This is a genomic window from Gilliamella sp. wkB72 (assembly GCF_001693745.1).
Taxonomy (GTDB): Bacteria; Pseudomonadota; Gammaproteobacteria; order Enterobacterales; family Orbaceae; genus Gilliamella; species Gilliamella apicola_E.
On record NZ_LZEI01000002.1, the window covers coordinates 57,672 to 115,342 of the forward strand.

The following is a 57,671-nucleotide window of genomic DNA, read 5'->3' on the forward strand; positions in this document are numbered from 1 at the left end:
AACTTGGACACTTCGCCTCGCGACATACCCAGTTACAGGTGCGGTGATTTTGGTTCGCTTTAAGTTAAACCAAGCTTGTTTTAATTTAAAAATTGCTTGCTGAATACTTGGTTGTTCTAATAATGGCGTTTTCATTAGTAGCGCATTATTAATGGCTAATTCATGCTGAGATATCTTTAAATCATTAATAGCAAAATCGACATCTTGCCTTGCATGAATAATCTCTTCTTTTGAAATAACCTTTCGTGACCAAAGATTCTCCCGGCGTTCAAGATCTTGCTTAAGTTTGTCTAAGGTGACTTGTTTTAACTGAATGCTGGCTGAAAGTTTTTCATTTGTGATCTGAATTTGATGCAACTCTCTAATCGCTTTGATTAACGCATTTTTGGCATAACCAAATTCATTTTCTGCATCAACTGCATCAATCGTTGCTATCACATCATTTTGTTGAATAAAATCGTTATTATCGACATTAATCGTCAATATTCCACCATTTACTTGCGCATCAACCGGGACCTGATTACCCATAACATAAGCATTATCCGTTGATTGAGTAAATCGACTAAACATAAACCAATAAACGCCATAAGCCAAAGCAGAAAAAAGAAATAATAGCGTTAATATAATCAGCTTCTTTTTACGTTTAATTGGGTGCGGTGGCGAATCTATCTCTTTATCCATACTTTTGTCCGTCTAACTACAACATAATTAAGGGTAGAAAACAGTAGTATTAGATAGATAATTGGCTTTGTCTTGAATAAAGTAGCTAACTTGATTTTAAATTGATATGGCTGATTTATTTGAATGAATTTTGGGTAATTAATACTTAATATATCGACTATAGAATGTAGAAAGCAAAAACAGCAGTCAAAATTCTATAATCGCGATTTTAAAGAGAAATCATTTAACGTGCTTATTGAAACGGTATAGACTCCTCAATATTTTTTACAGAGATATAAATCAAAAATGTGATTTATGCCTAAAACGAGAGCCAACGGTGGGTAAAAATGTTGCTCCGGCTTTAACATCTAACCAAATTTGCCGATAACGTTGGCGTCGCTTTACTCGGCAATAATTCGCCAATATGGAAAACCCTTGCTTTTCCATTATCCACAGAAAACAGGACTTCCATTTAGAGGCGGTATTGGAGTTAATCCCTAATTGCTGATTAGCGGTTTTAAGGGTTTCACCTTGTAGCAATAAGTCAACAAAAGGTAACCACAGTTCGCAATGAGATAAATGATCTAATTGATATTTTTTGAGTGGATTAAACGTGCGTCGACAACTTCGGCAACGAAAATTAAGGCGGTGACCAATACGAACCGTCAGAGGTGATTCGCAATAATCGCAAGGCATGACAGATGTACTGAGCAAATCTTTAAGCCATGATTTAAATGCTTGCGCTTGCTGACTGACCTGGTTAGGGGTGGTTTTCTCAAGGTCTAATACCGCTTGATAAAGGTCAGGCTCATGCTGTTCCAGCAATTGCCGAATAACATTATCCCGTCTACGAGCTGCTCGTGGTGACAGGTTGAACTGAGCTGCAATAAAACTGTGGGGCTGAGCCGTTAAGGTATACGCAGCAATATCAATCAGTAATGATGTCGGTTTAAGGCGCTGGTATAAAGGATTTGCTGCAACAAACTTGGGCAACTGTTGCAAAAATCGCTCAGCAGCAGGCTGTTGCTTACTCGGTAAAATTGCATGATACATTATTACGCTCCTTATAACGGTATAGACTCCTCAATAATTTTTACAAACACTATAACCTAAAAAGTAAACTCTTGGAATTGTTTAATTAACGACTGCCCAGCCTAAACAGAATATGCTATATTATTTTTTAATTGATTTTACAAGGTGATACGATGGATATAAAACTCACCAAGCATGATGAAGGCACGGACGATGTGTACAGCATTATGCAACGTGTGTTATTTCGTGATAACCAAATTGACCGCCTAATCATCACCCCTAAATCCTATATTAGCTTCCGCAGTACCAAACTGATGGACGATTTAGAACAAAGCCTAAAATACGTCCCAACTTATCAAGTGGTTGAACGCATCCGTAAGGAAGAAAAGTTAATTGCTAAAGAGAAGTTGGCGGTTGAGAAGGATAAGACAAAAACAGCTCAACAAAAAGCAAAAGAAATAAAAGGAAAAGCTGAGACTGAAAAGAAAATATTGATTAATGCTTTGTTGGATAAAGGTGTTTCGGTTGAAGATATTGCTAAAATTTTGGGGATAACGGTTAAAAAGATTGATAAAATATTGGGAAAAGAGGGATAGTTTTAAACTAAATTAACTATTCATTTATCAAATAATGTATTGAATACTATGCAAAATAATTGGCATTTTTAATGAAAAAAACAAAAGATAAAGTTTTGATTCATGCAACAAAAATATCTTTAGATGAATGGCTTAATTATGTTTATGCAAATGAAAAAACAGATAGTTTTTTGATTCTTGATTGTTGTTTTCCTACTGATGAAATGAAAGAACAATATATAAAAGATATAGATCAAAAAACAGATAAAGAAGTTAAATTTTTACTATCAAAATTCTTGATTTCAGGCGGTCGATTTAATTCTGACAATATCATTGAAGACTTTTTTTTCATGCAACCAATAGAAAAGCAGGAACAACTTTTAAATTCCTTTACCTACTATCAACGTCTTATTTCATTGAAAGATTGGAATGTATTATGGCCATCGATTACTTGGATTGTCGATTTATTACCCTCGAGCCCTTATGATGCAATAAATGCCATAAATTCATACTATTCTGCTCATTGTTTATTTTTAACAGATCATAGAATACACGGAATATCTGATGCTATAAGTCTTATTGAAGCTAAATATATAAGTCATAAATTACCTATAAGACAAATATTATTAGATATTCCTTCTAGAGATTTTGAATTATTAACGGCTTATCTATATAACAAAAAAGGTTACAAAATTAGAATAACACCAAGGACTAGAGATGGTGGCTATGATGTTTTAGCTATAAAAGACAACCAAAGAGAATATGAAAAATTGCACATTGAATGTAAAAGATATACGGAGAAAGTTGGAGTACAAATAATCAGGGGAATCTTAGGTACATTAAATGTAGAAAATGCGACAAAAGGCGTTATTGTTACAACATCAGATTTTACGAAAACAGCATATGATGAAGCAAAAAAATCATGCCGATTGGAACTCATCAACATTAATGAGTTTGATAAAGATATGAGAGAAAATACGGAAATAAATTGGATACAAAAAATACCTCAATTTATTTCAGAAATAAAGAAGATATTATAATGAAACTATACGAAAACTGGATTTTACAATATCATCAAAATCGGTATATGAAATATCTTTCAACTGAACAAATAAACGATAGGCTTCGTTATCTTGTAGAAAATTTAACTACATTGGAAACTAATGGAAAGATAGGTATAAGAGATATTCGAGTTAGTCCTTGGACAGAACTGATGATTAAGTTCACTCATACTATGGAAGAAATGAAGATACGTAATGAACTTCCAAAAGAACAATTGTTATTCAAGAGTGCCGTACCTAAACCAATGTTAGAAGCATCTGATCGTTTAAAAGAAATTAACCATCTAGCTAAAATCAAAAAACCACATCTTATTAAATTTAGCAATAAAGAATATTTAAAAAATAATAGCTTTAAAGTTTCTTTAGCAAGTTCATTTTTAGATCCCTCATTAAATGTTGCACAAAGGGATGATGAAATGAAAGCAACATTTCATGTAAACCCCGATAATATAACTATTAAAGATAAATACGGAAATATAATTAAACCAATTGGAAATGTGGATTTTTCTTACGAAACTCAAAGAGATTATTATGTATTTTGTACTAGTGGTGAATTTGATATACGGTTATTCAGTGACTTTGATACGGATAGTTGCCTATTTATCTACAATTCTCAAAAGTTTGCCGATGAACTAATTGCTGAGTTAAGAAACCATATCGAAATTGAAGATTTTGCTTATAAAATGGTCGAGTATATTGACCCAATACAGAATAGATTAAGGAATTCAAAACCAATAATTGAGTTTCATAAGCATATTAAATATTTATATCAACATGAATATCGACACGTAATAATAACAAAAAATGGATCACCAATGCCCAAACACATATATTTAACACTTAATTCAATTCAAAATTATTCTGAATTAATTTGTTTATAACCTAAAACAAATACATTAATCTTCATTTTCCACAATCCAATTAATATATAAACCAACTTACCTCATGCAGATTTGTGGTTAACCTATATTGGTTTGTTGGATGCTAAAAACAGTAATAACACGATTGCTAATCAGATTTGCATTAAATGTGGCACCATCAGGACATGGCGACGCAGATGGTGTTATTCAATGCAATTACGGCGCTTAGTAAGTTTGGCAATTTAAAGTTGATAGCAGTAAATATTAATTGAAATCGAGGATCGCTCCTCAATAATTTTTACCCCTTTACACACACCACTTGCCTTAATTGATGCACTATTTCGACTAATTCATTTTGTGCGGTCATCACTGCATCAATATCTTTGTATGCCATTGGGATTTCATCAATCACATTAGCATCTTTTCGACATTCAACATGTGCCGTTGCTTTGATTTGGTCTTCAATGGTAAATCTGTTTCTCGTCGCTGTTGGGCTTATCACTCACTACACAATATGAAAAAACCATCTCATTTGGTAAGTTATTGTTAAATATATCTTTTTGTTGTTTCGAGAACGAAAAAACAGAAGAGTAATGATGCCGACAGGCTAAAAAATATTTGGTGGGCTGAGTTGGGATGAGATTAACAGCCCCTAGAGCAAATTAGAGATCATGCATTAAAGACCAAATAATTGCTTCACCATTTGTTGATTGTATTTATCCTGACCACGCCAATAAGTGGCATATACCCAATCGTGTTTTCCCCTTGTTGGGCGCTCATAAGAAGCGGGTTGTAAAATCCCCACACAAGCCAAAATCTCAATAACGGTGTTACGTTCATCCTGATTGGATTTAAAGTTAGGTACATCCGTCAGTTTATCACTCAGTGAACCCGGATAATCATCTTGCTGACAGGATGCAATAATGGCTAATATCCCTTTTAAAATAGCTATATCATCTTCGGTCGGTTCAGAGATTGCCTGTTTAGTGAATTGCATGAGATCAAAGTAGGTATAAAGTAAATCACCATGACGCACTCCCCCCCACTTTATTCGTTCAAAGTTTAAGATATTTAAATCTGCTTTGACGTAGTTTTCATTACCAATCATGCCATATTTGAGATCACGGCAGACCTGACACGTATGGGATGAATGAATCATTTGGCCATCTTGATAAGATTGACCAGACACGACTGGCGTATATTGATGCGCTGTCATTAATTTGGCGATAAAGTATGATGCAATACCTGAGCGCCAATCAAGTCGCCGCGTTGATAAGCTGCTCAAAAAGGCTTTGGCAACGTGTTCAAGAGTGATTGTGGCGACGATGTTTATGATTTTATTGACACAATCATCGTGTGATATGGTAATGGGATCAAACATTAATCCTTTTTCTTTCGCATACGCGAAGTCGTTCGGCTCTGTTTTTATCTCCTTTCTGTCTTTCCAGCCATTTTTCCAATAGGTTTGAAACAGAATCTTTTTTGCTTTTTTGTCCATTTAATCACCGTATTTGTCTATTTTACTTTGAATTAGAACGAGTGAGCGCCCTAGCCATTGAATTTAACTTATTGCGATAAATGATCAGATTCAGCAGTGATGTGATGTTTTTTTACTGCAATTAGCTTCGAACCGTCATTCAAAGTCACGTGCTAATCTTTAGCAAGCAAATAGTGTGTTAACACTTGCCTAAGCCCAAAGCCAAATTTCGAAAGCATAGGAAAACCTTCCCAATATTTGGATTGAAAAATACAAATCATCACCCAAAATGATCTGCTGTTTTTTGCATATCAATCTGCCAAGGTTGACCATCAATAACACCTTTTAAGATTTAAATAAACTTCATCAATTTATCGGTGAGTTTGCTATTTTAAAGCAAATGAGCGAGTCATAAAAATAAATTTATCAGACTTACTATATCAATTTTGTCCTTTACAAATAAATAATCAGCGTATAGAATCCACCCGCTTTCCTGAATAGTGCTGCTGCAGGAAAACAGTAATTATCTTCTCAATTTGAGGAGACGCTTTTTTATTGTTTTCTAGGTGGCTATTATGTCTACATTTTCCCGTTTACAAAAACGTTTGTCCCGTCTTGGGATTGAAAGTCATTTTAATAATGATATTTATACTTTAAATAAAGAAAATACCTCTGCTCAGATTTTGTTACCGAGTCCATTGCCTTTAGAGCAAAAAGCGGTAGAACAGCTTCTGAACTTTGCATCAGTGAACGTCCCTAATAGTGTAGGAAAAGTTTGCATGGCTCGTGCTACACCTGATTTTCATCCGGGTGCGGTTGCGCCTGTTGGTAGTATTGTTGCAACTACTCAGGATTTAGTTATTCCGGCAGCAATTGGTACCGATATTAATTGCGGTATGCGGCTTTTTACCACGGGTTTAAGCTTTGATCAGGTGTGTGAACAAAAATCGACAATTATTGCACAATTAAAACGTGTGTTATTGCAAGATGAGCGTGATGTACCTGTTACGCCGCAATCTTTTCAGGCATTATTCGATCAAGGTCTTGCAGCATGGTTATCGGCGTTACCGCAGCAAGGTTTGTGGAATTCAGTTAATTATGAACGGTTACACGCAGAGCTTAATAAAATATCGGGTAATCACTTAATTAAGGCAGATAGTCAGTATGCGCCTGAAGCCTTTTTTGAAAAGCGCGATATTATTCGCCCAGCGAGTTTAGGTACAGTCGGATCTGGCAACCATTTTGTCGAGTTACAAATTGTTGATGATATTATCGATCGACATTTAGCTTATCAATTAGGTCTTGAAAAAAGTAGTGTCGTCGTCATGATTCATACCGGATCGCGTGATGTTGGTTTTTACATTGGTCAGCGTTGGCAAGATAGAGCAAAAGCTTTATGGCCGATTAATGAAAAACAACCAAAATCAGGATTGTTTGGTTTAACAGATAGTCACGCACAGGCCTATTTACAAGCTATGGGCGTTGCTGCGCGTTATGCTTGGATTAATCGAATTGTGATTACCGAATTGATACGTAAATCGCTTGCAACTATTTTTTATCAAGATGATAGTCAACTTGTGGTCGATATTTCACACAATATCATTTTGCCTGAACATGAGATGAATATTCATCGTAAAGGGGCAACGCCTGCTTATGCTGGTCAGATAGCTTTAATCCCTGGCTCAATGGGTGATCACTCTTATGTGGCAGTAGGTAAAGGTAATGCAGATTGGTTATGGTCTTGCTCACACGGTGCAGGTCGAGCAGAAAGACGACAAGCTATGCGTAGCAAAAAAGTCGAATATGATAAGGTTAATTTGCCATGGCAATGTATTACCTTAAAAGAAGAACGGCTACTTGAAGAGGCTCCCTCAGCCTACAAACCGATCACACCAGTGATTGATGCACAACAAAACGCCGGTTTGATTCAAACAGTGGTTAAACTTAAACCGTGGATTACGTTTAAGGCGTAACATTCGAAATGGCATTTTGTGCAATAATTTCTTATTTTATCAACATATTAAATTATGACACAAAATGCTTTCTATAAAGAAAAATGAATAACACGTTAATTGATATTTATTGACCAATCACTATCATTAATAATCTTACAGCGATCTCAAAAACGCTCTAACAGCTCTTTTTTAGGATTGTGAAGATATGACAAAAACCATTTTATTTAGATTGCCATTAACTTAATTTTTGACTAAAAGTAAAATAATATGTTGATACTTTACAATAAAACATCCGTTGTATACAATACCTCCGCTTTCCTGAATAATACTACTACAGGAAAATAATGAAATAGAGTTTAAAATTACAATAAAATCGAATATTTTTTGATAATATTAACTGTTTACAGCATTAAAAATAAAATTGTTGCGTAGTTTTTTTACTCTATACAATCAATAAATTTTTATTCTTTTATTTGTAATAAGGATTGATTTTATTTGTATTTTTTTAATACATCTAATTAAAACAAGGAATTTTCATGGAAACTAAATCTGACTTTGTAGGGAGTAATCGTTCTGTCGTTGTAACTCTTTTATTGTGGTTTTTCTTAGGTACATTTGGTGTTTATAGGATGTATTTAGGTAAAGTCGGAACAGGTATTTTAATGCTTGTATTAACAATAATTGGCTTTATTACTATTCCTATATTAATCGGTATTTTTATATTAATTGGGCTTTTTATTTGGTGGATAATTGATTTAGTTTGTATACTAAAATCACCGAAAATAAATCAAATGCCTTAAATTTAAAATTTTCACAAAACTATAATTACTAAAGCGACAAAACTAGAAGTTTGTTTTATTAACTCTAGTTTTATTTTTAATAGTAATTTACAACTATTATAGAAAGGAAAGTTCCTCTTAATAAAGTCAGATCCAACTGAGGAACAGCTTCCTTTTTAACAGATTGAAATTTCATTTAAATTAATAGTTCAACTTCAAATTATTGTAATGTAGCTCTTTATTATCAGAAATACAAAAACTCTATTTTATTAGTCAATTTGCTGTGTTAAATCATATAGCCATTGTTTTTATCATCACATCTTAGATGCAACCTAGTTTGTGGTATTCGGCAGTCATATCATATTATAAATATAAACTTACTACCCAAATAATATTAATACCCAGCCGCTAAACCATCCCCTCTCGGGTCGGTTGCGCCCATTAGTCGATGATGATTGGTATCGATAAGAATGGCACCGGCATGTCCCATGGTATCCGTGTAATCATCAACAATTTGCACATCATGCCCACGTAATTTGAGGGAATGAATTACATCGTTAGGTATGCGCCCTTCAACTTTAAGATTATTGGATGATGCACCCCATGTGCGGCCATGTAACCATCTTGGTGCATTAATGGCATCTTGTGGTGTCATGCCATAATCAACAATTCGTGTCACAATTGCCGCTTGCGTTTGGGGTTGTCCTTCTCCGCCCATGGTGCCATAAACCAGATAAGGTTTATTATCTTTTAAAAGCATGGCTGGATTTAACGTATGAAAGGTGCGTTTATTTGGCTCTAAACGATTAATATGGTTAGGATCTAACGAGAAAAAACTACCACGATTTTGCAATAAAATTCCTGTATCTTTAGCAACAATGCCGGAACCAAAATCATGGTAAATACTTTGAATAATAGATACCGCATTTCCTTCTGCATCAACAACACCAAACCAAACGGTATCGCCTTTAGGATCTAATGGCTTTGTCTCTACACGTGCCTTTTGCATATCAATCTGTTTTGCTTGTTGCTGACCATGTTGGGTAGATAATAAGAAATCAAGCGGAATCTGATTAAAATCAGGATCGGTAAGGTATTTATCTCGATCAGCAAATGCTTGTTTTGTTGCTTCAATTATTAAATGGTAATAATCTGCACTGCCTTCCCCCAAGGATTTTATATCAAAATTATTGAGTATATTTAGAATCTCTAACGATGCCATACCTTGTGTATTGGGTGGTAGATTATAGGCGGTATATTCTCGATAATTAACATGGATCGGGGCTACCCATGTAGCATGATGCTTAGCAAAATCATCTAAAGTCAATACACCACCATGGCTTTGCAGATCGTTGACAATATTTTTGGCAATATCACCCTGATAAAATTCCTTAGCGCCTTTATTTGCTATGGTTTTTAATGTGTTAGCTAAATCGGGTTGTTTAAGGATTTCGCCAATTTGGTAAGCTTGCCCATCGTCTTTTAAGAATACTTTTTTAAACTCCGAAAAACGCTGTAACTCCCGAAACTCTTTGTCTTTTGGATCAATATTAACCGTAGACCAATAATTTAGGCTAGGAGAAACCGAAAATCCATTTTCGGCATAATCAATTGCTGATGCAAATAGCGTGTGCCATGGTAGTGCATTATTCATATTTTTAGAGGCATATTGGTACGCTTCATCCCAACCGGAAACCACCCCTGGAACGGTATTGGCTGCCAGATAACCTCGCGACGGAATTTTATGGAAACCTTGATTTTTATAATAGTCTATCGTGGCCAAACTACCAGAACGACCGCTGGCATTTAGCCCTTTTAGTTCTTTGGTTTTAGCGTTGTAAATTAACCAAAAGTTATCGCCACCAATGGTATTCATTTGAGGATAAACAACAGCAAGCGTTGAGGCTACGGCAATCGCTGCATCAACCGCATTGCCTCCTTTGCGTAATATATCAATTCCAGCTTGAGTCGCTAAATAATTGGGGGACGTTACCATAACATTGGTCGTTATCGGGTTAAGACAACGAGAAGGGGTATCACAGTACTTTCCTGTCTCTGATAGCGGTATATCAGCAGCACCAGATAAAGGATTAATAAGCAATAAACTTAATAATATTGGGTGTCTTTTCCACATTTTAGTCGTTCCTCAATTGTTAACAATAACATTTTGAGGAATGCATTTTCTGTGCCAAGAATAAACTATTTAAATTTTGTAGCTAAAATGATTATGACCAATGACGATAATACCGATCTGAATTGCCTTATAATGCTAGCGGTGTTCCGCGATACTGCAAATCCGGCTGTTTAATCCACTGCTGAGCATCAATAATCGCCAGCTCTCGGGCATTTTGTTGTTTGGTGATATCAAGCACGTGATTGGCGGCATTGGCAGCGAGTTCAAAGGCGGTTAATTGGGATTGTCCATTGACTAAATGGGCAGTAAACAGACTACAAATTAAATCGCCCACGCCTAATGGACGGTGTGGAAAATCATATAATGGTCGAGCCAGATGATAGTTTTGTGATGGTGTGGCTAAAATCATTTCAAATAATTCCGTCGTTTTACCGGCATGTAGCAGATTTTTAACCAATATGGCTTGAATCGGCTTATTTTGCAGTGTTTTTATCGCGTTAAGCACATCGTTAAAGGTTTTGATTTCCAGATTCGATAATATCTGTAATTCTAATAAATTAGGTGTAATAAAGTCAGCGTATTTGATTGCTTGCTTAGTGAAGAAATCAATAATATTTTGTGGCAAGGAACTGCCTTTATTGATATCGCCCCCCATAACCGGATCGCAAACATAAATCGCATTAGGATTATAAAATTTAATCTTTTTTACGGCTTCAAGGATTTCTTCACCTTGTTCGGCAAGTCCAATATAGCCCGAAATAATGGCGTCAATGGATGACAATACGCCAATTTTTTCTAAACTATTGACGATTCGAGTGATTTGCTGAGCGCCCAGCACAATGCCGTCATAATGTGGATAAACCGTATTACTCGATAACTGAACGGTGTGAATTGGCATCACTTCGACACCTTGCAATTGCATCGCTAGCGTCGCCACTTTATTACCGGCATAACCATAAACAACATTGGACTGAATTGATAAAACGGTTTTCATATATAGGCCTTATTCATCATAATAACGATATTTGCTTAACAAGTAGATGCAGATAATGGATATCAGTGCTAAACCGCAATAAAACAAGGCTAAGGGTAACCAAAAACTTTTGAAGGTATAAATAACATAACCACCTATCATCGGAATTAAGCTACCAAAAATAGCCGCACATCCTTGATAACTCATTGATAACCCAGTATAGCGCATTCTGGCAGGGAAAATGCGACTTAAATACCCAGCTATTACACCATAAAAACCGCTGTAACAAATCACATTTAACGAAATCCCAATAATAAAACTGGTTTTTGTGCCTGAATTTATAATCGGGAATAACAAGAATACCGATGCCATTGCCAACATTGCTGTACAAATCAAAAAGCGTGTTGCCGAGAATTTTTCTGACCAATAAGAGATAAACGGTTGAGCAACAAAATGGACAATAGCGATCCAAAACAGTGCATCAACTATCACTGATTTTTCGACACCAAGTACCAAAGTAGTATAACCAATCATTAAGGTATTGGAAAAGATACCGCTAAATGACAGCACATTAGCACCAATCGCTAATATTAATAATGGCAATGCTTTTTTAAATACTTCAATAATCGGTGCTGACTCTTGCTTTAAGTCCGCTTGTTTTTTAGATGCTTCAACAAAAACCGGCGATTCGGTTAACGTCACTCTAGCAATAATGCCAATAATTAACAAAATAGCACTGGCTAAAAAAGGAATACGCCAATAACCACTATCAATCAGTTCATTAACAGGTAAACGAATAATATAAGAAAAAACCAGTAATGCTAAAATATTGCCTGCTGGGCTTCCCCACTGAGCAAAGGATGAAAAGAAGTTTTTCAACCCTTTCGGCGCATGTTCATTCGTCATCAACACGGCACCTCCCCACTCACCACCAACGGCAACACCTTGTAAAATTCGCAATGCAACCAATAACGTTGGTGCCAAAATACCTGCTTGTTGATAAGACGGTAATAACCCAACAAAAGTGGTCGCCGTCCCCATTAAAAGCAAAGTGATAATAAGTGATTTTTTACGCCCTAAACGGTCACCAATATGCCCAAATAACATAGCACCTAAAGGACGGGATAAAAAACCTACTGCAAAGGTAGCAAACGCCCCTAAAATTTGTACAAACTCGTTATCAGACGGAAAAAATAGCTGACCAAAAATCAATACCGATGCTAACGCATAGATATAAAAATCATACCATTCAATAGTAGTACCAATAAAAGCAGCAAACGCCACTTTTTTTGCAGATGAATTTGACATAAGTAAACCTTGGGTAGAGGAATGTATGACCAATAATGAATAATAAAACTAGCACAAAGCTATCAACATCACAATTCGTTATCTGAAAAGAGATTAAAAATTATATATAGAAATTTAATAATATTTCTATTTTATTAAATACGTTCAACTTGATGTGTGCGAATTAATTATAACACTTTAGCTTTGGGCTTCCGATAACTTTTATCTTATTGTAGTGATAACATCTTCAATCAATTTTGAATATGCACAAATCGCATAATGGTATATAAAATTGATATTTCCTTATTTATCGATAATCGCTTTTAATTAGATTTAATAAAAATATCGGTAAGGAATCATTATGGGATTGATCGCGCCTCATGCTAGTGACAGTTTACAACCTTTACAGGTTGATGACGATGAACGTCTAGCCCTGCAACAATATGCAAAAAATTTACCAGCAATTACCTTATCCAGTCGTGAAACTGGAGATTTAGTCATGTTAGGCATCGGGGGTTTTACACCTCTGTATGGCTTTATGCGAGAAGAGGACTGGCGTAGCGTTTGCGATAGTATGCATTTAGCGAACGGGGTTTTTTGGCCAATTCCCATAACCGTATCGGTGACCGATGCTCAAGCTGATACCCTAAAATTAGGTGATGAAATCGCTTTAAAAACACCAGATGGGCAGATAATCGGTATTTTGAATGTGGATAGCATTTATCGTCCAGATAAACAATATGAAGCTAATCAGGTGTTTACAACGACAGATCCAAGCCATCCTGGTGTTGCAATGCTGATGGCTCAACCACCGGTTAATTTAGGTGGTAAAGTCCGGGTTCTGCACGATAATGGCTTTAAAGCACAATTTGGTCAATATGCTTTAACGCCACAACAGACACGGGAACGCTTTAATCAATTAGGTTGGAAAAAAATAGCGGCCTTTCAAACTCGTAATCCAATGCATCGTTCACACGAATATTTAGTTAAAACCGTGTTAGAACTTTTTGATGGTGTACTTATCCATTCATTATTTGGTAACTTAAAACCCGGCGATGTACCGGCCAACATTCGTCTTAAAGCAATTAATAGTTTAATTCATAATTACTTTGTGCCAGATTCCGTTATTCATTCCGGTTACCCTTTAGATATGCGCTATGCTGGGCCGAAAGAGGCGTTACTACATGCTCTTTTTAGACAAAATTATGGTTGTAGTCATCTTATCGTCGGCCGCGATCATGCTGGGGTTGGGGATTTTTACTCACCGTTTGCTGCGCAAGAGATCTTTAGCCATTTGCAAGACAACGATTTACTCATTAAGCCAATTAAGATTGACTGGACATTTTATTGCCACAAATGTGACGGTATGGCATCAACGAAAACCTGTCCACACGATAGTGCTGATCGCGTTCTTATTTCAGGCACGGAGGTCAGACGGCGTTTACAAGCCAAAGAGCCGATACCAGAAACATTTAGTCGGCCAGAAGTCGTTGCTGAGTTATATCAATGGGTAAATCAGTAATCAGCTAAATAGTTAATCATCCATAAATCAATAAAGGGAAAAGCCATGCTAGATTTAACTAAAGTTAACCAAAAATTGCAAAATCAGTCACCGTTAACCATTATTGAATGGGCACTGAAAAAACAACAAGATATTCCAGTGAAAAGTATTATCAGTACCCATTTTGGCCCTTATGAGGCAGTACTTTTGCACCTTGTTACCCAAATCGATCCGAATATTAAGGTTGTTTGGGTTGATAACGGCTATGCAACCAATGCAACCTATCGTGTAGCCAATGAAATTACTAAACAACTTAATCTTAATCTACATATTTTTGTCCCACAAAGGACGACTGCTTATTTAAATGTGCGATATGGCGGGCTACCTGAACTTGATACTCCGGAACACACCGAGTTTACACAAATTGTTAAAATTGAGCCGTTTAACCGTGCTTTGTCTACGCTTAAACCCACATTGTGGTTTACTGCACTACGCCGTGAACAATCTGCGCTAAGGCAAGAACTCAATATTGTAACAAAAGCAGGGGACAATTTATTTAAGATCGCCCCAATACTCGATTGGACGAGTCAAAATATGCAGAATTATATCGAAAAACATAATTTACCTAACGAAATGGACTACGTCGATCCAACTAAAGGACCACAAGGTAGAGAGTGCGGTCTACATAAAATAACTTTTTGATTTTTTATAAATAAACAATATTAGACTTTACTGGCAAAAGGTAAGTGAATCTAAGTTGGTTGGATTTACCATAGCACGTTAAGGTTACGAGCCAATAGCAATTTAACGATAGCTAAACGCTATCAGATAAGGTCATCGTATGAGTACACAACATTTTCCTTTTAATTGTGATGAGTTAAAAAAAATTATTGAAAATTGCAACGATAAGCAGCTAGCTTGGTTATCGGGTTATTTATGGGGAGTGGCAGAAAAAAGTTCCATCGAACAAGCTTTACCGAGTACCACCCTCCCCTCCAATATGACACAAGCGGAGCAAAAAGTCACAATCATATCGGCATCACAAACCGGTAATGCCCGTCGAGTCGCTAACGAGTTAAGTCAGGATATTGAACGTTTGGGTATTGCGGTGACTCATCTGCCGGCAGGAGAATATAAAGCTAAAAAACTCAGTCAGGAAGAGATATTAATATTGGTGACCTCAACCCAAGGTGAGGGAGAGCCACCGGAAGAGGCGTTGTCACTCTATAAATATCTGTTTGCAGCTAAAGCGCCTAAATTAACTCATTTACAGTTTGCGGTTTTTGGCTTAGGTGACGCTTCTTATCCAAAATTTTGTCAAGCCGCTAAAGACTTTGATCAACGATTCGCTGAATTAGATGCTCAGCGCCTGCTAGTACGTGTAGATGCTGATACAGATTTTCAAACCGTAAGTACCTCTTGGCGACAGGCAGTGATTGATAAACTTAGTCAATTACAACTATCAAACACACAATCCCCAACAGAAAATTCAACCAGTATAGCCGTTAACAGTAGCCTTTATCACCGCGATAATCCATTTATTGCCGCAGTTAACGTTAATCAAAAAATCACCTCACGCGATTCAGATCGTGATATTCGTCATATTGAGCTTGACCTGTCCGATTCGGATCTTCATTATCAACCTGGTGATGCGGTAGGTGTTTGGTATCAAAATAGTAATGAACTTGTGGAGGAGATACTAAGTATCACCCAGCTTGCAGGTGAAACGCCAGTTGAACATCATGGACAACAGATCGCTTTAAAAACGGTTCTGACTGAATATGTTGAATTGACTCAAAATACGCCGATCATTATTGAAAAATATGCTCAAGCCGTTCAACATCCCGAACTTCTTACCTTAATTGGCGATCGAGAAGCCTTATTGGAAATGAGTCAAACATTACCACTGGTTGATATGCTTAACCGCTATCGTGGCAAGATAGAGGTACAGACCTTTGTTGAATTGCTTCGACCTCTTACTCCGCGTTTCTATTCCATTGCTTCTGCGCAAGATGAAGTTGGCTCAGAAGTTCATCTTACCGTAAATGTAGTACGTTATCAGGTCGACGATAAGATCCGTATGGGCGGCGCATCTGGATTCTTAGCAAATCAAATTGCTGATCAAGATCAAGTCAAAATTTTTATTGAGCATAATGATAATTTTCGATTACCTGATGATACTCATGCACCAATCATTATGATTGCTGCCGGTACGGGCATTGCCCCCTTTAGGGCGTTCTTACAACAGCGTGCGAGTCAAGGTGCTACCGGTAAGAATTGGTTATTCTTTGGCAATCCACATTTTATATCCGATTTTCTCTATCAAGTGGAATGGCAGAGCTATGTTAAAGAAGGTCTGTTAACTCGCATCGATCTTGCTTGGTCACGAGATCAAGCTGAGAAAATCTATGTACAAGATAAATTAATTGCTCAAGCCAGTGATATTTGGCAATGGCTACAAGAAGGTGCCTTTATCTATGTTTGTGGGGATGCTAAACGTATGGCAAAAGCGGTTGATTTAGCGCTTCAACAAATTTTGATGACTCAAGCACAATATAGTCAAGAACAAGCTATCAGTTATTTGGATGAATTAAGAAGTCAAAAGCGCTATCAACGAGATGTTTACTAATGATAAACAGATACAACAACTAATATTAATTTATCGAGTGATGTAATATGAGCAAATCTAAAACAGTTACCCTGACTCAAACAGTCAATTTAACACCGCCACAAAATGATGTCTCTGATCTGCCTTTATCGGATTCTGAACGATTTAAGCGAGAAAGTAATTATTTGCGAGGCACTATCGTTGATGATCTTGATAACGGTTTAACGGGTGGCTTTAACAGCGATAATTCTCAGCTAATTCGCTTACATGGCATGTATCAGCAAGATGATCGCGATATTCGTAAAGAACGCACAGAACAAAAACTGGAGCCACTGATCTCCATGATGTTACGTTGCCGCCTGCCCGGTGGTATCATCACCCCAAAACAGTGGCTGACTATCGATAAATTTGCTACTGAAGCAACAAAATATGGCAGTATTCGACTCACGACTCGACAAACTTTCCAATTTCACGGACTGTTTAAACGCAGCCTTAAGTCTGCTCATCAGCTGTTGCATAAGATAGGGCTAGATTCGATCGCCACTGCCGGTGATGTGAATCGTAACGTTTTATGTACTTCAAATCCTGTGGAATCAAAAGTTCATCAACAAGCTTATCATTGGGCAAGTAAAATCTCAGAACATCTTTTACCGAAAACCCGTGCTTACGTTGAAATATGGCTGGATGGTGAAAAGCTTTCTACCCCCGATAGTGAGCCAATTTTAAGTTCGACTTATTTACCGCGTAAATTTAAAACTGCCGTTGTCATCCCCCCGATTAATGATGTGGATGTTCATGCTAATGATCTTAGCTTTGTGGCAATAGCAGAAAAAGGCGAACTGATTGGTTTTAATGTATTAGTTGGTGGTGGTTTGGCAATGACGCATGGTGATAAAACAACTTACCCACGCAAAGCCGACGATTTTGGTTTTATTCCTGTCGAAAAAGCACTGACGTTTGCTGAGGCCGTTGTGACCACCCAACGTGATTGGGGCAACCGCAATAATCGAAAAAATGCCAAAACTAAATATACGCTTGAACGTGTTGGCGTGGAAAACTTCAAAAAAGAGGTTGAACTACGTGCTGGAAGTAAATTTCTAAGTAGTAAACCTTATAAATTTAGTCGACGAGGTGATCAATTTGGTTGGTATAAAGGTATTGATGATAACTGGCATTTAACGCTATTTATTGAAAATGGTCGGTTACTTGATTATCCCAATAAACCATTAAAAACCGGCGTTGCAGAAATTGCCAAAATTCATCAAGGTGATCTGCGTATAACCGCCAATCAAAACTTAATTATAGCTAACGTGCCAGAGGAACAAAAAGCAGCCATTGAACAAATTGCACGTCAATATGGTTTGCTTGACGATACTGTCACATTACAACGTAAATATTCCATGGCCTGTGTGTCTTTCCCAACTTGCCCACTAGCTATGGCTGAAGCAGAACGGTTTTTACCGACGTTTGTAACTAAAATAGAACAGATGTTAACTCAGCATCACTTATCCGATGATTATATTATTTTGCGTGTAACCGGTTGCCCTAACGGTTGCGCCAGAGCCATGTTGGCGGAAGTGGGCATGGTGGGTAAAGCACCTGGTCGCTACAATTTATATCTTGGCGGTAATCGAGAAGGCACGCGAATTCCTCGCTTATATAAAGAAAACGTGAATGTAGAGGAGATTTTATTAGCACTCGAACCACTTATTGCCGCATGGTCCATTCATCGCAATAAAGAAGAAGGATTTGGTGATTTTGTTATTCGTCATGAGATTGTGAAACCGGTACTCAATTCAGCGATCGATTTTTATCAAGAGGCGAATTGAGATAAGTATAAAAGTTGTTGATTGATAATTTTAAACTATGTTTATTGACTGTAGGCATATATAGCCATAATTCATATGGTTATTACTTTATCATATTTGTCTTTTTTATACGTTCTTTTATACTGAAATTACTTATCAAAGTACATAATTTTACTAATAAAATTACGAATAAGCATAATTTATAAATTAGACAAAATGCTTATAACCAGTTTCATCATATTGCTTATGCTTGCTGGCGGTCTGAAATTTTTTAAATAATTCACTTTTTAGTTATTAATTATATACAGCAACTTACACATAAATAATACAACTATATAACGGGAATAAAGTAATTTTTACTAGGAAGATCGTCATGAATATACAACAATTAAGGATTATTCACGAAGCTGCGCGTTGTAATTATAATTTAACCGAAGTCGCAAATTCTTTATACACATCTCAGTCTGGTGTAAGCCGACATATCAAAGAGCTAGAAGAAGAGCTGAATATTGATCTTTTTATTCGTCAAGGTAAGCGCTTGATTAACATGACTGAACCCGGTTTAGAATTGGTGGTTATTGCCGAGCGAATTTTAAATGAAATTAATAATATTAAGCGGTTATCAACCATTTTTTCTAATACTGATGAAGGTTCATTAGTGATAGCGACCACCCACTCTCAGGCCCGTTATATTCTCCCAAATATTATAAAATCTTTTAGAATGCTTTTTCCTAAAGTTCATATCATTATCAATCAGGGATCATCTAGTGAAATTATCTCTCAGCTTCTTTCTGGCGAAGCGGATATTGGTATTGATAATGAAAGAGTGGATAACAATTCACTTGCTATTTACCCTTTTTATCGTTGGCATTACTCTATAGTTACTCCTAAAGATCACCCTTTGACTAAAGTCGATAAAGTGACGTTAGATATGTTACAAACATTACCTATCATCACTTATCGTCAAGGAATATTTCCTCGTAAAAGTATTGATAAAGCCTTTTCGGCTATTGGATTGACACCCAATATCTCGCTCAATGTTCAGGAGCCTGATGTTATTAAAACCTATGTTGAGTTAGGTTTAGGGATTGGTATTTTAGGTAATAAAATGTACAACCCTGATCATGATATCAATTTAGTTGAATTGGATGCGAAACATCTGTTTGAATCACATGTTACATGGCTAGGATTAAAACGACATAAATTACAACGTAATTATATTTGGCGCTTTATTCAATTATGCAATCAAGAGTTGTCACTGGAAGATATCAAAAGTCATGCATTAATTGAGCAAACTCATTCCAAAATACTTGATTATCAGATTTAATTTATAGGAATCATTCTCCTTAAATCATAAACTCTAATAGTTCATCTTGCATAAAAATATTAACGAGTGCAGGTTGCCAGTAGACAGTATCACCAATTTCAACTTGCTGTTGTTCATATTGTCGATAGCTAATAGATACATCAATATGCTTTGGTTGTCCGGCTACAGCAATTTCCAGAAAGACGGTTGGACCAGCAGTATGTATACGTACAACTTCTCCTTGGATATCATTTTTTCGGGCAATTTTAGCAATACTGATTTCGTGAGGTCGAACATAAGCGATAGCAGACTGATCAGGCCAGGTACCTTGTTCCCTCATATCTTTGTGAAAATCACCAATGATTAATGTATTATTTTCAATATAACCATATAAAAGGTTAACATCCCCTAGAAAATGCGCAACAAAGGCGGTTTTTGGTTGCTTATAGACTTCAGCAGGGGTACCTATTTGCTCTATGTGACCTTGATTCATTAAAATTATTCTATCAGCAACTTCCAGTCCTTCTTCTTGATCATGGGTAACAAAGATGCTGGTAACATTGAGTTCATGATGAAAATCACGCAACCAACGCCTTAAATCTTTACGGACTTTAGCATCTAAAGCACTAAAGGGTTCATCAAGCAACAACACATTAGGTTTCGAAGCCAACGCACGCGCTAACGCAACTCGCTGACGCTGACCACCTGACAGTTGGTCTGGATAACGTTTGGCAAAATGGTCAAGTTGCACTAATTCGAGTAATTGATTAACGCGTTCATCAATTGCTGTTTTATTTAATCGTACAGATCTTGGTTTCATTTTTAGTCCAAATGCCACATTTTCAGCTACATTCATATGCCGAAATAACGCATAATTTTGAAAGACAAAACCAATATCTCGTTGCTTGGCGCTCAGCTTAGTTACTTCCCTATCAGCAAAATAGATTTGCCCTGAACTGGCAGTTTCTAAACCGGCTATAATGCGCAGTAAAGTTGTTTTTCCACAACCAGATGGGCCTAATAGTGCAACTAATTCACCTTGTTTTATGCTGAAATTGATATTTTCTAAGACATTAACGTGTTCAAAACTTTTATTGATATTGTGTAGTGTAATACTCATATCTACCTCTTAGTTCCCGTAATGACATTCATTGGCTAAGCGCCTTTCAATCCATTGACGAATCAAGAGTAACGCAAGCGACATCATTAATAGCAAAATAGCGACACTGAATGCAGCAACAATATTGTATTCATTGTATAAAATCTCAACATGAAGCGGTAATGTATTGGTGTAACCACGAATATGCCCAGAAACAACCGATACCGCGCCAAATTCACCAAGTGAGCGAGCGGTGCAAAGAACAACACCATGCATTAAGGCCCATTTAATATTGGGTAAAGTAATGTGGAAAAAAATTTGCCAGCCATTCGCACCAAGGACGCTGGCGGCTTCTTCTTCATAAGTACCTTGTAATGCCATTATCGGAATGAGTTCTCTTGCCACAAAAGGAACGGATACAAAAATCGTTGCTAAGATAATTCCTGGAATCGCATAGACAATTTGAATATTCCACGCCTGCAAAAACGGATACAACGCACTTTGTGCGCCAAATAGCAATACATAGATTAAACCTGCAACAATGGGGGAAATCGAGAACGGTAAATCAATTAATGTGACTAATATTTGTTTGCCTTTGAACTGATATTTAGTTATGACCCAAGCTGCACATACACCAAATATCACATTTAATGGCACCGCTACACCAACGGCAATCAGTGTTAATTTAAAAGCGGATAAGGTATCTGGCTCAATAATCACTTGCCAAAATGCATTTACACCATTAGCTAGCCCCTGCGCGAGCACCACAACCAGCGGCAACACCAAAAGTCCGAAAAACAGCAATATCGCCAATAAGATTAGCAATAGCTGTAAACGGGTTACTCTCTTTTTTTCTGTTATTGATTGTAATATCTGCATAATCTTATATTAATGGTTTTTATTAATCTTACGGTTAAGTTTTCGCTGTAAACTGTTCATAATTAATAACAATACAAAAGCAATCACTAACATCGTTACACCAATCGCGGCAGCGGCATCATAAGCATATTGGTCAAGTTTTGAGACAATTAATAACGGTAATATTTCGGTCTTAAATGGAATATTACCGGCAATAAAGACCACTGAACCATATTCGCCAATAGCACGAGCAAAAGCGAGGGTAAACCCCGTTAGCCAAGCAGGTAAAATGGCAGGTAAAATAATATGCATAAAAATTTGCCTAGGCGATGCACCAAGCAAACTCGCCGCTTCTTCTTGTTCACGTGGTAAATCAGCCATTACCGGTTGCAAAGTACGCACAACAAACGGCAATGTAACAAATAACAGCGCTAAGGTAATGCCAATGGGGGTATAAGCAATTTTAAAACTGAACCATTGCCCAATTGGCCCGTTTTGGGCATAAATTGCGGTTAACGCAATGCCAGCAACGGCTGTTGGTAAAGCAAACGGGATATCAATACAGATATCCATTATCTTACGTCCTGGAAATCGATAACGCACCAGTACCCAAGCCAATAATAAACCAATAAAGCTGTTTAAACCGGCACTGATAAATGCGGTACTTAATGAAAGAGTTAATGCCAATAAAAACTGTTTGCTGACTAATAACCGATGCCACTCCTCAAAAGACAGCTTTGTTGAATAAAGAAACAAACCTAATAACGGAATAAGCACAATCAAACTAAGAAAGGTTAAAGTATAACCTAACGTTAAGCTAAAACCTGGGATGATCCGTTGTTGTTTAATGCTTGCAACTTTCATAACATTCACCTTTATACCGCAAAGCTAAGTGAGCACACACATAACATCGCCAGAATAAGTAGTAATTAGTTTATCTCAGCATAAATTGCATCAAAGATGGCCCCATCACTAAAAAATTTTTTTTGCACTGTTTGCCATCCACCAAAATCGTCATCAACCGTAACTAACTTAATAGTAGGAAACTGATCAGCATATTGTTTAAAGACATCAGGATTAACAGGACGGTAAAAATGCTTGGCTATAATATGTTGTGCCGGATCGCTATATAAGTATTCCAAATAAGCTTGCGCTTGCTTACGTGTACCTTTGCTATCAACAACTTTATCGACTAAAGCCACAGTCGGCTCAGCTAAAATGGATAATGAGGGCATAATAATTTCTAATTGATCGCCACCTTGCTCTCTTAACGCCAAATAAGCCTCATTTTCCCAAGAAATTAAAACATCACCTAAGCCTCGCTGTACAAAGCTAATGGTTGCGCCTCTGGCACCTGTGTCTAAAACCGGAACATGTTGATATAATTTGGTGACAAAGTCTTGAGCTTGTTCATCGTTACCATAGGTACTTTTAGCATAAGCCCAAGCCGCCAAAAAATTCCAACGAGCCCCACCCGAGGTTTTGGGATTGGGTGTTATTACTTCAACATCATCTTTAATGAGATCACCCCAATCATAAATCTGTTTTGGATTACCTTTACGTACTAAAAAGACAATTGTTGAATGGTAAGGCGCACTATTATTTGGCAACCTAGCTTGCCAATCAGGTGATATGTTAGTTTGATAACGGTTTAACGCATCAATATCACTCGCTAAAGCAAGCGTAACCACATCGGCCTGCAAACCATCAATGACCGAACGCGCCTGTTTACCAGACCCACCATGCGAATTATTTATCGTCAACCGTTCACCGGTTTGCTGCTGCCAATACTCGATAAAAGCCTGATTATATGCTTTATAAAGTTCTCGCGTTGGATCATAAGAGACATTGAGTAATTCAATTGCTTGCGCTTGATGCATAAAAGTGCAAATTGCCAATAATATTAAGCTTATCCCATGCCTATATAACTTTTGAAAAATAGGTAAATCTTTCACTCGACACCTCACGCTACGCTACTAATGTATTGGATTAGTAATGATAAAAATATGAAATAATTAGACCAAATTATGGTGAGATGCGAAAACGATTATTTTGCATTTAGTTATAACAAAAATAGATATATAGGTGTGGAGGGAGATGAGGAGAGGTGAATATAAAAATTAATATATTTATAATATTTAAAGGCTCGGCTTAATATTCAATATATCAAGTAAATCCTGCTTAATATATTTTTCACGTTCTAAAACAAATTCTTTGAAATCTTTAAAATCAAGAAAAATATTCTCAGATAAATGATGTTGTTTTAAAAAATGATGAATAGCATTTTGGTTATCAAAATTTTGTTCAATCGATCCTTGTCATACCTTTTTCCTTTAAAATACATTTTTACGATTAAGATAGAACTCTTCTAACTATGTTAGTCGAGGATAAAGGATATGGCCAACAATGGAACAAATAAGCCTCTTATCTTTTAGATAAAAAATATCATCGTTTTCTTCATCTTGTTCGCCAATAAAAAAGACCCAAGCTTTATCTTTCTTATTTTCTTCTTTTGCCTGCTTTGCCTCGTCTTGAGAGGCTTCGAGTTCATGCAATAACATTGTTTTTTTTGCTTGAGACCATGTAGAGCAATCGACGTGAATTTTATAAGTACGTTCTGGTTTATTGTCAGTCCAAATTCCAGCAGTCAACGGTATAATCAATAACTCATCATTATGTATGATTTTATTCCATTGCAATGGAGAATAAAAAATTTTCTTTTCGTTATATTTTTTAATCGCATTATTTTCAATTTTTTTGAAAATTGTCATATAATTATAACCAGAAACTCCAGGAACATTTAAAGACATATTACGATCGTAAGGAAAGTTGACAAAAGCTCGACATATTGGACGAATAGTATTAGCTGCCCGTCTGGATTTTTTATTAAGAACATCATTTAGATCTTGGTTTTTACTATTTGCGTTAACTGATGAGGATGCCTTTTTGCTATTTGGATTGACTAAATCCCCCACATGCTCTCTTTCATCAATCAGAACCAATCCTGAAGGCGATAATCCAGGCGTGTTTTCTAATTTATCTTTGATACTCTGTTTTTTTCCTATCCCCTGATTAATAATTTTCTCTTCTGCGTCTGCATCACAATTTTCAGCATGAGATTGATTTGGATATTTAGAGAAATTTGGACGCAATTTATTTTTTTCGCCCCATGAACGGGGAACCATATCAATACCGCAACCCCAACATTCATAACCTTTACGGTTAACAACATCTAACTTGCATAAATCCTTAGCTTCAACAATTTGTCTTGTCAATTTATCACGAGCAGATTCCATATTATTTCCCTTTCCTATATTTAATAATCGTTGTATTGGATAAATGCTAGAAAAATTTATCGGAGCAACCGTTACTAATTCCGCATTATTTTTCATTTTGTGTAAATAAAGTATCGATTTATGATGACATCAAACTCATATAGGAAATACCTTTTACTAAACCTCCTCAAAGTAATCACTATCAATTTGCTTTACTTCATAAGTCTGCTTTGTTGAAACCCCAACATTGTGATCAATCATTAACTCAGCTAACTGACTACCATTAATTAAAATAATTCTTGACTCTAAATGTTTTACGTAATCAATTGCTTCATTACTAAAATTGGAAGTTGTAATAAACACGCCCTTTCTAGCTTTTACACCCTGTAGTGCACCTGCAAATTTTTGTATTTCAGGTCGGCCGACAGTACCTTCCCACTTTTTAGCCTGTAAATAAATCATGTCAAGTCCAAGCTTATCTTCTCGGATGATCCCATCAATGCCACCATCTTTTGCTATGCGAGTTGCCTCCCCTGCATCACGGCGAGAGCCACCATAACCTAAAGCAAGCATAACGTCCAAGACTAACCGTTCAAAAAATGCAGGTGAACACGTTTTAATTGAACTCAGTAGATCAGTGACAAGTGAGCCTCGAATTTCTTGATAGGATGAATCCATAAGTTCTGTCGGTGTGTTTTCTGATTCAACGTTAATTGGCTTTGTTTGCGTTGGAGTGGCAGACGATGATTGTTTAAATGATACAAATTCTGGTATGTGCATTAACTCTTCATTTGTTAATCGCGTAGGCTTGCTTTGTAAAAACTTTAATCCCAATTCACTTATTTGCCAAATACCTCGTTTAGCGTTATCAATTAATCCTGCTTTTTTCAGATAGGTTTTAGCCCAACCAATTCTATTTTCAATAATCGCTTGATTGCTATTAGGGAGTAATTGATTTGCTTCATCAGGTGTTAAGTTGAATAGCTGAATCAAATGATCATACGTTTGCCTTGTCGTATGCGCTTTTCCATCGGATAACCATTCTAAAAGTGGTAGCATAAGCGTTTGATAATCGGGAATAGCCATTTATTTCTCCTTAATATAATGGATGATATTTTTAAGCTTATAACAACCATCTATATCGGTCCCATTAAATTCAACTTATTCATATCAATAGAGAAAAAAACTCTATAATCTGTTGTATAACGTTACAAAACGTTATGAGTTGAATCGAAAAAACCAAAGTTTGTCGTAATGGTTAGATTAAAACTTATTTAAAAAATTTAATTTGAAAAAATCCCTGCAAACAACGTCATCTTAAAGATCATCTGTTCGTGAAAAAATAAATTGTTTCAAAAACTGTTCAATGCGAATATTGAGCTTAAATAATGATATTGTGATGCCGTCTTGTTTTTCAAAATAGGCTTTCGCCTTTGCTTTATCGACCGTTTCTTTTAAGGCATCGAATCGACCAAAATCATTGAGATTATTCTCATTCACTCTATCGCTCATTAACTTTAAAAGTAGTCTTTTATCTAAACCAAACGCATCAACCACCATATTCACTTGCGCATTTTCAGCGTTATCTTTGTAAATATTGATATAATCTCTAAAAGTGTGACCATCTATTAACCGCGCATCACCACGTTGTAAATCATGTAAAAAAAGTTTAGCGTACTTTTGCTCACTTTGAGAAAGTGAAGCAAATGACTTATGCAGCTCATTTAAGGTGTTTTCAATATTGATTGAATTTTGATTCAGCTCTTTCAAATATTTATCAAATCGACTATTCATATAGTTGGCATCGATTTTACCGGTATCGATTTCCGTTAAATAACCACTGACATCAAAAGGGACATCCCCACCTCTCGCACCAATGCTTTCGCCTTTTGCAACCAACTCTCTGTAACGTAAAATGAGACTCAAGTAAGTTTGTTCGTCTATAGCTAATGTTACCTCATACGGTTTATCCTTTTCAGTAAAGGAGTAGATCGACTGTTTCCAATTAAATCCTTGTATTTTTGCTGCTTCTAAGTGTTGATTAAACGTATTAAATAGTTTTGCAAATTTAGCACAAGCATCAATATCTTCTGGCAGTTTTTCAAAATTATCAATACCTGCGTTAATAAACAGCTCACGCATATCTGCGACAAATTCATTCATAGCTTCAAGGTTGCTTGCCAACTTATCAACAAATAGACCAATCGGCTTATCACCAGAGTAGAGTTTTACCGCATCGTTGATGTGCCGCTCCATGGTATGTGGGTAGCGGTAATAACGAATAATGCCATGAGGTTTATCAGGACCAAACAGGCGATTAGTACGTGAGAACGCTTGAATGATATGTTGATATTTAATCACCTTATCTAAATATAACGTATTGAGCCATTTAGAATCGAAACCGGTAAGCATCTGGTCTACTACAATCAATAAATCTAACTGTTTTGCAGGCTCAGTATGTATATGTTTGTATTGTTTTTTATGAGCAAGACGATCCGCTAAATCTTTTTTGAAAGCAGCATGGCGGGCAAAATCAAAATTCTGACTGTAACGTGCGTTATAATCGGCCATTATTTCTTCTAAACCATCACCTTTAAAGGTTGGGCCTCGATTTTCATCACCACTGTTATCAATATGTGGATCAAATAAGGCGGACACTTTCAGTTCCGGTTTGGCTGCTTTTAATCGTCGATAATAATCAATGGCTTCGGCGATAGTGCTTGTAGCTAAAATAGCATGAAACTTATTGCCTTGACTGAGTATTTCCCATTTATCTAAGATATCACTGATAACCTTTTCTTGATGCGCATCTGATAAATATTGGCTTTTCGGTATATAGTCTTCAATGCCTTTGTGATATTTACCCATAGCATCTTTATAGCCAGCCATAGGCACATCATTCATAAAATAATTAAATTTTTCTTTCTTTACGGGATCGTTTATGGCCTCTATAATGGTGTTAGCTTTAGCTTGCTCAAGCGCTACCTTTTCCCTCAAATCAATATCTCTAAACGTAGAAACTTTATAGGGATCAAAACCCAGTACGTTGCCATCGCGTATACCATCGGCGATACTGTAACGATGTAGTTCGTTACCAAACACATCAGCGGTCGTATTGAGATTAATCTGATTTTCCTCATGAATCGGTGTGCCAGTAAAACCAAAAAAGAGTGCCTTAGGGAAAGTTCTTTTTATTCGCACCAACATGCCTTCTTTATCTTCATTACCGCCACTCATCGTTGATCGATGTGCCTCATCGATAATGAACACTAAGCGATTGGTACGAATTTTTTCAATATCGGCAGAGTTAGTAGCTGTCCCTTCATCGTTAACCGCTTCAAAAATATTACTCATTTTTTGAATAGAAGTAACAATTAAAGTATCGGCTGGATTACTACTTTTTAATTTGGTAATGAGCGTATGGGTATCTTCCGTAGCTTGAACGTCTTCACCATCATTGGCAAAATTGCGGTACTCTGCAAGGGATTGTGTACCGAGTTCAACACGATCCATTAAAAAAATTACTTTATCGGCATCTTTGGATTGAGCAATTAACTGCGCCGATTTAAAACTGGTCATGGTTTTACCTGAGCCAGTAGTATGCCATACATAACCACCGAGGCGATCTGAATTATTTGCAGTATTACTAAGTTGTTGCCAATTGGTTTTGGCAACTTTGTCCGATATTGCATTGGCAGCATAATACTGATAACTACGCATCACTTTAAGGATGCCATCAGTATCGTCAGCAACAGTGTAAAAGCCAATCAATTGGTGTGCCATAGGAATAGACAACAAGGTCGAAGCAATATCTTTCCAATGATTCATCGGCTCATTATTAAAATCAGCCCAGTGAAATTGATAATCAGGGTTAAAATTGCCCTCTATCCCCGGATTGGCAAAGTATTTCGTTTCCTCTGGTTCCATCGCCACAAATACTTGGATAAGCGAAAACAGCCCGCTAAATATCCCCTCTTTGCTGTACTTTTCAATTTGGTTAACAGCTTGGCTAACCGGAATACCACTGCGCTTTAGCTCTACATGAATCACCGGCATTCCATTAATGAGTAACATAACATCACCACGACGGTCATTACGCAAAGGGCTACCACGTTCAAATTTGGGTTGTTGCACAATTTGGTAACGGCTTTGACCGGCGGCAATTTCTTGGCGATCGTAAATTTTTAAGCTGACTTCTTTACCGAAATGCAAGGTATCTAATGGGTTATCTCGCTTGATGGCAATAGTTTTACCGTTGATTAAGCCATTTAGTTTAATCGGTGTTTTAAGCTCTTTGATTTGCTCAATGATTTGCTGCATTTCAGTATTGGTTAAGGGCACATCATTTAAACGATCTTGTTGGCGATTGTTTTCAAACAAAATAGATGCCCAGTTTTTCAGCAATTCCGCTTCAGTTTTGTTTTTAAGTATTTCCGGTTCCCACCCTTTTTGGGTAAGGACATCAATAAAGGCCTGCTCAAATTCGGCTTCAGTACTAAAGGTTATCATTGTTTCTCCTTAAACAAACATTTTGCTCAAGCAGGCTTGCTTGATATTATTGAGTTTGGTGATTTGTTGTTGGTGTTGGGCTATAAGATTATCGAGTTGTTTCAGAAAACACCCAATTTTAACTTGTTCCTCTAAACTTTTAGGAATAAAAAATACATAGTTACTTATTTCCGATAGGGATATATGCTTGATTGTTCCGCCATGGGAAATAGTAGTCATAGTTTCTAAGAATACTCCAGTATTTAATGATTGATAAAGAAATTCATTATTGTGTTTTGCTACTAAACGACCTACTCGCTGTGCTAATATTTGGTGAGTATCTATAACTTTAGCTGTTCTTCCTACTGTACCATCCATTGTGACTAATATATCGCCAATATTAAGAATATATTGGCTTAAAGACGAAATTTTATTGGCAGCTATTCTGTTTCCCGTTTTTCCGTCAACAATAGCTGAGTCGTTTTGAATGTTACCATTTGTAATTACAAGAAAAGTGCCTGAGCTTGAAAAGTCAGCACTATCGAAAGGGAATCCAGTAGTTACAATTGCTTCATTAAACAATTTTGTCTCTTTCCACTCATCACTAAACCCTTTAAAACGAATTTCTGGAATGTTTTTTCCTTGCTTGGGAAACATTTTTTCCAGCATGGCTTTTTTAATATTGCAAAGCTTATCATGCTTTTTTTGGTGTTGGTTGATGAGGGTGTCGAGTTTTTGGAAGTAGTCCCCGATTTGGGTTTGTTCTTTTTTTGTAGGAAGAGTTACGCTCTGGCTTTTTACAATATCTGAATTAAGGTTAACTTGACTACCTGGCTGTCCATATTGTTTCCACTTTTCTTCAAAAGATTTTAGCCATTGATACATGAATTCGAGTTCAAAAAATGGCTTTTTAAATATCAAAAAACCATCATGTACGCCTGTTTCCACATAGTTAATTACTGGTTTTCCAACACTTGCTGCAATACTTAGTAATAAGCTCTTGGTATGTAATACACGAGTTTTTTCTTGACCAAGCTTTGAAATTCGTTGCTCTAGATAGCTAATACGACCATCTTGCTCAGTCACATCTCTAATACGTAACCAACCAACACTTGAATTACTATCGAACCATTTAGGATCTTCAATAGGACGAGGACTTGCTCCACGCAAAATCTCAGCTAACTCACCTAATTTTTTTTCTTCCCACTTCCCACTAAAAACCTCAAACCGAATTTCAGGTACTTTTTTATCCACACTCATCTTATTTACCCTTTAACAAGCTAGCGAGTTCATCAAGGCCCTGCATATCAAACTCATTACCAGTGAGTTCACCTATCATCTGTGCCAACTCTTGCTCGGTGGTTTTAATTTCATTAGCTATTTGCGAATAGGTCACGGCATATTTATCGGCAAGTGCTTGTACTTGAGTAGTGAGTTGGTTAATTATTACGTTTGGCATTGTGGCAAGTTCACTGCATAATGGGGTAATCCATTTAAGGCATAGTAGATTGTTCACCTGTTCATCAGTTAAACTTTCAAGAGTCGTTTTGGTTGTTAGATGCAACTCAATAGCGGCGTCTTTAACCGTTTTCTTTAATGTTTTTTCTTCGTCAATCAACCGACTAGCTTGAATTATTTTGTGCTCATAGCTTTCTTCAACAAACTTGATTTTGCTCTCTTTTTGCTCTTTTAAGAAGTTTTTGGCGGCCTTACTAACTTCGGTGTTGGCAAAACCATCTTGGCTCTCTTTAATGGTATCTTGTTCTTTTTCTTCTTCGGTGAGCGATTCTAGAATCTCTTCCAGCAAACTCGCAATTTCAGCTAAGCGAGTTTCCTTTTCAGCTAATGCTTGTAAAGCATCGTTCAAATAAGTCTTTTGCACTAAATCAAACGGTAAAATATGACCTTTCCAGCCGTCTTGTACGTCAGTGTCTTGACCGTTTTTTTTCTTGATCACCATATTGGGATCAACTTGTTTAGTGGCGGAAAACCCCTCTGTTTGCATCATTTCTAAATCAGCGCTGATGATTTGCCATTGATCACTTAAAAACTGATAAGCTTGATATTTGTCGATTAGATTATTTGACGCTAAACGGTTAAATAATTCAGCACTTAACGCCGATTCACACTGATTACGTTTAACACTCTGCCAATTTTCAATTAATTGCGTTTGTAAGTATGTATCAAAACCGTTAAAGGCTTGATTATAGGCATCAATAAATGCCAACACTTGTGGATGCTGCACAATAGTGACATTGACGTCTTTTTTATCGATAGCTAGCTCACTATAAGCCGCTGATTTAGCAGCAAACAGTTTGTTACGCAGCGCTGGAAAAGTTTGCCAATAGTGCTGTAATTCAGCAATTTCACTGTTAGGTATACCGCCCAGCATAGTGGCATGTAAATCCCAGTTTGGTGTCGCTTCTGAAGAGTCCACATAGCGAGGAATATTAAGGTTAAAGTCGTTAGCACGTATAGTATCCTTGCTAACAAGTTGTGAGAACTTATCGATACTTTCACGATTAATCACCGCATCTGTAATACGTTTGATATCACTAATTTGCAGTTTGTTATTTTTTCCTTCTTTAATAAAATGTTTCGAGGCATCAATTACCAATACGTCAGTATTTTGACGTTTTTGTTTAAGTACTAAAATTACCGTCGGAATACCGGTACCAAAAAAGATATTTGCCGGCAAACCGATGATCGTATCAATATGATTCTGTTCAATAAGTTGCTTACGAATCTCGCCCTCTTCACCCCCTCTAAATAAAACACCATGAGGAAGAACAATTGTCATAATGCCATCGGGTTTTAAATGGTATAGATCATGCAACAAAAACGCAAAATCGGCTTTGGTTTTGGGGGCGAGCCCAAAACGAGAATAACGAGGATCGCTCTCTTTAAAACTTGGATCCCAGCTTTGGGAGTAAGGTGGATTTGATACTACTGCATCAACATGCAAAGGGTCATATGAACCTTGTGGGTCACTGTCGTCAACATAAGGCCAATCTTCTTCCAATGTGTCGGCATTACGGGTTTTAATGTTGCTGGCTTTAATACCCCGCATAATTAAGTTCATACGAGTAAGATTATAAGTGTTCGCTTTTAATTCTTGAGCATAATAGGTAATACTGTCTTTATTTTTGCCGTATTTCTGGAACGCCTCACCGATATTAATTAACAGAGAACCTGACCCCGATGTTGGGTCGTAAATTTTAATAGTATTTTTATGTTTTAATTCATGAGCGATGATGTTTGACATCAGTACTGAAACTTCATGCGGTGTATAAAATTCTCCAGCTTTTTTACCCGCATTCGCCGCAAATTTTTCAATCAAATATTCGTAAATGTAACCCAATACATCGTATCCTTGATTAGCATTCATTGGAATACTTTTGATTAATTGAAGTAAATCACTGATAGCTTTGGTACGTTTACCTGCACTTTCACCGAGCTTACTTAAACCGGTTTCTAAAGTGGTAAAAATTCCCTCAAAGAGCTTTTTATAGGTTGGTGAAATTAAACGGCTAAATGCTGATAGTGCATCACGTACATTAGATTCATCGAATGGATATTTGGGATCTATCCAAGTGGAAAATAAATTATCATAGGCAATAAAGTAACCTAAGTTATCTTGCACGAACTTTACCGTGTCTGTATCTGTTTCAGTAAGCAATTTGATATCGTCTGGTGTCATGCCTTCTTTGGAAACAAATTGTACTAACTGATCACTTAAATATTTATAGAAAATAAAACCAAGAATGTAATCTTTATATTCATTCGCCTCGATTTTCGAACGCATTTGGTTGGCAGATTCCCAAATCTTAGCGGCCAATTGTTGTTTATTCATTTTTATCCTGTTTAGTGATGTTATCGAAATCAGATAAAATCTAACAATTATCTTTACAATATAAATTTTGATAATTTTTATCAAAATGAACTAATTTTTTTAATTGAATCGTTTAGGCGCCATAATGCCAATCCGCAATTTTTTAACTTGCTAGCCGAGCTAGTTCATGATTTTGACGAACAACCTAATTGACTTATTTTGAGTATAATAATACAGGCGAATACCGCAAAAATCCATAAACGCCATTATTAGCCATATACCATAAATAAGTTATTCTATATGTTGCTATTATCGTTTTTGTTTCAATTGCTGCTTAAGTTTATTGATACTTTTTATTTTATCTATAATAATTTAACTGATATGACTGCTAATTAGAACTAGTGGATTAATCTTATTTTAGTTTATTTTTTAAAGTGAATTTCCAAGCATCATAATTGTCATTGGTAATACAACGGAAATGCTTAAAAAAGATAGATAATATATTTATTTAGCGGAATTTCAGACACAAAAAAACCAGCTTTCGCTGGTGTTCCTTTTTCGTAATTGGTGCCCGGACGCGGAATCGAACCACGGACACGGGGATTTTCAATCCCCTGCTCTACCGACTGAGCTATCCGGGCAACAATGGAGGTGTATTAAACACGATTCCCGATTATCAGTCAATCCCTTTTGTAAGATATTTTGAAAAATATATGTCGTTTGGTTGAAATTTAACTAGTTATTACTATATTAGTAACTTATTATGACATAATATCACTCTATACTTAGAGGAATTTTATATGCGAGTCTTTGGATTTATTGTTTTTTTTATTTATGCTTATTTGGAACTCAGCTTCTTTATAAAAGTTGCTGATTCAATAGGTGTTTTTCTTGCTTTAATTGGCATTATTGCCACTTCGATTATTGGGTTTTCTTTAATTAAAAAGCAGGGTTTAAATAACCTAAGTATTATGCAACAAAAAATCGCTAATAATCAAAGCCCTAAAGATGAAATTATTAAGAGTGTGTCCTTACTCTTTGCGGGTTTTTTATTGCTAATTCCTGGTTTTTTAACCGATATGCTTGGCGGGATTTTGTTAATTCCACGCGTTCAAGATTATATTGTTCGCTTTATTGTTAAAAAATTCCCTTTCAAAGTTCGATCATTTTCTTCTAGCAACAATGCGCAACTTAATGATGTAATTGAGGGTGAATTTGAGCGTAAAGATGACTAATAATTAATCAATTAAAAAATTTTTTAATGTTATTCTCTTGAAGAATTTAAAACAACCCCCATTTAATGTTCACTATATTATATAGATCATAATTTTATGATTTATTGTTAATAATTATTTAATTTATATTAGTGCTAGGAGATAACTAATGAAAATTCGTCCATTGCATGATCGTGTGATCATTAAACGCAAAGAAGTAGAGTCAAAATCAGCTGGCGGTATTGTTTTAACAGGCTCAGCTGCGGGTAAATCAACACGTGGTGAAGTTTTAGCTGTTGGTAATGGTCGCATTTTAGAAAATGGTCAAGTTCAACCACTAGATGTAAAAGTTGGTGATATCGTTATTTTCAATGAAGGATATGGCGTTAAAACAGAAAAAATTGATAACGAAGAAGTGCTTATCTTATCTGAAAGCGATATTTTAGCCATTGTTCAAGCGTAATTGGCAAATAATTTAATTTATAGACAGAATTTAGGAGAAATACAAAATGGCAGCTAAAGATGTAAAATTTGGTAATGACGCTCGCGTTAAAATGCTTAAAGGCGTCAATGTATTAGCTGATGCAGTTAAAGTAACTTTAGGTCCAAAAGGACGTAACGTAGTATTAGATAAATCATTCGGTGCACCAACTATTACTAAAGATGGTGTGTCAGTTGCTCGTGAAATCGAATTAGAAGATAAATTCGAAAACATGGGTGCACAAATGGTTAAAGAAGTGGCTTCAAAAGCAAACGATGCCGCTGGTGACGGTACAACTACCGCAACAGTACTTGCTCAAGCTATTGTTAATGAAGGTTTAAAAGCGGTTGCTGCGGGTATGAATCCAATGGATTTAAAACGTGGTATCGATAAAGCAGTTGTTGCAGCAGTTGAAGAGCTTAAAAAATTATCTTCACCATGTGCTGATTCTAAAGCGATTGCTCAAGTAGGTACAATCTCTGCTAACTCAGATGAAACTGTTGGTACTTTAATTGCTCAAGCAATGGAAAAAGTGGGTAAAGAAGGTGTTATCACTGTTGAAGATGGTACTGGTTTACAAGACGAGCTTGATGTTGTTGAAGGTATGCAATTTGATCGTGGTTATTTATCACCATATTTCATCAATAAACCAGAAACAGCTACTGTTGAATTAGATAGCCCATATATTTTATTAGCGGATAAAAAAATCTCTAACATCCGTGAATTATTACCAGTATTAGAAGCAGTTGCTAAAGCAGGTAAATCACTACTAATCATTGCTGAAGATGTTGAAGGCGAAGCATTAGCAACTTTAGTTGTGAATACTATGCGTGGTATTGTTAAAGTTGCCGCAGTTAAAGCACCTGGCTTTGGTGATCGTCGTAAAGCTATGTTACAAGACATCGCTATTTTAACAGCCGGTACTGTAATTTCAGAAGAAATCGGTTTAGAGCTTGAAAAAGCTACTTTAGAAGACCTAGGTCAAGCTAAACGTGTTGTTATCAATAAAGACAATACCACTATCATTGATGGTGTTGGTGAAGAGTCTTTAATCAGTGCTCGTGTTGAACAAATTCGTAAACAAATCGAAGAATCAACTTCTGATTACGATAAAGAAAAACTTCAAGAACGTGTAGCTAAATTAGCTGGTGGTGTTGCAGTAATTAAAGTTGGTGCAGCAACTGAAGTTGAAATGAAAGAGAAAAAAGCACGTGTTGAAGATGCATTACATGCAACTCGTGCAGCAGTTGAAGAAGGTGTGGTTGCCGGTGGTGGTGTTGCGTTAGTTCGTGCTGCATCTGCAATTTTAGACCTTAAAGGTGCAAACGAAGATCAAAACGTTGGTATTAAAGTTGCCCTTCGTGCAATGGAAGCGCCATTACGTCAAATCGTGACTAACTGTGGTGAAGAAGCATCTGTTGTTGTTAACGCAGTTAAAGGTGGTAAAGGTAACTATGGTTACAATGCTTCAACTGAAGAGTACGGCGATATGATCGCAATGGGTATCTTAGATCCAACTAAAGTAACTCGTAGCGCATTACAATATGCTGCATCTGTTGCTGGTCTTATGATCACAACTGAATGTATGGTTACTGATCTACCTAAAGATGATAAAGCTGATTTAGGTGCTGCTGCAGGTATGGGCGGCATGGGTGGAATGGGCGGAATGATGTAATTCTGCTGTTTCTCCTAATAAAAACCACTCCGTTATGTGAGTGGTTTTTTTATACCTAGCGGTTGATTATATAAAATATTCAAAATTAACTTGTTAAGTGCTGGTAAAGTGTTATTGAACCAATGATGATAAGAACTATACCGCCAATAAATGATGCTTTTTTCCCAATTAAACAACCAATTTTTTTACCTAGCAATAACCCAAGGGTAACCATAATACAAGTCGCTAACCCGATCATTGTTGATGCGAAGTAGATATTGACACTAGCGAGGGCTAATCCAACACCAATTGCAAAAGCATCAATACTAGTTGAAATAGCCGTAAGGACTAATATTAGAAATGATTTTGAGGAGAGGGGTTTTTGGTCGTCATTTTCATCGTTTTCTTCTTTAAAACTATGATAAATCATATTAAGACCTAACAAAAGCATGACGGCAAAAATGATCCAATGATCCCAGTTTTCAATATATTGAAGTGCAATATAGCCAATAAACCAGCCTAGTATAGGGGTAATAGCTTCGATAAAGCCAAATAAAACGCCTACTTTTAATGCACCGAAAAAGGGTGTTGATTTAAGCGAAACGCCACGACAAACCGCTACCGCAAATGCATCAGTCGACATGGCTAATGCTAATAATAAAATAGCCCAAAAACTCATGATATTTACTCTTGCTTCTAATGATTTTTATTTTAATTTTTATAATTTATTTTTTTGATATTAAAAATAGATAATTAGCTATCTTTTTATCGCCTTTGTTTTTATAAAATTCTGCTGTTTTTATTACATTATTTCGGCGGTTTGAATCATATTCAAAAAGTTGTTTGAACATAAGATCTGCCGTTTTTGTATCTCCATTTTGAATCGCACAATAACCATATTGCTCGTAGGTATCGGCTTTCCAGCGGTGTCGATCAAATTCTAGGCTTTTGCTAAATTGTTCTTTGGCTTCTTGATAACGATTCCTGCCACATAAAAAGGAGCCATAATGGACATGAAATAAGCCATTACCAGGTTGCATTAATGTAATACGTTTGTAGATCATTTCTGCTTCATTATATTCACCAACATGCTGATCAAACATTGCCATTGCCAGCATCACTTGTGGATTATTGGGTGAATACTGAGCGGATAATTTTAGATTATAATGTGCAGCTTTAACATTATCCTCGGATTCATTGGCTTTAGCTAAGTAGCCTAACCCCAATCGCATTCTAGCGAGTGCCGCTGCTTCAGGATCAAATTCTTCACGAGCATTTGTTTGACAGCCAGCTAGTATTAACATACTAATTAATGCAATTAATACGCCTTTCATCCACAACTCCTTTTTATTGTTGAATAAGGTTTTGTTTCTTATACAGTGTGCGTTTAGTACGATCAACCACTTCTCCAGCAAGTTGCCCGCAAGCCGCATCAATATCATCACCGCGTGTTTTACGAACAATAACCGTAAATCCATAACCCATTAATGTTTTCATAAAGCGATCAATTCGGGTATTTGAACAACGAGAATAAGGTGCTCCAGGGAATGGATTCCATGGAATTAAATTGATCTTACTAGGCACATTTTTTAAGAATTTTGCCAGTTCATGCGCATGTTCAACACTATCATTGATTTGATTGAGTAAAACATATTCAATTGTCACCTTACCGTGATTAGCATTTGATGTTGATAGATAACGTAAAATTGAATCACGTAGCATTGCCATATTATATTTTTGGTTGATTGGCATTATTTCACTTCGGATTTCATCATTTGGTGCATGAAGTGAAATAGCTAAAGCAACATCAATCATTCCTGCCAATTTATCTAATGCCGGTACTACGCCAGAGGTTGAAAGTGTGACACGTCTTTTTGATAAACCATAACCAAAATCATCTAACATGATTTCCATTGCTGGTGCAACGTTAGATAAATTAAGTAAAGGTTCACCCATACCCATCATAACAACATTCGTGATAGGCCGATCGGCTAATTTACCTGTGACACCAATCGCATTTGATGCTCGCCAAACCTGGCCAATAATTTCAGAAACAGTTAAATTGCGATTAAAACCTTGCTGAGCAGTTGAACAGAATTTACATTCAAGCGCACAGCCCACTTGTGATGATACGCACAAAGTTGCTCGATCACGTTCAGGGATATAAACCGATTCAATCATCTGATTATTACCCACATCTAACGCCCATTTAATGGTACCATCCGATGATCGCTGTTCAAGAGCAATTTTAGGTGCTTTAATTTCAGCTAATTTTTTTAGTTGTTCACGGAGCTTTTTGTTGATGTCGGTCATCAGATCAAAATCATCTATCCCAAAATGATAGATCCATTTCATCACTTGATCAGCTCTAAATGGTTTTTCCCCTAAGGAAATAAAAAACTCTCTTAACTGTTGTCTAGTGAAGTTAAGCAAGTTAATTTTTTCATTGGTTGGGTTTGTGGTGTTTTGATTGGTTGTCACATCTGAACAATCGCCAGACGATTTTTGTGTAGCTGGTGTTAACATATTGCCTCGTTTTTACACATTATGGCTATTTCAATTTTTAGGGAAAGGATTATACTGTTTTTCACCTTATCTGGCTAATATAATATTAATTACAATTTGAATGATGAAAAAAATAATAAAAACAATTGCCAATTTTACTCAAACTTTAACTCTACTTTTATGTTCAACATTTGCTATGGCACAATCAATTCCATTAAATAAACTTACAGGCCAATTTGATGAGAAAAAAGACAGCGATTTTATTGCTCTGGATTCAACAATATTACCAGTAAATAAAAAAGGCATGTATCTTCAAAAAGAGCCCACTCAGCAGCTAATTAAAGCTTATAACGATTTTAAAAAATCTTATCCAGATATTCCATTTATAGTTGTGAGTGCAACACGTAATTACACGTATCAAAATGGCATTTGGCAACGTAAATGGGACGCCTTATTGCCTAAGTTAAAAGTGCCACAAAAAATTGCTGAAGAAATTTTAAAATTATCTTCAATGCCTGGCACATCAAGGCATCATTGGGGAACAGATATTGATATTACCAGCGTGTCATCTGAATATTTTAAAAATGATAAAAAGGGTATTATTTTGTATCAATGGCTTCGTGAAAACTTACCAAAATATGGTTTTTGCCAGCCATTTAATGAAGGAAGAAAGGGTGGATATTTACCAGAAGAGTGGCACTGGTCTTATAAACCAATTGCAAAGCAATATATAGCTGAATATAAGGCGATACTTGAAACTGATCCACAAACAATTATGAAAAATTTGAATTTTACTGGTTATGATAAAATTACACTTGAAAGCCTTGTGAAAGAGTATGTTTTAACTGTTAATTCAGAATGTTATTAGTGCTTTCGCCAATAAGGTAGTTTTATTGTTACCACTAAACCACCGCCATCTCGATTATTAGCTTGAATAGTACCGTTATGCATAATAACGGTCTTTCTTGCAATCGCCAAGCCTAGTCCATAGCCTTTACCTAATTGTGCTGATTGAATACGGACAAAAGGTTCAAAAATGCTTGATAATTTACTTGAATCTACACCAGGACCGCGATCTTTAACCTCTATTTGTAAATATTTTCCAGCTTCTTTTAACGATACTTCAACAGTCTGACCGGCTTTAGAGAAGCGGATAGCATTACGAATAATATTTTCAATCGCTCGTCGTATTTGTTCTGAATTACCTTTAACAATAGAATGTGAAATCGATGATATGCTAAATACTACTTCAATAGATTGATGATTTGCTTCATAGTTAGCATCATTAACAACAACACCAATTAACTCTTTTAAGTCAAAATATTCATCGGTTCGATTATTCATTTCTGCGCGTGAATAATTCAAAATTTCACCTATTAATTGATCTAGGCGTTCTGACTCTAACTCAATCCTAGCTAATGAAGTATCTATGTTTTGTTTATTTTGCTGTGCAAGGCCGATGGCAAGCTGCAAACGGGCCAGTGGTGTTCTAAGTTCGTGTGAAACATCATGAAGTAATGCTTGGCGATCAGAAATTAAGATATTGAGCTGTTCAACCATCATGTCAAAATCTTTACCTAATTCGCTAAGCTCATCACGACGAGGTTTTAATTTTTTGAATAGGCGGACAGAAAGATCGCCTTGAGAAACTCTAAAAAAACCTTGCCTTAATAACTTCATTGGTCTGGTTAAGTTCCATGCTAAAAAAAGGCTGAATACTAACCCAACACATATCCCCATTAATACAATGGGAGTTGGCATATTGAATAAAGTTTTCCTATTATTGCTATGATCTGTTTTATCGTCTTTAAATGATACCGAGTAAAGTGTTCCGTCTGGTGCAACCGCCATCCTTTGATATAAATAACTGGTTGATTCTAATTCATCTGTGATGATATTGACTTGATCATTTTGAGGAGAGACCAATTTTATCGACAATAAAACTCGCTCACGTTCGGGGAGATGTGCGATAAAATTGAGAGTCTCATCTTCACCAGCAACATGTAGTAATTGTGCAATCATATCCACTTTAGTTGGCATATGATTTAAGAATCGTTGATTTTTATTCTCTATATAATAAGAGAAAGCAATCCAAGTTAATTGGAAAGTAAGATAAAAGATTATCCAAAAGATAATCAGAATTTTCCAAAATAATCGACGATTCATGTCAAACCTACATTAACGAATACGGTAACCAACGGCTCTTATCGTTTCAATGGTTACATCATTTTGTGCGACTTGATGTAATTTTTGGCGAATATTACTGATATGGACATCTACACTACGGTCATAAAGCTCTCGTGCACGACCAAGCCCAATTTCAGATAATTCTTCTTTAGTTACCACTCGCTCACTATGTTTCACAAGTAAAACTAATAAGTTAAATTCGGTAGACGTTAAATCAATAGGTTGACCATTCCAAGTGCATAATCGCTGAGGAATATCTAAGGTTAAACCATTAAAGTGATATTTTTTATCATCGACTAATTCAACCGAACGTTCATCAAAACGACGTAAAACCGCTCGTAATCTAGCTAATAATTCACGTGGATAACATGGTTTTGGAATGTAATCATCAGCACCTAATTCTAACCCTAACACGCGATCAATATTATCACCTTTAGCCGTTAGCATAATTACTGGCATATTACATTGTTGACGAATGCTTTTAAGGACATCAATTCCATTAATATCAGGTAACATTACATCTAAAATTGCTACACGGTATTTACCTGAAAGCGCTTCATCAATACCATCTTTACCCAAATAAACACTTTTAATATTAAAACCTTCATTGGTTAAATATTCGCTAAGCATTTGTGATAATTCTACATCATCATCAATTAATAAAATATTTATCATACGTCGCCATTATTATTTAATTTTAGATAGTTACATTATTGCAATAATAAAAAAAAAGTCAGGTGGATTTACTAAAATATTACATATTTTGAACTATTCCTGATTAATTTATTTACTATGCAACTAAGTATAGAAATTTAGATTTACTCTATTTTCATAGTATATATTTCAATCAAAAAACGATTGAATAAGGAACTGTTAGTAGTGATGTAATTTATTAATAAAAGCTATGTTTCATTAATATTTTTTAACTAACTTGTTATGTAATATGTGAGCAGTACATTCAGTTTTCAAGTTAAATAGAATAAAATAGTCACATTATTTATGAATTGAACGTTTCACTATTTATTGTTAGCTATATGGAGATAATAAATGAAACTAACTTGGCAACAATTAATTAAATTGGTGAAACACGAAGTTTTACCGGCTCTTGGTTGTACAGAGCCTATCTCGCTTGCTTTGGCTGCTGCAGTTGCAGCTAAATATATTGATAAAAATAATATTAATCGTATTGAGGCTTTTGTTTCGCCAAATTTAATGAAAAACGGCATGGGCGTTACTGTTCCAGGTACCGGTATGGTTGGATTACCTATTGCCGCAGCAATTGGGGCAATAGGTGGCGATGCTCAAGCTGGCCTTGAAGTATTAAAAAATATTAAACCAAAACAAATTAATCAGGCTAAAACGTTAATTAGTGAACATAAAGTTAATGTACAAATTGCTGATAATAATACTGCTATTTATTCTGAAGCCAATATTTATACGAATACCGATCATGTTAGGGTATGCATCGAAAACTCACATACTAACGTAATTTTGATCGAAAAAAATGGTGAAACTATTTTCAAAGCAGATAAAAGAATACAAGGTGAATCTAAACAAGAGTCGATCATAAACCATATGTCAGTCAAACAGATATATGAGTTTGCAATGCAAGCTAATTTTGATGATATCGAATTTATTTTACATTCCGCAGAATTAAACAATGCTTTATCACAAGAAGGATTAAGACGAGAATATGGTTTAAGTATTGCTGCAACATTGTATGAACAAACAAAAACAGGATTGTTAGCAGATGACTTGCTGTCCAAAGTGATGATTCGCACCGCAGCAGCATCCGATGCACGAATGGGTGGTGCGACTTTACCTGCAATGAGTAACTCCGGATCGGGTAATCAGGGGATAACAGCAACGATGCCGGTAGTTGTTGTCGCCGATTATTTAAATGCGACGCCAGAGCAATTAGCTAGAGCATTAATTTTATCTCATACTATTGCGATCTATATACATAGCAAATTCCCACCTTTATCAGCACTTTGTGCAGCATCAACGGCTGCAATGGGAGCTGCTGCTGGTATGGCATGGTTGCTTGGAAAAGAGCAATATGAGCCAGTAGATATGGCAATATGCAATATGGTTGGTGATTTGTCAGGAATAATATGTGATGGTGCATCAAATAGTTGTGCAATGAAAGTGTCAACATCGGTTTCATCTGGATTTAAAGCTGTATTGATGGCTTTAAATCGGATTCGAGTAACCGGTAATGAAGGTATTGTTTGTGATAGTGTTGAAACGACCATTAATAATCTAGGGGCGATTGCAAGTAATAGTATGAAAGCATTGGATACTCAGATCATTGATATTATGTCGCATAAAGTCTAATGTTATCCCTGATGGTAAAAGAATAGACTTTAAGCGCTTTTAATATAACCAATTAGCATTATTTTTAAAAAATATACTGGACAATATTATTTTTTATGCGTAATATTTCGTCCTACTTCATATGGTGGCTATAGCTCAGTTGGTAGAGCCCTGGATTGTGATTCCAGTTGTCGTGGGTTCGAATCCCATTAGCCACCCCATTTATGCAAAGTATGAAACATCTAACGGCGAGTAGCGCAGCTTGGTAGCGCAACTGGTTTGGGACCAGTGGGTCGGAGGTTCGAATCCTCTCTCGCCGACCAATTTTATATAAAAAAGCCTGCTCATTGAGTAGGCTTTTTTATTATCCGCTTTATCGCTTGTATTCTCAGCAATAGCATATAAACAGTTGCTTTATAGTGTTTATTTAACACATTATCTGCTGCTATTTTACCCCACTGTCAACCCTAATTAATATTCATTTAATTGATTTTATTGTATTTCTCATAAAATTTGTGATCTCCCTTACACTTTTGGTACTTAAAATTGACAACATGTATTTTTTTATCTATTTTTTGAACTATATTATGTGATTTAAGATATATCTGTGAATTAAAAAAGCCCAGTAATGGAGAGTGATCTTTGGAATACCGAGATATTGCGTCTAAAACCGATGTAGAAGAACAAATAAGAGCAAATCCTAAAATTATTACGGAAAAATCGACTGAGCGAGGACTTGCCGAATTTTTTAAGGTAAGCCGAACAACCGTCAGGAAAGCCTTGCATGATTTAGCTATGGAAAGTTATATGTTTCAAGCAGATAACTATAGCCCGGAACACAATGTTTTTGAAATCAATATGCTAAAAATGTCTTCGTTTAGTGAAGAGATCCAAAAAGAAGAAAATGTTCAAATTGAAATAAAAGTATTGTCCAATCAAATTATAAAGATGCCTGCACAATTGCGTACCTTTTTCGGATCTAACCAGCAACTAATTAGAATTATCAGACAACGTCTCTTGGGGAAAATACCGCTTTCTTATGAAATCAATTATCTCCCTTCAGAAAAATTTACCGATTTAGAAAAACAGGACTTAAATAACATTTCGCTCTATGAATACCTTAAAGAGCATTATCATTTTACACCAAGCCATGGACGGGAAGAGATCACCTACGAAGCGGCGACCGAAGATAAAGCAGAGTATTTAGCTATTGCCGAAGGAACACCTATCTATAAAGTATCAAGTTATAGTTACGATAATAATTTTCAACCATTTGAATATACTGAACAATATTTGATTGGTAACCGATTTCGGTATCACTTATCGGCCAAAAATATCTTCAATTATGAGGAAAAACATAAATGAAGCTATTTGAAAAAATTGCCGCTCAATTACTCGAGCAGATAAATACCGGACGATATGGCGTTGGTGCTGAGTTACCACCCGAAGGGCAATTGCAAAAAGATTATAATGTAAGTCGAACAACTGTCCGTAAAGCAATAGATCGATTAGTTGATCAAAATATGGTGGTTAGGAAAAAAGGAGTTGGTCTGTTTGTTGCGCCAACGCTCTCGACCCAAAATATTTTAGAGATGACAGGTATCATAAAACCATACATCTACCCCAATCACAAAAAAGTAATCAAAGAAGCTTACTTAAGACAAGCAGGTGCATATTACAGTCAATTACTAAAAATAAAACCGGCTGAACTGATCTATTACATTAGCTTCCTTGAAGTGGCAAAAAACAGTATTACGAAAGAGATTTTTGTCCTGCCATTAAATAACTTTCCCGATTTTCAAATTTCAATTATCAAAGTGTTATCTGCGCTCGAAATCATCAATTCAGGCAAGAAAAAAGTCGATAAATTAGAACAAGATTTGCAACTGATTGTGGCCAACTCCGAGCTCGCTAAACAACTTCGAATCCAGATTAACGACCCATTATTTAAAATTTCTAATCACTATTTTGATACTAATAGCGAACCGATTGCTCTCGAGTATAAGTTTGCTAGTAATACCAAATATGTGGTCGATTTCACTTAGGAGGTACACCAATGATTAAATTGTTACGCGTTGATCATCGCTTATTGCATGGTCAAGTTGTTGTTTCATGGTTCGAAAGTATGGATGCAAACACGATTTTAGTTGCTAATGATGTTGTAGCCAACGACGAACTACGTAAATCTGCGATTCGTTTGGCTAAGCCAGAGCATGCAAAATTAGTGATGAAATCAATTGATGACAGTATTGAGGCGATAAACTCAGGCGCAACTGATAAATATCAAATGCTGATAGTCGTTGAATCAGTAGCAGATGCTGAAAAATTAATCCGTGGCACGCAAGGCAAAATAACCAGCCTTAATTTAGGTGGTACTAAACCACGTGAAGGCACAAAAAACTACTCTAAAACCATCAATTTAACCGATCTTGAAGCAGATTTACTGACCAAATTGCAACAAGACGGTATTGATATCTACATTCAGCAAATTCCAAGTGAATCAAAGCAGAAATTTGAGAAATAGTTGAGAGGTACAAAATGAGTATCGAATTAACCGCATTACTGCTAGCTTTGATTGCGATGTTAGCAAATGGTGAATACTTTTTAGGTTCATCAATGTTATCCAGACCGTTAGTGACTTGTACCTTAGCGGGTTTAGTCATGGGTGATATCACACAAGGCATTATAATTGGGGCAACGTTAGAATTAGCGTTTGTCGGATCGTTTTCAATCGGTGCATCCATTCCACCGGAAATAATTTCCGGCAGTGTTTTAGGTACCGCTTTTGCCATTGGCGCAGGGAAAAGCACCGAAATCGCCTTAGCACTGGGCATTCCAATTGCATCACTGGTTTTATTAGTCAAAAATTTATGTTTTCTTTTTATTCTTCCTTACTTTGTTCACAAAGCCGATAAATACGCCAGCGAAGGTAACGGCAAAGGTATGGATCGAATGAACATATTCGGTGGTTTCTTTTCAATCAATCTGCCAATTGGTTTAGTGGTTGGATTCTCCTACTTATTCGGTAGTTCAGCGGTCAATGGCTTATTAGAAATGATTCCTCGCTTTATTATCGATGGTTTAGGTATTGCCACCGGCTTATTACCGGCGTTCGGGTTTGCTATGTTAATGAAAATTATGATTAAAAAAACCAATGTCACCTTTTTTGTTCTTGGCTTTGCTTTAGCCGTTTATATGAAAGTGCCTGTTACTGGCGTGGCCATTTTTGGTGCCTGCCTAGCACTTATTTTGACCGGTTACTCCTCATTTAATGGAAAAAAAGGCGTAACAGAGCAAGACAGTCAGAAGCTAACAACTGGCAACGTTTTAGGTGCACAGGAGATCGATTATGAAAACGAAGAATTCTAAATTAATAACCAATAAAGAATTAACCCGAACTTTTTGGCGCTCTTTCACCGCTGAATGGTCATGGAATTATGAACGGCAAATGAACTTAGGCTATGCCTATGCCATGCGCCCGGCTTTAGATAAAATTTATAGTGATAATCAAGTTGACCTTACCGATGCTTATCAACGCCACTTAGAATTTTATAATGTTACCCCTTGGCTAATTACCTTCCCTCTAGGCATCTGTATTGCCATGGAAGAACAAAATGCCACCGATAGTGAGTTTGATAAAAGTTCGATTAATGATGTCAAAATTGCGTTAATGGGACCGTTAAGTGGTTTAGGTGACTCTTTTTTCTGGGGGACATTACGTGTTATTGCCACCGGCATTGGCACCTCTTTAGCGCTGGAAGGCAATATTTTAGGTCCATTGTTATTCCTGCTTATCTTTAATGTGCCGGCGATTTTAGCACGATATTTTGGCTTATTAATTGGCTATAACATTGGTGCTTCCTTTATTGAAAAAGTGCAAAAAACCGGCTTAATGGATAAATTGTCCTATGGCGCTTCAGTACTCGGGCTCTGTGTGGTCGGGGCAATGGTTGCCACCATGGTGACACTCAATATGCCATTGAAAATAGGTACCGGTGATGATTCGGCATCCTTACAAGATATTTTTGACGGCATTGTGCCACAGATCCTACCGTTACTCTTTACGCTATTTATGTTTGTATTGGTGAGAAAAGGCGTTAAAGCACATTGGATCCTTCTACTTATCGCCGCCATTGGTATTTTCGGTGCCTGGACTGGGTTATTAGGAAGTTGAGGAATTAACAATGAAAAGTATTGCTGATTATGTCGCATTAGAGCCGAAATATTATCAAGCTGTTTTAGATAATTATCAGACGTTATTTGCCGATCATATCGATTTAAGTCAAATAAGACAGCTTAATGCCATTGTCATTTTCGCCACTGGCTCCAGTGCTAATGCTGCTTATGGTGCAAGACCAATAATGAGCGAACTGTTGAAGATTCCTGTCTATATTGAAGATCCTTCAATGGCGGCCAATTACCTGCACTATAACGATCCAAATACACTCTATTTTGCCATTTCACAAGGTGGAGAGAGTTATTCAACCATTCATTTAGTTAAGGAATTTATTCACCATAACAAGACGATATATAGCCTGACCAGCAATCCACAAAGTCCTTTGTATCAAGTTAGCAATCACGTTTTATCTATGGGGATGCCGATTGAAGAAATGCCTTATGTCAGTGCCGGTTATAGTATCACTATTTTAGATTTGATCTTAATTAGCCTCATTATTGGGCAAAAAACCGAAACCATTAATCAAGCCAAATTTGATGACTATATGAATCAGATTAAAACGATTACCCAATTATTACCACAAGTCATTGAGCGTTCACAAGCTTGGGTTAATCGCCTTGAAGATCAATATACTCTAGCTCAACGGGTAATATTGATCGGTTACGGTGCTACTTACGGGGTTGCAAGGGAAGGAGAAACTAAATTTACCGAAACCGTACGCAACACTGCGTTGGGTAAAGAGCTCGAAGAGTATATGCATGGCCCTTATCTGGGTTTGCATAGCGATGATCAAATCATTTTTATTGAACCGCAAGGAAGACTGGCGCAAAGAGCCGATTCCTTAAAACAATTCTTAAATCAGTATGTGAAAAATGTTGTAACAATTTATGCACATCAACAAGGCAACCGAACACAAAATGACTTATGTCTAGGTATCAGTTGTGATGAGCGATTAACTTCGCTGTTTATGACAATTCCTATTCACTTACTTAGCTATCAAGTATCACAGTTAAAAGGTCACAATCTGGAAAAATCAACATATCCGGAATTTGATGAAATTACTAAATCTAAAATTAAGAGGATTATAGCATGAGAAAATACGATGAAAAAAAAGAACTCGACAGCATGAATGGCGCATTAGCACTTCGTCCACAAATCAATGAATTTATAGATAAAATTCACTTCCGTGGTTACAGTAATGTGTGCTGGTTAGGTATTGGCGGAACTTACGCTTCATCGATGCAAGCAGTTGTCCATATGAAAGAAAAATCAGCCATTGAAACCTTTATTCAACATGCAGCGGAATATCTGGTTACCGGCAATAAGCGTATAACCAAAGACACCTTAATTATCATCTCATCTGTTACAGGCTCAACCCAAGAGGTCGTTGAGGCTATTAATAAAATTCAACAAGATGTGGGTGCAACAGTTTTAGCCTTTTTAGATAAAGCCGATTCACCATTAGGTAAAATGGCGCACCATGTGATTTCTTACCCAATGAATGAGCAATTGAAATTCTTTATGGCTGCTGATCGCTTAATGTATTTGGCCGGCGAATACCCTGACTATGATGAATTTTATCAACAAATGGATCAACATTTTGCTAAAAATATCGTCGAAGTGGCGAAAAAAGCTGATGCATTCGGGCAAGAAGTCGCATTGAAACATCATAACGATGCTATGCACTATTTTGTCGGCGCTGGCAACCAATGGGGTGCAACTTATTCTCATGCGATGTGCTACTGGGAAGAGCAACACTGGCTACGTTCAAAATCGATCGAGTCTGCTGAATTTTTCCATGGCACATTAGAAGTGATCGACCGTGATACAGCTGTAACTGTTTATGTTGGTGAAGATAGTCAACGTCCATTAAGTGAAAGAGTGGCAAAATTCTTACCACAAATTTGTGGTAACTACACCATTATTGATACCAAAGACTATCCATTACCGGGTATATCAGAAAAATATCGTGGTCATTTATCACCGTTTGTGTTTAGAACGATAAATAACCGAATTGATGCTTACGTTGAACACTTAAATCGGCACCCAATGACTATTCGTCGCTACTATCGTTGCTTGGATTATTAAGGAGAGCAACAATGGTTGCGGTATTAATCAGTACTCATGGACCTACTGCTCAAAGTCTGATCGTAAGTGCCGAGATGATTTGTGGTAAACAAACCTTATGTGAAGCAGTGCCCTTTTTAATGGGGCAATCGTTAGATGAGTTTCAACAGCAGATTGAAAATCATTTAGCAAGCTTTGCTCAACAAGGTGAGGCAATATTGTGTTTGGTGGATTTAAAAGGCGGAACGCCTTTTAACACACTAACCAGATTAATGGCCAATTATCCAAATCTAGAAATTGTTACTGGGGTGAATATACCCATGTTATTGGCAACATTTATGCTAAGAACACAAATGGCGCTAGATGATTTACTATCAGAACTAATGCAAACAGCTCAACAAAGTATTGAGCACTATAATATGGTGTCAATGACGTCATCAATAATAGAAGATGAAGAGTTTTAAGCTGGTCAGATATATAATCAATTAATTAATTTAACTTTAATAAGGCAAATATATTTTTAACTCAAATAAAATTATATTTGCTTTTATTCATTACTAGTTATACCTTTTTATCTAAGCCTTGAATTATATATAGAATTAATAGGTAGGTAAATTTGACTATATTAAAAGAGAAAACATTTATCATAATATTGATTCTCTTGTTAAGTAGTATTTGTTGCTGTTGTACAACTAATAATGAATTAACGTTAAAAAAAATCGAAGCGAACGATAAATACCGTTGGATGGAAAATCAGCCACAGTTAATCAGTAATTGGTTATTATCTGAGTCTGAACGAACCGTCAACATACTAGATGCATTACCATGGTCAAAAACTGTCAGTAAACGATTTAATCAATTAACTGATTTTGGTTCTGAACCTAGAATTTCTGATATTCAATATGTAGGCGATAATTGTTTTTATTTCAAACAAACAGCAGATTATCCGTATAATCGCCTTTTTGTTAGAGATCGCTACAATAATGAAAAATTGTTGATAGACCCTCCTGTTGGTTATGGTATATATGATTTTTATCCGTCACGTGATGGGCAATATATTGCTTATAGCATTTATGAAAATGGTGCTGAGATATCATCAATAAAAATTATCAATGTAAAAACTAAATCACATCTTAATGATCATATAACTGGCATATCGGATCCAAGCATTATTTGGTCAAATGATAATTTATCTTTTTTTTATAAAAGAAATGATAAATATCAACAAAATAGCCCAAAATCGGGCACAGAAGAGTTATATTTGCACCATCTAAATACTAAGACAAAAGATGATGTCTTAATCTTTAGTAAAAATCAAATAACTGGTTATGACCCAGTTACCGATCAAAATATAGCCTTATCTTTTTCTAGTAATTGGGCTATTGCGTCTATCTCATCTTCTATATCTGGTTATAGTATCGATTTATACCTTAAACATTATGATAATCTTAATAATACTAAAGTTCATTGGCAAAAAATCATCGATAGAAAACAAAAAGTTACCAATTTTATTCTAAAAGGTGATTGGTTATATTTAGCTAAATACAATGCGTTGTCTGGTTATACTATTTCGCGCGTGAATTTGAATAAGAATAGCCAATTAGAAGAAAAAATTATGGAATGGCAAAATGGAGATTTGCTCCAATTTGCAGCAAGCAAAGATGCTATTTACTTAGCTTATCATGAGTCAGAAACACCTAAGTTTGTTGCTATTCCTTTTACTGACCCTCATCATGTTAAATTGATTTCTCTTACAAATAGTCAAGAAATAACAGCCATTTTTAGTGATACTGATCGCAAAGAAATATTATTTACTGCTCAAAATTGGACTGTTTCCCCGAAAATATTTACCTATAACCCCGATAATGGATCAATTCAAGATTCAAAAATGATTAATCCCAGTGCTTTTTCGTTTGCAAATTATGAGGCTGAACAACAATGGGTAAAATCAAACGATGGAACACTTGTTCCTATGACGATTATTCATCCTAAAGGGATCAAATATGATGGTACTGCTCCTACATGGTTAACTACCTATGGTGCATATGGTGTAAGTCAGCGCGCTTTTTTTGATGCTACACGTTTAATTTGGCTTGAAAGAGGTGGAATAATTGCAATTGCTCATGTTCGAGGAGGTGGAGAATTAGGCGAAGGTTGGCATATTGGTGGTAGCTTAGCTAATAAACAAAACTCAGTTAATGACTTTATAACATGCGCACAATATTTAATTAATCATAATATTACTCAACCATCTAAGCTAGTTATCAGCGGTGAGAGTGCTGGTGGTATTATAATTGGAATGGCATTAGCTAAACATCCTGAACTTTTTGCTGCGGCATCTATTAATGTGGGTATGTTAAATATGAGTCGATTAGATAAAATCGCCATTGGTAAAGCAAACTTTGCTGAGTTTGGCTCGCCATTAAACTCAAAACAGTTAAAGGATTTATCTAAAATAGATGCTTATTTAAATTTAAAAGATTATGTTACGTATCCACCGGTTATGATTTCGGTAGGTTTGAAAGATGAACGTGTAGCACCATGGCAAAGTGCTAAATTTATCGCTCGTCTTAATGAGATAAACCATACCCAAAAACAGCAGGTATTAGTTATAGCAGATCAATATGAAGGGCATTTTTTTGATAATTTTCTAAATACAGTCGAGTTTTTTATTTGGAAAACCATGCCAACACCATAATTAAAAAATATTTAATATTAGAGTTAATATTATTTATGACAATCCTCATCATCAAATAAGTCATTTGGGTGTACTTATCATCGTAAAAAATTATCTGGAAAAGGAATATCAATAAAAACTAGCCAGCAATTTAAAAACGATAGTTTTATATAATTCGCTATTATCTTTTAATACTCTTAAAAAATAATTCTTATCTCACTTGTTTTATGATGATATTTTGTTTTAATAGTCAATAAAGATTTCTTTATATAACATCTACCGTTGGAAATAAAATATGAAAAATGTTGGTTTTGTTGGTTGGCGTGGAATGGTTGGTTCCGTCCTTATGCAACGTATGGTTGAAGAGCATGATTTTGATTATATCAATCCTGTTTTCTTTTCTACTTCTCAAGCTGGTCAAGCTGCCCCTACCTTTGGTGGTAAAACAGGAACATTACAAAGTGCCGATAATATTGATGCTTTGAAAGCATTAGATATTATAGTGACTTGCCAAGGTGGTGATTATACTTCTGAAATTTATAAAAAATTGCGTGCAACTGGCTGGCAAGGTTACTGGATTGATGCGGCATCAACATTGAGAATGGAAGATGAAGCAATCATTGTTCTTGATCCAGTCAATAAAGCTAATATTCATGCAGCTTTAGATAGAGGTATCAAAACCTTTGTTGGTGGTAACTGTACTGTAAGTTTAATGTTAATGTCGCTTGGTGGATTGTTTGCTGAAAACTTAGTTGATTGGGTATCGGTATCAACTTATCAAGCTGCTTCAGGTGGCGGTGCGCGTCATATGCGTGAATTGCTTACCCAAATGGGTATGTTAAACGCCGAAGTAGCTAAAGAGCTACAAGACCCTAATTCTTCGATCTTAGATATTGAACGGAAAGTGACGCAAAAAATGCGTGATGGTAGTTTACCAACAGATAATTTTGGTGTGCCATTAGCGGGTAGTTTAATCCCTTGGATTGATAAAGCTCTTGATAATGGTCAAAGTAAAGAAGAATGGAAAGGCCAGGCTGAAACGAATAAGATTTTAGGTACTAGCCAAATTATTCCTGTTGATGGACTTTGTGTGCGTATTGGAGCATTACGTTGCCATAGTCAATCATTTACCATCAAACTCAAAAAAGACATCAGTGTGCCAGAAGTTGAAAAATTACTTGCTGCGCATAATGATTGGGTTAAAGTTATACCTAACGATCGTGATTTATCGATGCGTGAGCTGACTCCGGCAGCTGTTACTGGTACATTAACTACGCCAGTTGGACGTTTACGTAAACTTAATATGGGTAAAGACTATTTATCAGCCTTTACTGTTGGCGACCAGTTATTATGGGGAGCTGCCGAACCATTAAGAAGAATGCTTCGCATTTTAGCTTAATCAAAAAAAGCCCGGTAGCCGGGCTTTTTTTGTTATATATGCACATTATAATGTAATGTTGTTTTCTAACAATGTCATTAATAATGAACCATTAAATAACGCTTGTTGTATTAATGCAAATGCACCAATTGCTGAACGGTCATTAAGCGATGAACAATTGATAGTAAGATTTTTTCTCAACTCTTCTAAACTTTGTGCGTTTAACGCGCTGTTTACCGCATTTAACAACACTTCTGATGATTTAGTTAATTCACCCGCTAACACAATTCGTTGTGGATTAAAAATATTCACCATCATAGCAACAGCACGACCAAGATTTTCACCAGCATCTTTGACTAACTTAATTGCCAGCTCATCGCCTTGGTTAGCATATTTACAAATAGTGGAAATATTACAGTTATCTAAACTTAATTTAGTTGGATAACCTTGCTCAATCATCTGTTTAGCTCGAAACTCGATTGCTTTATTAACTACACGATTTTCCAAACAGCCAAAATTTCCACAATGGCAACGCTCTCCTAACGCATCGATTTGGATGTGTCCAACTTCACAAGCACTTTGATTATGGTTTGTTAATAGTTGCTGATTGACAATTACACCGGACCCCACACCGCGATGTACACGAATCAAAATTGAGTCATCAACATCTTGAGTTGAGCCAAAATAACTTTCGGCTAAAGCTAAACTTTGAATATCATTGCCAATAAAAATCGAAATGTTAAATTTATTACGAAGAACGTCAGCTAGAGGCCAAGCTTTAACTTGAATATGGGGTGTATAACGAATAATCCCGCGAACAGAGTCAATCAAACCTGGTAATACCACTGATATAGCAACAAGATGTTTTATTTTTTTGCTATTTTGCTCTATGAACTGTTCAATTAATGCAATTAAATATTCTTCAGCTGATTCTTGGGTAAACGAGGTTAATGGATAAACTTCAGATACTAAACAGTTAGCACCAAGGTCATATAGTTCAATGGTAACATGGGAACGACTTAATTGAATGGCAATAGTCTGATAGTAACCAAATTTTGCTTGTATTGACACAGCTGGACGCCCACCAGTTGATTGCTGTGCATCAACTTCTTTGATTAAATTTTTTTTAATAAGTTGGCGAGTAATTTTGGTTATACTGGCTGGTGCTAATTGACTAATTTCGGCGAGTTGTATCCGTGAAACTGGGGCTTGCTGAACAATCAAACGGTAAATCATAGCGTAATTTAATTGTTTGATTAGCTCAGCATTGCCAACTAGGTGTAGATAATTAAAGGTCATATTTTATCTCAATATTTTCATTAACTATCTAACATTCTAGCGGGTCATTACTCCATTAACAACCGTTTTCACGTTTGAAAAATCACGATTAAAAATAACTAAGTTCGCAATTTTACTTTCACTAATTGTACCAAGTTGTTTATCAACACCAATTGCTTTTGCTGGATAAAGCGTTGCCATCCTTAGTGCTTCATCTAAAGCGATACCAACATATTCAACTGCATTTTTAACAGCTTCAATCATAGTTAATGCTGAACCACCTAATGTGCCATTTTCATCAACACAACGGCCATCTTTATAATAGATAGTTTTATCAGCAAATACGCCAGAGGTTAAATTGGACCCTGCTAATAACATAGCATCAGTAATCAAAATTAAATGATCTTGTTTAATTTTATGACTATTACGAATATTAGCCCAACTTACGTGTTGACCATCAGCAATAATACCGACATAAACTTCGGGTTCATCATAAATTGCGCCAACAACACCAGGCTCACGGCCAGTAATATAAGGCATTGCATTAAATAGATGCGTTCCTAAACGGATACCAGCATTAAAACCACGACGACAATCTTCATAATGACCGTTAGAATGACCGACAGAAACATGAATACCAGCATCAGCTAATTGCTTAATAAAGTGAGATTCAACTTTTTCAGGTGCTAACGTAATGATTTTTATAACATCAGCATTTTCACAAAGGAAGTCGATCATTTTTTGTGAAGGTTGACGGATGTAATTTACATTATGAATACCTTTTTTTTCTGGATTAATATAAGGTCCTTCAAGATGCAAACCTAATGCTTGGTTTGGATGTTTAGCCAAGTACTCACGCATAACGTTTACTGCTTTAATCATAAATTCATCAGTTGATGTGATTAAAGTGGGTAAATAGCTTGTACAACCATAAACTAGATTAGTTTTTTGCATTTTTTCTAATGTCTCGACACTTAACGCATCGAGGGTCTCATTAAATTGTACACCACCACAACCATTGACTTGAATATCAATAAGACCCGGTGCAACAATGGCACCTTGTAAATCTTCAGCAGTGATATTAGCTGGTAGTTCTTCTTGTTTACAAACTTTGGCAATCTTATCGCCGTCGATAATAACGGCGTGATTTTCAAGAATTTCATAACCAGTGTAAATACGACAATTTGTTAATGCGTACATTGAGTTATCCTTTATAAAACGGTCACTTTAAGGTTATCAGCTTCCATTTGTTTAAAATATTTTAGTGTTTTCACTTTAAGATCATCAGTACTTGGCTCATCACAAACAATAATTGATGCCGGATGCATTTGTAATGCGGTAACTGTCCATAAATGATTAACGCATCCTTCAACACCTGCTTGTAACGCTAAACTTTTGTTGTGTCCACAAACTAATAAGATCACTTCCTGTGCATCCATTAATGTTGCAACACCGATAGTTAACGCATGTTTTGGAACTTGTTTGATATCATTATCAAAGAAGCGTGAGTTAGCGATAATTGTGTCTTCAGTTAAAGTTTTAATCCGAGTTCTTGAACAAAGTGAAGAACCTGGTTCGTTAAATGCAATATGTCCATCTTGACCAACACCACCAACGAAAATATTGATTTTACCGTAAGATCTAATCTTTTCTTCATATTCGCGGCATTCTTGATCGATATCTGGTGCATTACCATTTAATATATGGATGTTATTTTTATCAATATCAATATGGTTGAAGAATTTTTCATACATAAAAGTGTGATAACTTTGAGGGTGATCTTCTGGAAGACCAACATACTCATCCATATTAAAGGTAACAACGTGTTTAAAACTGACTTTACCTGCTTGATATTGTTTGATGAGTTGTTGATACATAACTAGCGGAGAACTACCTGTAGGTAAACCTAATAAAAACGGACGTTCCGCTGTCGGTTTGAATTGATTAATTTTGTTAACAATGCGCTGTGCTACCCAAGCGCCGACTTCTTGCGCATTTACTAAAGGAATAAGTCTCATAAGATACAGCCTCTTCTGATATAATTAAATAAAATCTTTTTTTTTAACGTAAAATATGTTGAGCATATTCTACTATATTAAACTAATTAATCAAAAATAAATCGTGACATAAATCACAAAAAGCAAACATTTAATTTGCGAAGTAAAATAA

The 57,671-nt window shown here is 36.1% G+C and carries 48 protein-coding genes, 3 tRNA genes and 1 pseudogene (1 of these 52 only partly in view); 27 read left to right on the forward strand and 25 right to left on the reverse strand.

Annotation, left to right across the window (positions count from 1 at the left end; translation table 11 throughout):
* A protein-coding gene (locus A9G07_RS00675) for an HlyD family secretion protein (RefSeq protein WP_065733634.1) crosses the window boundary here: on the reverse strand, positions 1-681 show its 5' portion. 492 nt of this gene lie to the left of the window's left edge; the window shows 681 of its 1,173 coding nt (coding positions 1-681); its start codon is at positions 679-681; its stop codon lies beyond the left edge, outside the window.
* 279 nt (positions 682-960) lie between these two features.
* A complete protein-coding gene (locus tag A9G07_RS00680) occupies positions 961-1,713 on the reverse strand; it encodes a hypothetical protein (RefSeq protein WP_065733635.1) in 753 nt (250 codons plus the stop codon).
* Between the two features lie 152 nt (positions 1,714-1,865).
* Here A9G07_RS00680 and A9G07_RS00685 point away from each other — a divergent pair, with 152 nt between their 5' ends.
* From A9G07_RS00685 to A9G07_RS00695, 3 genes are all read left to right on the forward strand, one after another.
* The gene (locus tag A9G07_RS00685) at positions 1,866-2,288 is read left to right on the forward strand and encodes a hypothetical protein (protein ID WP_065733636.1); all 423 of its coding nucleotides are present in this window, start codon (positions 1,866-1,868) and stop codon (positions 2,286-2,288) included.
* Between the two features lie 71 nt (positions 2,289-2,359).
* Positions 2,360-3,307 (forward strand): restriction endonuclease, encoded by a 948-nt coding sequence (locus A9G07_RS00690; protein ID WP_065733637.1) that lies wholly within the window; start codon positions 2,360-2,362, stop codon positions 3,305-3,307.
* Positions 3,307-4,209, forward strand: coding sequence for a hypothetical protein (locus tag A9G07_RS00695; protein WP_218059967.1), 903 nt, complete (start codon positions 3,307-3,309; stop codon positions 4,207-4,209). The genes A9G07_RS00690 and A9G07_RS00695 overlap by 1 nt, the downstream gene beginning before the upstream one ends.
* Before the next feature lie 277 nt (positions 4,210-4,486).
* On the opposite strand, the pseudogene A9G07_RS00700 reads toward A9G07_RS00695, so the two are convergent.
* Positions 4,487-4,687: pseudogene (locus A9G07_RS00700) on the reverse strand (RtcB family protein); the annotation flags it as partial.
* Positions 4,688-4,864: 177 nt separating this feature from the next.
* Positions 4,865-5,686, reverse strand: a complete 822-nt coding sequence (locus A9G07_RS00705) for a hypothetical protein (protein WP_065733639.1) — start codon at positions 5,684-5,686, stop codon at positions 4,865-4,867.
* A gap of 554 nt (positions 5,687-6,240) precedes the next feature.
* Between A9G07_RS00705 and A9G07_RS00710 the strand changes: the two genes are divergently transcribed.
* Together A9G07_RS00710 and A9G07_RS00715 are read left to right on the forward strand one after the other, a co-directional pair.
* Complete coding sequence (locus A9G07_RS00710; protein WP_065733640.1) at positions 6,241-7,638, forward strand: RtcB family protein; 1,398 nt, start codon at positions 6,241-6,243, stop codon at positions 7,636-7,638.
* Positions 7,639-8,156: 518 nt separating this feature from the next.
* A complete protein-coding gene (locus A9G07_RS00715) occupies positions 8,157-8,420 on the forward strand; it encodes a TM2 domain-containing protein (protein WP_065733641.1) in 264 nt (87 codons plus the stop codon).
* 373 nt (positions 8,421-8,793) lie between these two features.
* On the opposite strand, the gene ggt is transcribed toward A9G07_RS00715, so the two are convergent.
* The 3 genes from ggt to A9G07_RS00730 all read right to left on the reverse strand — a co-directional run bounded on the left by ggt (position 8,794) and on the right by A9G07_RS00730 (position 12,814).
* Positions 8,794-10,395: a gamma-glutamyltransferase gene (gene ggt / locus A9G07_RS00720; protein ID WP_218059971.1), complete on the reverse strand. Its 1,602-nt coding sequence runs from the start codon at positions 10,393-10,395 to the stop codon at positions 8,794-8,796.
* 265 nt (positions 10,396-10,660) lie between these two features.
* The gene (pdxY, locus tag A9G07_RS00725; protein WP_065733643.1) at positions 10,661-11,527 is read right to left on the reverse strand and encodes a pyridoxal kinase PdxY; all 867 of its coding nucleotides are present in this window, start codon (positions 11,525-11,527) and stop codon (positions 10,661-10,663) included.
* A 9-nt stretch (positions 11,528-11,536) separates the two neighbouring features.
* Entirely contained in the window at positions 11,537-12,814 is a 1,278-nt protein-coding gene (locus A9G07_RS00730) for an MFS transporter (protein ID WP_065733644.1), read from the reverse strand.
* Between the two features lie 340 nt (positions 12,815-13,154).
* Between A9G07_RS00730 and sat the strand changes: the two genes are divergently transcribed.
* The 5 genes from sat (at position 13,155) to A9G07_RS00755 (ending at position 20,037) form a co-directional block, all read left to right on the forward strand.
* Entirely contained in the window at positions 13,155-14,315 is a 1,161-nt protein-coding gene (sat, locus tag A9G07_RS00735; protein WP_065733645.1) for a sulfate adenylyltransferase, read from the forward strand.
* Between the two features lie 45 nt (positions 14,316-14,360).
* Entirely contained in the window at positions 14,361-14,996 is a 636-nt protein-coding gene (locus A9G07_RS00740) for a phosphoadenosine phosphosulfate reductase domain-containing protein (protein WP_065733646.1), read from the forward strand.
* Between the two features lie 139 nt (positions 14,997-15,135).
* A complete protein-coding gene (locus tag A9G07_RS00745; protein ID WP_065733647.1) occupies positions 15,136-16,923 on the forward strand; it encodes an assimilatory sulfite reductase (NADPH) flavoprotein subunit in 1,788 nt (595 codons plus the stop codon).
* A gap of 47 nt (positions 16,924-16,970) precedes the next feature.
* On the forward strand, positions 16,971-18,731 hold the full coding sequence (gene cysI / locus A9G07_RS00750) for an assimilatory sulfite reductase (NADPH) hemoprotein subunit (protein ID WP_081303310.1): 1,761 nt from the start codon (positions 16,971-16,973) through the stop codon (positions 18,729-18,731).
* 352 nt (positions 18,732-19,083) lie between these two features.
* Positions 19,084-20,037 carry a LysR substrate-binding domain-containing protein gene (locus A9G07_RS00755; RefSeq protein WP_065733648.1) on the forward strand — a complete coding sequence of 318 codons (954 nt, stop codon included), beginning with the start codon at positions 19,084-19,086 and terminating at the stop codon, positions 20,035-20,037.
* 19 nt (positions 20,038-20,056) lie between these two features.
* Here A9G07_RS00755 and A9G07_RS00760 read toward each other — a convergent pair whose 3' ends face one another.
* The 10 genes from A9G07_RS00760 to A9G07_RS00805 all read right to left on the reverse strand — a co-directional run bounded on the left by A9G07_RS00760 (position 20,057) and on the right by A9G07_RS00805 (position 34,209).
* Positions 20,057-21,136 (reverse strand): sulfate/molybdate ABC transporter ATP-binding protein, encoded by a 1,080-nt coding sequence (locus A9G07_RS00760; RefSeq protein WP_065733649.1) that lies wholly within the window; start codon positions 21,134-21,136, stop codon positions 20,057-20,059.
* A gap of 9 nt (positions 21,137-21,145) precedes the next feature.
* Entirely contained in the window at positions 21,146-21,994 is an 849-nt protein-coding gene (gene cysW / locus A9G07_RS00765; protein ID WP_065733650.1) for a sulfate ABC transporter permease subunit CysW, read from the reverse strand.
* Positions 21,995-22,003: 9 nt separating this feature from the next.
* Positions 22,004-22,822, reverse strand: a complete 819-nt coding sequence (gene cysT, locus A9G07_RS00770; protein ID WP_176713940.1) for a sulfate ABC transporter permease subunit CysT — start codon at positions 22,820-22,822, stop codon at positions 22,004-22,006.
* Positions 22,823-22,902: 80 nt separating this feature from the next.
* Positions 22,903-23,886, reverse strand: a complete 984-nt coding sequence (locus tag A9G07_RS00775; protein WP_256122055.1) for a sulfate ABC transporter substrate-binding protein — start codon at positions 23,884-23,886, stop codon at positions 22,903-22,905.
* Positions 23,887-24,345: 459 nt separating this feature from the next.
* Positions 24,346-25,269, reverse strand: coding sequence for a hypothetical protein (locus tag A9G07_RS00780; RefSeq protein ID WP_065733652.1), 924 nt, complete (start codon positions 25,267-25,269; stop codon positions 24,346-24,348).
* 156 nt (positions 25,270-25,425) lie between these two features.
* Positions 25,426-26,334, reverse strand: a complete 909-nt coding sequence (locus A9G07_RS00785; protein WP_065733653.1) for a restriction endonuclease — start codon at positions 26,332-26,334, stop codon at positions 25,426-25,428.
* 231 nt (positions 26,335-26,565) lie between these two features.
* Positions 26,566-29,757, reverse strand: a complete 3,192-nt coding sequence (locus A9G07_RS00790; protein ID WP_065733654.1) for a type I restriction endonuclease subunit R — start codon at positions 29,755-29,757, stop codon at positions 26,566-26,568.
* 9 nt (positions 29,758-29,766) lie between these two features.
* The gene (locus tag A9G07_RS00795) at positions 29,767-30,996 is read right to left on the reverse strand and encodes a restriction endonuclease subunit S (RefSeq protein ID WP_065733655.1); all 1,230 of its coding nucleotides are present in this window, start codon (positions 30,994-30,996) and stop codon (positions 29,767-29,769) included.
* Between the two features lies 1 nt (position 30,997).
* Entirely contained in the window at positions 30,998-33,589 is a 2,592-nt protein-coding gene (locus tag A9G07_RS00800) for a type I restriction-modification system subunit M (RefSeq protein ID WP_065733656.1), read from the reverse strand.
* A 544-nt stretch (positions 33,590-34,133) separates the two neighbouring features.
* Positions 34,134-34,209, reverse strand: a tRNA-Phe gene (locus A9G07_RS00805).
* A gap of 159 nt (positions 34,210-34,368) precedes the next feature.
* On the opposite strand from A9G07_RS00805, the gene A9G07_RS00810 reads away from it, so the two are divergent.
* The 3 genes from A9G07_RS00810 (at position 34,369) to groL (ending at position 36,938) form a co-directional block, all read left to right on the forward strand.
* Entirely contained in the window at positions 34,369-34,803 is a 435-nt protein-coding gene (locus A9G07_RS00810; protein ID WP_065562752.1) for an FxsA family protein, read from the forward strand.
* 148 nt (positions 34,804-34,951) lie between these two features.
* Positions 34,952-35,245: a co-chaperone GroES gene (locus tag A9G07_RS00815; RefSeq protein ID WP_034915350.1), complete on the forward strand. Its 294-nt coding sequence runs from the start codon at positions 34,952-34,954 to the stop codon at positions 35,243-35,245.
* Positions 35,246-35,291: 46 nt separating this feature from the next.
* Positions 35,292-36,938: a chaperonin GroEL gene (groL, locus tag A9G07_RS00820; RefSeq protein WP_065562751.1), complete on the forward strand. Its 1,647-nt coding sequence runs from the start codon at positions 35,292-35,294 to the stop codon at positions 36,936-36,938.
* 85 nt (positions 36,939-37,023) lie between these two features.
* Here groL and A9G07_RS00825 read toward each other — a convergent pair whose 3' ends face one another.
* From A9G07_RS00825 to A9G07_RS00835, 3 genes are read right to left on the reverse strand one after another with little or no spacing between them, the layout of a single operon-like run.
* Positions 37,024-37,596, reverse strand: coding sequence for a manganese efflux pump MntP (locus tag A9G07_RS00825; protein ID WP_065562750.1), 573 nt, complete (start codon positions 37,594-37,596; stop codon positions 37,024-37,026).
* 46 nt (positions 37,597-37,642) lie between these two features.
* Positions 37,643-38,251: a hypothetical protein gene (locus tag A9G07_RS00830; RefSeq protein WP_065733657.1), complete on the reverse strand. Its 609-nt coding sequence runs from the start codon at positions 38,249-38,251 to the stop codon at positions 37,643-37,645.
* 13 nt (positions 38,252-38,264) lie between these two features.
* The gene (locus A9G07_RS00835) at positions 38,265-39,443 is read right to left on the reverse strand and encodes a bifunctional tRNA (adenosine(37)-C2)-methyltransferase TrmG/ribosomal RNA large subunit methyltransferase RlmN (RefSeq protein WP_081303311.1); all 1,179 of its coding nucleotides are present in this window, start codon (positions 39,441-39,443) and stop codon (positions 38,265-38,267) included.
* A 100-nt stretch (positions 39,444-39,543) separates the two neighbouring features.
* On the opposite strand from A9G07_RS00835, the gene A9G07_RS00840 reads away from it, so the two are divergent.
* Entirely contained in the window at positions 39,544-40,290 is a 747-nt protein-coding gene (locus A9G07_RS00840) for a M15 family metallopeptidase (protein WP_081303312.1), read from the forward strand.
* Here A9G07_RS00840 and A9G07_RS00845 read toward each other — a convergent pair.
* Positions 40,287-41,588 carry an ATP-binding protein gene (locus tag A9G07_RS00845; protein WP_065562747.1) on the reverse strand — a complete coding sequence of 434 codons (1,302 nt, stop codon included), beginning with the start codon at positions 41,586-41,588 and terminating at the stop codon, positions 40,287-40,289. The genes A9G07_RS00840 and A9G07_RS00845 overlap by 4 nt on opposite strands.
* A 12-nt stretch (positions 41,589-41,600) precedes the next feature.
* Positions 41,601-42,281 (reverse strand): response regulator transcription factor, encoded by a 681-nt coding sequence (locus A9G07_RS00850; protein WP_065562775.1) that lies wholly within the window; start codon positions 42,279-42,281, stop codon positions 41,601-41,603.
* A 375-nt stretch (positions 42,282-42,656) separates the two neighbouring features.
* Here A9G07_RS00850 and A9G07_RS00855 point away from each other — a divergent pair, with 375 nt between their 5' ends.
* The 13 genes from A9G07_RS00855 to asd all read left to right on the forward strand — a co-directional run bounded on the left by A9G07_RS00855 (position 42,657) and on the right by asd (position 54,245).
* The gene (locus A9G07_RS00855) at positions 42,657-43,946 is read left to right on the forward strand and encodes an L-cysteine desulfidase family protein (protein WP_065733659.1); all 1,290 of its coding nucleotides are present in this window, start codon (positions 42,657-42,659) and stop codon (positions 43,944-43,946) included.
* A gap of 124 nt (positions 43,947-44,070) precedes the next feature.
* A tRNA-His gene (locus tag A9G07_RS00860) sits at positions 44,071-44,146 on the forward strand.
* Between the two features lie 25 nt (positions 44,147-44,171).
* Positions 44,172-44,248: transfer RNA gene (locus A9G07_RS00865), tRNA-Pro, on the forward strand.
* A gap of 319 nt (positions 44,249-44,567) precedes the next feature.
* Positions 44,568-45,290 (forward strand): GntR family transcriptional regulator, encoded by a 723-nt coding sequence (locus tag A9G07_RS11865; protein WP_081299500.1) that lies wholly within the window; start codon positions 44,568-44,570, stop codon positions 45,288-45,290.
* Positions 45,287-45,970: a GntR family transcriptional regulator gene (locus A9G07_RS00875; RefSeq protein ID WP_065562745.1), complete on the forward strand. Its 684-nt coding sequence runs from the start codon at positions 45,287-45,289 to the stop codon at positions 45,968-45,970. Before A9G07_RS11865 ends, A9G07_RS00875 begins: the two co-directional genes overlap by 4 nt.
* An 11-nt stretch (positions 45,971-45,981) precedes the next feature.
* Positions 45,982-46,449 (forward strand): PTS sugar transporter subunit IIB, encoded by a 468-nt coding sequence (locus A9G07_RS00880; RefSeq protein WP_065562744.1) that lies wholly within the window; start codon positions 45,982-45,984, stop codon positions 46,447-46,449.
* 14 nt (positions 46,450-46,463) lie between these two features.
* Complete coding sequence (locus A9G07_RS00885) at positions 46,464-47,294, forward strand: PTS mannose/fructose/sorbose/N-acetylgalactosamine transporter subunit IIC (protein ID WP_065733660.1); 831 nt, start codon at positions 46,464-46,466, stop codon at positions 47,292-47,294.
* On the forward strand, positions 47,275-48,099 hold the full coding sequence (locus A9G07_RS00890; protein ID WP_065562742.1) for a PTS system mannose/fructose/sorbose family transporter subunit IID: 825 nt from the start codon (positions 47,275-47,277) through the stop codon (positions 48,097-48,099). The genes A9G07_RS00885 and A9G07_RS00890 overlap by 20 nt, the downstream gene beginning before the upstream one ends.
* 10 nt (positions 48,100-48,109) lie before the next feature.
* A complete protein-coding gene (locus A9G07_RS00895) occupies positions 48,110-49,195 on the forward strand; it encodes an SIS domain-containing protein (RefSeq protein ID WP_065733661.1) in 1,086 nt (361 codons plus the stop codon).
* Positions 49,192-50,190: an SIS domain-containing protein gene (locus A9G07_RS00900; RefSeq protein WP_065733662.1), complete on the forward strand. Its 999-nt coding sequence runs from the start codon at positions 49,192-49,194 to the stop codon at positions 50,188-50,190. The genes A9G07_RS00895 and A9G07_RS00900 overlap by 4 nt, the downstream gene beginning before the upstream one ends.
* Positions 50,191-50,201: 11 nt before the next feature.
* Entirely contained in the window at positions 50,202-50,633 is a 432-nt protein-coding gene (locus A9G07_RS00905; RefSeq protein WP_065733663.1) for a PTS sugar transporter subunit IIA, read from the forward strand.
* A 152-nt stretch (positions 50,634-50,785) separates the two neighbouring features.
* Positions 50,786-52,867 (forward strand): prolyl oligopeptidase family serine peptidase, encoded by a 2,082-nt coding sequence (locus tag A9G07_RS00910; RefSeq protein WP_065733664.1) that lies wholly within the window; start codon positions 50,786-50,788, stop codon positions 52,865-52,867.
* A gap of 274 nt (positions 52,868-53,141) precedes the next feature.
* On the forward strand, positions 53,142-54,245 hold the full coding sequence (gene asd, locus A9G07_RS00915; RefSeq protein ID WP_065562737.1) for an aspartate-semialdehyde dehydrogenase: 1,104 nt from the start codon (positions 53,142-53,144) through the stop codon (positions 54,243-54,245).
* A gap of 45 nt (positions 54,246-54,290) precedes the next feature.
* Here the strand turns inward: asd and A9G07_RS00920 are convergent, their stop codons facing one another.
* The 3 genes from A9G07_RS00920 to nagB are packed head-to-tail and all read right to left on the reverse strand — an operon-like array spanning position 54,291 to position 57,520.
* A complete protein-coding gene (locus A9G07_RS00920) occupies positions 54,291-55,523 on the reverse strand; it encodes an ROK family protein (RefSeq protein ID WP_065562736.1) in 1,233 nt (410 codons plus the stop codon).
* Positions 55,524-55,559: 36 nt separating this feature from the next.
* On the reverse strand, positions 55,560-56,702 hold the full coding sequence (nagA, locus tag A9G07_RS00925; RefSeq protein WP_065733665.1) for an N-acetylglucosamine-6-phosphate deacetylase: 1,143 nt from the start codon (positions 56,700-56,702) through the stop codon (positions 55,560-55,562).
* 11 nt (positions 56,703-56,713) lie between these two features.
* The gene (gene nagB / locus A9G07_RS00930; RefSeq protein WP_065733666.1) at positions 56,714-57,520 is read right to left on the reverse strand and encodes a glucosamine-6-phosphate deaminase; all 807 of its coding nucleotides are present in this window, start codon (positions 57,518-57,520) and stop codon (positions 56,714-56,716) included.
* Positions 57,521-57,671 lie beyond the last annotated feature (151 nt).

Excerpts from the sequence above, each read along its gene's own strand:
- A9G07_RS00745 (WP_065733647.1), top strand. The coding sequence starts at position 15,136 with ATGAGTACACAACATTTTCCTTTTAATTGTGATGAGTTAAAAAAAATT.
- A9G07_RS00840 (WP_081303312.1), top strand. The coding sequence starts at position 39,544 with ATGATGAAAAAAATAATAAAAACAATTGCCAATTTTACTCAAACTTTA.
- nagB (WP_065733666.1), bottom strand. The coding sequence starts at position 57,520 with ATGAGACTTATTCCTTTAGTAAATGCGCAAGAAGTCGGCGCTTGGGTA.
- A9G07_RS00690 (WP_065733637.1), top strand. The coding sequence starts at position 2,360 with ATGAAAAAAACAAAAGATAAAGTTTTGATTCATGCAACAAAAATATCT.
- cysW (WP_065733650.1), bottom strand. The coding sequence starts at position 21,994 with ATGCAGATATTACAATCAATAACAGAAAAAAAGAGAGTAACCCGTTTA.
- nagA (WP_065733665.1), bottom strand. The coding sequence starts at position 56,702 with ATGTACGCATTAACAAATTGTCGTATTTACACTGGTTATGAAATTCTT.
- A9G07_RS00680 (WP_065733635.1), bottom strand. The coding sequence starts at position 1,713 with ATGTATCATGCAATTTTACCGAGTAAGCAACAGCCTGCTGCTGAGCGA.
- ggt (WP_218059971.1), bottom strand. The coding sequence starts at position 10,395 with ATGGTAACGTCCCCCAATTATTTAGCGACTCAAGCTGGAATTGATATA.
- A9G07_RS00695 (WP_218059967.1), top strand. The coding sequence starts at position 3,307 with ATGAAACTATACGAAAACTGGATTTTACAATATCATCAAAATCGGTAT.
- A9G07_RS00685 (WP_065733636.1), top strand. The coding sequence starts at position 1,866 with ATGGATATAAAACTCACCAAGCATGATGAAGGCACGGACGATGTGTAC.
- A9G07_RS00780 (WP_065733652.1), bottom strand. The coding sequence starts at position 25,269 with ATGGAATCTGCTCGTGATAAATTGACAAGACAAATTGTTGAAGCTAAG.
- groL (WP_065562751.1), top strand. The coding sequence starts at position 35,292 with ATGGCAGCTAAAGATGTAAAATTTGGTAATGACGCTCGCGTTAAAATG.
- A9G07_RS00815 (WP_034915350.1), top strand. The coding sequence starts at position 34,952 with ATGAAAATTCGTCCATTGCATGATCGTGTGATCATTAAACGCAAAGAA.
- A9G07_RS00885 (WP_065733660.1), top strand. The coding sequence starts at position 46,464 with ATGAGTATCGAATTAACCGCATTACTGCTAGCTTTGATTGCGATGTTA.
- A9G07_RS00705 (WP_065733639.1), bottom strand. The coding sequence starts at position 5,686 with ATGGACAAAAAAGCAAAAAAGATTCTGTTTCAAACCTATTGGAAAAAT.
- pdxY (WP_065733643.1), bottom strand. The coding sequence starts at position 11,527 with ATGAAAACCGTTTTATCAATTCAGTCCAATGTTGTTTATGGTTATGCC.
- A9G07_RS00825 (WP_065562750.1), bottom strand. The coding sequence starts at position 37,596 with ATGAGTTTTTGGGCTATTTTATTATTAGCATTAGCCATGTCGACTGAT.
- A9G07_RS00795 (WP_065733655.1), bottom strand. The coding sequence starts at position 30,996 with ATGAGTGTGGATAAAAAAGTACCTGAAATTCGGTTTGAGGTTTTTAGT.
- A9G07_RS00875 (WP_065562745.1), top strand. The coding sequence starts at position 45,287 with ATGAAGCTATTTGAAAAAATTGCCGCTCAATTACTCGAGCAGATAAAT.
- A9G07_RS00785 (WP_065733653.1), bottom strand. The coding sequence starts at position 26,334 with ATGGCTATTCCCGATTATCAAACGCTTATGCTACCACTTTTAGAATGG.
- A9G07_RS00730 (WP_065733644.1), bottom strand. The coding sequence starts at position 12,814 with ATGTCAAATTCATCTGCAAAAAAAGTGGCGTTTGCTGCTTTTATTGGT.
- sat (WP_065733645.1), top strand. The coding sequence starts at position 13,155 with ATGGGATTGATCGCGCCTCATGCTAGTGACAGTTTACAACCTTTACAG.
- A9G07_RS00835 (WP_081303311.1), bottom strand. The coding sequence starts at position 39,443 with ATGTTAACACCAGCTACACAAAAATCGTCTGGCGATTGTTCAGATGTG.
- A9G07_RS00830 (WP_065733657.1), bottom strand. The coding sequence starts at position 38,251 with ATGAAAGGCGTATTAATTGCATTAATTAGTATGTTAATACTAGCTGGC.
- A9G07_RS00800 (WP_065733656.1), bottom strand. The coding sequence starts at position 33,589 with ATGAATAAACAACAATTGGCCGCTAAGATTTGGGAATCTGCCAACCAA.
- A9G07_RS00740 (WP_065733646.1), top strand. The coding sequence starts at position 14,361 with ATGCTAGATTTAACTAAAGTTAACCAAAAATTGCAAAATCAGTCACCG.
- A9G07_RS00855 (WP_065733659.1), top strand. The coding sequence starts at position 42,657 with ATGAAACTAACTTGGCAACAATTAATTAAATTGGTGAAACACGAAGTT.
- A9G07_RS00760 (WP_065733649.1), bottom strand. The coding sequence starts at position 21,136 with ATGAGTATTACACTACACAATATCAATAAAAGTTTTGAACACGTTAAT.
- A9G07_RS00895 (WP_065733661.1), top strand. The coding sequence starts at position 48,110 with ATGAAAAGTATTGCTGATTATGTCGCATTAGAGCCGAAATATTATCAA.
- A9G07_RS00900 (WP_065733662.1), top strand. The coding sequence starts at position 49,192 with ATGAGAAAATACGATGAAAAAAAAGAACTCGACAGCATGAATGGCGCA.
- asd (WP_065562737.1), top strand. The coding sequence starts at position 53,142 with ATGAAAAATGTTGGTTTTGTTGGTTGGCGTGGAATGGTTGGTTCCGTC.
- A9G07_RS00890 (WP_065562742.1), top strand. The coding sequence starts at position 47,275 with ATGAAAACGAAGAATTCTAAATTAATAACCAATAAAGAATTAACCCGA.
- cysI (WP_081303310.1), top strand. The coding sequence starts at position 16,971 with ATGAGCAAATCTAAAACAGTTACCCTGACTCAAACAGTCAATTTAACA.
- A9G07_RS00905 (WP_065733663.1), top strand. The coding sequence starts at position 50,202 with ATGGTTGCGGTATTAATCAGTACTCATGGACCTACTGCTCAAAGTCTG.
- A9G07_RS00810 (WP_065562752.1), top strand. The coding sequence starts at position 34,369 with ATGCGAGTCTTTGGATTTATTGTTTTTTTTATTTATGCTTATTTGGAA.
- A9G07_RS00710 (WP_065733640.1), top strand. The coding sequence starts at position 6,241 with ATGTCTACATTTTCCCGTTTACAAAAACGTTTGTCCCGTCTTGGGATT.
- A9G07_RS00920 (WP_065562736.1), bottom strand. The coding sequence starts at position 55,523 with ATGACCTTTAATTATCTACACCTAGTTGGCAATGCTGAGCTAATCAAA.
- A9G07_RS00715 (WP_065733641.1), top strand. The coding sequence starts at position 8,157 with ATGGAAACTAAATCTGACTTTGTAGGGAGTAATCGTTCTGTCGTTGTA.
- A9G07_RS00845 (WP_065562747.1), bottom strand. The coding sequence starts at position 41,588 with ATGAATCGTCGATTATTTTGGAAAATTCTGATTATCTTTTGGATAATC.
- A9G07_RS00880 (WP_065562744.1), top strand. The coding sequence starts at position 45,982 with ATGATTAAATTGTTACGCGTTGATCATCGCTTATTGCATGGTCAAGTT.
- A9G07_RS00755 (WP_065733648.1), top strand. The coding sequence starts at position 19,084 with ATGAATATACAACAATTAAGGATTATTCACGAAGCTGCGCGTTGTAAT.
- A9G07_RS00790 (WP_065733654.1), bottom strand. The coding sequence starts at position 29,757 with ATGATAACCTTTAGTACTGAAGCCGAATTTGAGCAGGCCTTTATTGAT.